Source organism: Paenibacillus sp. KS1, from assembly GCF_001680695.1.
Taxonomy (GTDB): Bacteria; Bacillota; Bacilli; order Paenibacillales; family Paenibacillaceae; genus Paenibacillus_B; species Paenibacillus_B suaedae.
Map to the genome: position 1 here is coordinate 1 of NZ_MAIS01000014.1, position 57671 is coordinate 57671.

The 57671-nt window shown below is 45.9% G+C and carries 58 protein-coding genes and 1 pseudogene (1 of these 59 running past the window's edge); 17 read left to right on the forward strand and 42 right to left on the reverse strand.

Annotated features, from left to right (window positions below; all coding sequences use genetic code 11):
- From BBG47_RS06795 to BBG47_RS06835, 9 genes and pseudogenes are all read right to left on the reverse strand, one after another.
- Positions 1-625 (reverse strand): annotated as a pseudogene (locus tag BBG47_RS06795) (hypothetical protein); the annotation flags it as partial.
- Between the two features lie 129 nt (positions 626-754).
- Positions 755-2152 carry an ABC transporter substrate-binding protein gene (locus tag BBG47_RS06800; RefSeq protein WP_254659768.1) on the reverse strand — a complete coding sequence of 466 codons (1398 nt, stop codon included), beginning with the start codon at positions 2150-2152 and terminating at the stop codon, positions 755-757.
- Positions 2153-2225: 73 nt separating this feature from the next.
- On the reverse strand, positions 2226-3584 hold the full coding sequence (locus BBG47_RS06805) for an ABC transporter substrate-binding protein (RefSeq protein ID WP_065291091.1): 1359 nt from the start codon (positions 3582-3584) through the stop codon (positions 2226-2228).
- An 87-nt stretch (positions 3585-3671) separates the two neighbouring features.
- A complete protein-coding gene (locus BBG47_RS06810) occupies positions 3672-4982 on the reverse strand; it encodes an ABC transporter substrate-binding protein (RefSeq protein WP_065291092.1) in 1311 nt (436 codons plus the stop codon).
- A 75-nt stretch (positions 4983-5057) separates the two neighbouring features.
- On the reverse strand, positions 5058-6425 hold the full coding sequence (locus tag BBG47_RS06815; protein ID WP_065291093.1) for an ABC transporter substrate-binding protein: 1368 nt from the start codon (positions 6423-6425) through the stop codon (positions 5058-5060).
- A 33-nt stretch (positions 6426-6458) separates the two neighbouring features.
- A complete protein-coding gene (locus BBG47_RS06820; RefSeq protein ID WP_065291094.1) occupies positions 6459-7634 on the reverse strand; it encodes a DUF4179 domain-containing protein in 1176 nt (391 codons plus the stop codon).
- The gene (locus BBG47_RS06825; protein WP_065291095.1) at positions 7609-8187 is read right to left on the reverse strand and encodes an RNA polymerase sigma factor; all 579 of its coding nucleotides are present in this window, start codon (positions 8185-8187) and stop codon (positions 7609-7611) included. The genes BBG47_RS06820 and BBG47_RS06825 overlap by 26 nt, the downstream gene beginning before the upstream one ends.
- A gap of 175 nt (positions 8188-8362) precedes the next feature.
- Positions 8363-8851 (reverse strand): HXXEE domain-containing protein, encoded by a 489-nt coding sequence (locus tag BBG47_RS06830; protein WP_065291096.1) that lies wholly within the window; start codon positions 8849-8851, stop codon positions 8363-8365.
- A gap of 60 nt (positions 8852-8911) precedes the next feature.
- Complete coding sequence (locus BBG47_RS06835; protein ID WP_065291097.1) at positions 8912-9502, reverse strand: TetR/AcrR family transcriptional regulator; 591 nt, start codon at positions 9500-9502, stop codon at positions 8912-8914.
- A gap of 305 nt (positions 9503-9807) precedes the next feature.
- Here BBG47_RS06835 and BBG47_RS06840 point away from each other — a divergent pair, with 305 nt between their 5' ends.
- Positions 9808-10038: a hypothetical protein gene (locus BBG47_RS06840; protein ID WP_065291098.1), complete on the forward strand. Its 231-nt coding sequence runs from the start codon at positions 9808-9810 to the stop codon at positions 10036-10038.
- Positions 10039-10124: 86 nt separating this feature from the next.
- Here the strand turns inward: BBG47_RS06840 and BBG47_RS06845 are convergent, their stop codons facing one another.
- From BBG47_RS06845 to BBG47_RS06855, 3 genes are read right to left on the reverse strand one after another with little or no spacing between them, the layout of a single operon-like run.
- Positions 10125-10514 (reverse strand): nuclear transport factor 2 family protein, encoded by a 390-nt coding sequence (locus BBG47_RS06845; protein WP_065291099.1) that lies wholly within the window; start codon positions 10512-10514, stop codon positions 10125-10127.
- 38 nt (positions 10515-10552) lie between these two features.
- Entirely contained in the window at positions 10553-11146 is a 594-nt protein-coding gene (locus BBG47_RS06850; protein ID WP_094183137.1) for a nitroreductase family protein, read from the reverse strand.
- A gap of 48 nt (positions 11147-11194) precedes the next feature.
- Positions 11195-11845 (reverse strand): DsbA family oxidoreductase, encoded by a 651-nt coding sequence (locus BBG47_RS06855; protein WP_021253588.1) that lies wholly within the window; start codon positions 11843-11845, stop codon positions 11195-11197.
- 323 nt (positions 11846-12168) lie between these two features.
- On the opposite strand from BBG47_RS06855, the gene BBG47_RS06860 reads away from it, so the two are divergent.
- The 5 genes from BBG47_RS06860 to BBG47_RS06880 are packed head-to-tail and all read left to right on the forward strand — an operon-like array spanning position 12169 to position 15716.
- The gene (locus BBG47_RS06860) at positions 12169-12531 is read left to right on the forward strand and encodes a DUF2642 domain-containing protein (protein ID WP_065291101.1); all 363 of its coding nucleotides are present in this window, start codon (positions 12169-12171) and stop codon (positions 12529-12531) included.
- 23 nt (positions 12532-12554) lie between these two features.
- The gene (locus BBG47_RS06865; protein WP_065291102.1) at positions 12555-12746 is read left to right on the forward strand and encodes a hypothetical protein; all 192 of its coding nucleotides are present in this window, start codon (positions 12555-12557) and stop codon (positions 12744-12746) included.
- Between the two features lie 36 nt (positions 12747-12782).
- A complete protein-coding gene (locus tag BBG47_RS06870; protein ID WP_021260260.1) occupies positions 12783-13508 on the forward strand; it encodes a glycosyltransferase family 2 protein in 726 nt (241 codons plus the stop codon).
- A complete protein-coding gene (locus BBG47_RS06875) occupies positions 13498-14658 on the forward strand; it encodes a glycosyltransferase (protein ID WP_065291103.1) in 1161 nt (386 codons plus the stop codon). Before BBG47_RS06870 ends, BBG47_RS06875 begins: the two co-directional genes overlap by 11 nt.
- Positions 14655-15716, forward strand: coding sequence for a polysaccharide pyruvyl transferase family protein (locus BBG47_RS06880; RefSeq protein ID WP_065291104.1), 1062 nt, complete (start codon positions 14655-14657; stop codon positions 15714-15716). The genes BBG47_RS06875 and BBG47_RS06880 overlap by 4 nt, the downstream gene beginning before the upstream one ends.
- Before the next feature lie 85 nt (positions 15717-15801).
- On the opposite strand, the gene BBG47_RS06885 is transcribed toward BBG47_RS06880, so the two are convergent.
- From BBG47_RS06885 to BBG47_RS06920, 8 genes are all read right to left on the reverse strand, one after another.
- The gene (locus BBG47_RS06885) at positions 15802-16572 is read right to left on the reverse strand and encodes a hypothetical protein (RefSeq protein WP_065291105.1); all 771 of its coding nucleotides are present in this window, start codon (positions 16570-16572) and stop codon (positions 15802-15804) included.
- Positions 16573-16741: 169 nt separating this feature from the next.
- Complete coding sequence (locus BBG47_RS06890; protein ID WP_065291106.1) at positions 16742-17725, reverse strand: DUF4367 domain-containing protein; 984 nt, start codon at positions 17723-17725, stop codon at positions 16742-16744.
- Complete coding sequence (locus BBG47_RS06895) at positions 17686-18267, reverse strand: RNA polymerase sigma factor (protein ID WP_065291107.1); 582 nt, start codon at positions 18265-18267, stop codon at positions 17686-17688. The genes BBG47_RS06890 and BBG47_RS06895 overlap by 40 nt, the downstream gene beginning before the upstream one ends.
- Before the next feature lie 135 nt (positions 18268-18402).
- Positions 18403-18978: a TetR/AcrR family transcriptional regulator gene (locus BBG47_RS06900; RefSeq protein ID WP_254659765.1), complete on the reverse strand. Its 576-nt coding sequence runs from the start codon at positions 18976-18978 to the stop codon at positions 18403-18405.
- Positions 18979-19010: 32 nt separating this feature from the next.
- The gene (locus BBG47_RS06905) at positions 19011-20210 is read right to left on the reverse strand and encodes a serine hydrolase domain-containing protein (RefSeq protein WP_065291109.1); all 1200 of its coding nucleotides are present in this window, start codon (positions 20208-20210) and stop codon (positions 19011-19013) included.
- Positions 20211-20477: 267 nt separating this feature from the next.
- Positions 20478-21296: an SPL family radical SAM protein gene (locus BBG47_RS06910; protein ID WP_065291110.1), complete on the reverse strand. Its 819-nt coding sequence runs from the start codon at positions 21294-21296 to the stop codon at positions 20478-20480.
- A gap of 50 nt (positions 21297-21346) precedes the next feature.
- Complete coding sequence (locus tag BBG47_RS06915; protein WP_065291111.1) at positions 21347-21874, reverse strand: methylated-DNA--[protein]-cysteine S-methyltransferase; 528 nt, start codon at positions 21872-21874, stop codon at positions 21347-21349.
- Positions 21864-22463, reverse strand: coding sequence for a bifunctional transcriptional activator/DNA repair enzyme AdaA (locus BBG47_RS06920; protein ID WP_065291161.1), 600 nt, complete (start codon positions 22461-22463; stop codon positions 21864-21866). Before BBG47_RS06920 ends, BBG47_RS06915 begins: the two co-directional genes overlap by 11 nt.
- A gap of 212 nt (positions 22464-22675) precedes the next feature.
- On the opposite strand from BBG47_RS06920, the gene BBG47_RS06925 reads away from it, so the two are divergent.
- Positions 22676-23590, forward strand: a complete 915-nt coding sequence (locus BBG47_RS06925) for a DNA-3-methyladenine glycosylase family protein (protein ID WP_065291112.1) — start codon at positions 22676-22678, stop codon at positions 23588-23590.
- A gap of 91 nt (positions 23591-23681) precedes the next feature.
- Here the strand turns inward: BBG47_RS06925 and BBG47_RS06930 are convergent, their stop codons facing one another.
- Complete coding sequence (locus BBG47_RS06930; protein ID WP_065291113.1) at positions 23682-23945, reverse strand: CD3324 family protein; 264 nt, start codon at positions 23943-23945, stop codon at positions 23682-23684.
- 513 nt (positions 23946-24458) lie between these two features.
- On the opposite strand from BBG47_RS06930, the gene BBG47_RS06935 reads away from it, so the two are divergent.
- The 8 genes from BBG47_RS06935 (at position 24459) to BBG47_RS06970 (ending at position 32176) form a co-directional block, all read left to right on the forward strand.
- The gene (locus tag BBG47_RS06935) at positions 24459-25385 is read left to right on the forward strand and encodes an ABC transporter permease (protein ID WP_065291114.1); all 927 of its coding nucleotides are present in this window, start codon (positions 24459-24461) and stop codon (positions 25383-25385) included.
- Between the two features lies 1 nt (position 25386).
- Positions 25387-26334 (forward strand): ABC transporter permease, encoded by a 948-nt coding sequence (locus BBG47_RS06940; protein ID WP_065291115.1) that lies wholly within the window; start codon positions 25387-25389, stop codon positions 26332-26334.
- A 12-nt stretch (positions 26335-26346) separates the two neighbouring features.
- Positions 26347-27381: an ABC transporter ATP-binding protein gene (locus BBG47_RS06945; protein WP_065291116.1), complete on the forward strand. Its 1035-nt coding sequence runs from the start codon at positions 26347-26349 to the stop codon at positions 27379-27381.
- Positions 27362-28315: an ABC transporter ATP-binding protein gene (locus BBG47_RS06950; RefSeq protein WP_065291117.1), complete on the forward strand. Its 954-nt coding sequence runs from the start codon at positions 27362-27364 to the stop codon at positions 28313-28315. The genes BBG47_RS06945 and BBG47_RS06950 overlap by 20 nt, the downstream gene beginning before the upstream one ends.
- Before the next feature lie 42 nt (positions 28316-28357).
- Positions 28358-30004, forward strand: a complete 1647-nt coding sequence (locus tag BBG47_RS06955; protein WP_065291118.1) for a peptide ABC transporter substrate-binding protein — start codon at positions 28358-28360, stop codon at positions 30002-30004.
- Positions 30005-30006: 2 nt separating this feature from the next.
- Positions 30007-30396: a DUF3899 domain-containing protein gene (locus tag BBG47_RS06960; RefSeq protein ID WP_065291119.1), complete on the forward strand. Its 390-nt coding sequence runs from the start codon at positions 30007-30009 to the stop codon at positions 30394-30396.
- Between the two features lie 295 nt (positions 30397-30691).
- A complete protein-coding gene (locus BBG47_RS06965) occupies positions 30692-31198 on the forward strand; it encodes a DoxX family protein (RefSeq protein WP_083189124.1) in 507 nt (168 codons plus the stop codon).
- Positions 31199-31687: 489 nt separating this feature from the next.
- Positions 31688-32176, forward strand: a complete 489-nt coding sequence (locus BBG47_RS06970; RefSeq protein ID WP_175400496.1) for a DinB family protein — start codon at positions 31688-31690, stop codon at positions 32174-32176.
- A gap of 76 nt (positions 32177-32252) precedes the next feature.
- On the opposite strand, the gene BBG47_RS06975 is transcribed toward BBG47_RS06970, so the two are convergent.
- The 10 genes from BBG47_RS06975 to BBG47_RS07020 form a co-directional block, all read right to left on the reverse strand.
- Positions 32253-33458, reverse strand: a complete 1206-nt coding sequence (locus BBG47_RS06975) for a VWA domain-containing protein (RefSeq protein WP_065291162.1) — start codon at positions 33456-33458, stop codon at positions 32253-32255.
- A gap of 1 nt (position 33459) precedes the next feature.
- Positions 33460-35802 (reverse strand): DUF5682 family protein, encoded by a 2343-nt coding sequence (locus tag BBG47_RS06980; RefSeq protein WP_065291122.1) that lies wholly within the window; start codon positions 35800-35802, stop codon positions 33460-33462.
- Complete coding sequence (locus BBG47_RS06985) at positions 35802-36905, reverse strand: AAA family ATPase (protein ID WP_065291123.1); 1104 nt, start codon at positions 36903-36905, stop codon at positions 35802-35804. The genes BBG47_RS06980 and BBG47_RS06985 overlap by 1 nt, the downstream gene beginning before the upstream one ends.
- 96 nt (positions 36906-37001) lie before the next feature.
- A complete protein-coding gene (locus tag BBG47_RS06990) occupies positions 37002-38861 on the reverse strand; it encodes a HEAT repeat domain-containing protein (RefSeq protein WP_065291124.1) in 1860 nt (619 codons plus the stop codon).
- Between the two features lie 12 nt (positions 38862-38873).
- Positions 38874-40313, reverse strand: a complete 1440-nt coding sequence (locus tag BBG47_RS06995) for an SWIM zinc finger family protein (RefSeq protein WP_065291125.1) — start codon at positions 40311-40313, stop codon at positions 38874-38876.
- A 53-nt stretch (positions 40314-40366) separates the two neighbouring features.
- Entirely contained in the window at positions 40367-41185 is an 819-nt protein-coding gene (locus BBG47_RS07000; protein WP_065291163.1) for a hypothetical protein, read from the reverse strand.
- Positions 41186-41618: 433 nt separating this feature from the next.
- Positions 41619-42518 (reverse strand): serine/threonine-protein kinase, encoded by a 900-nt coding sequence (locus BBG47_RS07005; protein ID WP_483310702.1) that lies wholly within the window; start codon positions 42516-42518, stop codon positions 41619-41621.
- 177 nt (positions 42519-42695) lie between these two features.
- Positions 42696-43520, reverse strand: coding sequence for an alpha/beta fold hydrolase (locus tag BBG47_RS07010; RefSeq protein ID WP_065291127.1), 825 nt, complete (start codon positions 43518-43520; stop codon positions 42696-42698).
- Between the two features lie 14 nt (positions 43521-43534).
- Positions 43535-44014, reverse strand: a complete 480-nt coding sequence (locus BBG47_RS07015; protein WP_065291128.1) for a GbsR/MarR family transcriptional regulator — start codon at positions 44012-44014, stop codon at positions 43535-43537.
- Between the two features lie 168 nt (positions 44015-44182).
- Positions 44183-45103 carry a VanW family protein gene (locus BBG47_RS07020; protein ID WP_065291129.1) on the reverse strand — a complete coding sequence of 307 codons (921 nt, stop codon included), beginning with the start codon at positions 45101-45103 and terminating at the stop codon, positions 44183-44185.
- 256 nt (positions 45104-45359) lie between these two features.
- On the opposite strand from BBG47_RS07020, the gene BBG47_RS07025 reads away from it, so the two are divergent.
- A complete protein-coding gene (locus BBG47_RS07025; RefSeq protein ID WP_065291130.1) occupies positions 45360-46226 on the forward strand; it encodes a YitT family protein in 867 nt (288 codons plus the stop codon).
- Positions 46227-46295: 69 nt separating this feature from the next.
- On the opposite strand, the gene BBG47_RS07030 is transcribed toward BBG47_RS07025, so the two are convergent.
- The 6 genes from BBG47_RS07030 to nrdI all read right to left on the reverse strand — a co-directional run bounded on the left by BBG47_RS07030 (position 46296) and on the right by nrdI (position 53442).
- Entirely contained in the window at positions 46296-47333 is a 1038-nt protein-coding gene (locus BBG47_RS07030; RefSeq protein WP_065291131.1) for a glycoside hydrolase family 18 protein, read from the reverse strand.
- Between the two features lie 48 nt (positions 47334-47381).
- The gene (locus tag BBG47_RS07035) at positions 47382-48671 is read right to left on the reverse strand and encodes an alpha-L-fucosidase (RefSeq protein ID WP_065291132.1); all 1290 of its coding nucleotides are present in this window, start codon (positions 48669-48671) and stop codon (positions 47382-47384) included.
- A 161-nt stretch (positions 48672-48832) separates the two neighbouring features.
- Positions 48833-49669 carry a YitT family protein gene (locus BBG47_RS07040; RefSeq protein ID WP_065291164.1) on the reverse strand — a complete coding sequence of 279 codons (837 nt, stop codon included), beginning with the start codon at positions 49667-49669 and terminating at the stop codon, positions 48833-48835.
- A 216-nt stretch (positions 49670-49885) separates the two neighbouring features.
- Complete coding sequence (nrdF, locus tag BBG47_RS07045) at positions 49886-50884, reverse strand: class 1b ribonucleoside-diphosphate reductase subunit beta (protein WP_021260297.1); 999 nt, start codon at positions 50882-50884, stop codon at positions 49886-49888.
- A 121-nt stretch (positions 50885-51005) separates the two neighbouring features.
- The gene (gene nrdE, locus BBG47_RS07050) at positions 51006-53102 is read right to left on the reverse strand and encodes a class 1b ribonucleoside-diphosphate reductase subunit alpha (RefSeq protein ID WP_065291133.1); all 2097 of its coding nucleotides are present in this window, start codon (positions 53100-53102) and stop codon (positions 51006-51008) included.
- Positions 53071-53442, reverse strand: a complete 372-nt coding sequence (nrdI, locus tag BBG47_RS07055; protein ID WP_021253639.1) for a class Ib ribonucleoside-diphosphate reductase assembly flavoprotein NrdI — start codon at positions 53440-53442, stop codon at positions 53071-53073. The genes nrdE and nrdI overlap by 32 nt, the downstream gene beginning before the upstream one ends.
- 617 nt (positions 53443-54059) lie before the next feature.
- Here nrdI and BBG47_RS07060 point away from each other — a divergent pair.
- Positions 54060-54341 (forward strand): hypothetical protein, encoded by a 282-nt coding sequence (locus BBG47_RS07060; protein WP_065291134.1) that lies wholly within the window; start codon positions 54060-54062, stop codon positions 54339-54341.
- A gap of 156 nt (positions 54342-54497) precedes the next feature.
- Here the strand turns inward: BBG47_RS07060 and BBG47_RS07065 are convergent, their stop codons facing one another.
- The 5 genes from BBG47_RS07065 to BBG47_RS07090 form a co-directional block, all read right to left on the reverse strand.
- On the reverse strand, positions 54498-54737 hold the full coding sequence (locus BBG47_RS07065; RefSeq protein WP_065291135.1) for an alpha/beta fold hydrolase: 240 nt from the start codon (positions 54735-54737) through the stop codon (positions 54498-54500).
- Position 54738: 1 nt separating this feature from the next.
- Positions 54739-54918: an alpha/beta fold hydrolase gene (locus BBG47_RS31190; protein WP_065291136.1), complete on the reverse strand. Its 180-nt coding sequence runs from the start codon at positions 54916-54918 to the stop codon at positions 54739-54741.
- Between the two features lie 552 nt (positions 54919-55470).
- The gene (locus BBG47_RS07080) at positions 55471-56205 is read right to left on the reverse strand and encodes an ABC transporter permease (protein ID WP_065291138.1); all 735 of its coding nucleotides are present in this window, start codon (positions 56203-56205) and stop codon (positions 55471-55473) included.
- Positions 56198-57118: an ABC transporter ATP-binding protein gene (locus BBG47_RS07085; protein WP_065291139.1), complete on the reverse strand. Its 921-nt coding sequence runs from the start codon at positions 57116-57118 to the stop codon at positions 56198-56200. The genes BBG47_RS07080 and BBG47_RS07085 overlap by 8 nt, the downstream gene beginning before the upstream one ends.
- Before the next feature lie 75 nt (positions 57119-57193).
- Positions 57194-57671, reverse strand: the end of a protein-coding gene (locus BBG47_RS07090) for a sensor histidine kinase (protein ID WP_065291140.1). 563 nt of this gene lie beyond the right edge of the window; the window shows 478 of its 1041 coding nt (coding positions 564-1041); its start codon lies off the right edge, out of view; its stop codon occupies positions 57194-57196.

The following is a 57671-nucleotide window of genomic DNA, read 5'->3' on the forward strand; positions in this document are numbered from 1 at the left end:
CTGTTACATTCAAATCATGATCGAAAGCCGTTTTCATCGCTTTTGCTGCCATTTCCTGCCATTTTGAATCGAGTTCTTTCTTGGCAAGCTTAATTGTAACCTCACTGACAAAATCTGTTCCACTCCTCCATACTGCCTGAAAACCTTTCCCTGTCAAAGCATACGCAAAATGATCTTTTAGTTTCTCCTTTTTTCCATCATAAGGCCGCATTAGAATCGCTTCTTTATCAAGGACGTATGTTTTCTTTGCGTATGCCTTTTTCAGTGCTTTCAGAACCTTCTCCTGAGTCTCTTTGCTGATTTTATCAAGTGGAACCGCTCCGTCTATCGACCATACTCCTCCTTTATCATTAAAGTAGACAGTGTACTTACCATCTACCGATGTAACCTTCGCCTCTGAACCGCCCAATGACTCGGCAACATTCTGCAGCTTAATCTCTTTTCCAGCAAATTGATTTACCGCTTTTTGCAATTTGACTGCCATCGTTTTGTCAATTTGAACCTTCTTATTATTCGTTTGCTCCTGTTCATGCGCTGCCTCTGCTCCTACAGGAATTGGGCCTGCCACTGTAACCAACATACTTGACACAATCATAGCCGCTAGAAATGTTTTGTTTACATTCATCTTATTTTCTCCTTAGTTTCATATATAAACCTCCCTTTTATGCTAACATTGAGCATCTAATACTCAACTTAACATTCAATGAATAAAATTTAAGAATAAAATCAGAAATGAATTTCCACAATTCGTCATTTATTTGTTGTCTTTGCCGCGCAATCGTTTCTCTTGCGCTAGATCATGCGCGACCCGAAGCGCTTCTTGGCCCTTCGTCTGCAGTTCATTCACCGCCTCATCCACCGATTTCTTATTGTCAATAATGGATTGCAGTACTTCGGTCAACAATGACCGGAAGGAACTGTTAAAGTCATCAGGGACATTCTTATTGCCCCACAGTGTATCAAATACGGACAGTTCCTTCGGCTTCAATGCATAGAATGCTTCCGTGCTTCTACCGTCCAATTGCTTGAAATATTCCGGCCGTGAAGGGATCGTGGGGATCATGCCAACAGTCGTTCGAGCTGCCACCTTGGCCATGTCCGCGCCGTTTATAAATTTAACGAGTTCCCACGCGGCCTCCTTATTGTCGGAGTCTGCTGCGATCGCATAAATTTCGCGAATGATTATATTTCCAGTTTCATCGGGTGTCGCAGGATCGACTGGAGTTGTCACGACATCCCAATTGATTTTCTCAATTTTCTTATCCCTTAGATGCTCCAAATCCCACGGTGTTCCCAGCTTCATTGCAGCCTGACCTGTGAAGAAGAGCTCTTTCCCCGGTTCAATGGGCTGAGGTCCTTTCGTGGCCGGTGGAATATACAGCGCCTTGCTCCGTACTGCATCCGTCGCCTGTTGGATGGCCTCCTTCCAGCTCTCCGAGTTGATTAACAGCTGCTCTCCCTTAGCATCGAACAGCCTCATTCCAGTTGAGGAAGCAATCTGATACATCAGGCTGTCTGCCCCACCAAATTCTTGAGCTAGCGCATACAGTTGTTTTTCTGTACCGCCTGCTTTCGATATGCTTGTCGCCAGTTCAAAAAATTCCTTCCAGCTCATTTGATTTCGAGGAGGTTCAATATTATGCTCCTTGAATATATCACGATTATAGTATAATACAGTGGTATCTATAGTGGGGGAGAGTCCATACAATGTCCCCTTGCCCATTGCTTTGAGCCTATCGGTAAGACCTGGCATGAACCCTTCTAAATCATAACGATCTCGCTTAATGACTCCATCAATTGCATACAGCTTCCCGCCTTGGGCAAATTCTGTGAACGATGTCTCATCCAGCAGCAATACATCTGGCTTGTACTTGTCCAGCAGTTTCTGCGACTCTTTCTCAAAATCGAATTCAGGATCTCCGAACTTGGAGTACAACTCCGATTTACTCACCACTTCAACATCAATATCAGGTTGCTTCAGTTTGAACAATTGCCCATAATCTCGATAAAATGCCTCTTTATCCTGATAGACGACTCTAATTGTCCCTTTTACCTTATTGAAGGTCTCTACTTCCGATTCTCTACCAAAACAACCGCTTACTAATAACATGATGATGAGAAGCATTATCCCCATTTTCCAGCTAGTCCGCACTCGCAATTCCCTCTCTCCCTTGCTTCGTTATGTATATGGCTCTTCATATTCGGGAACCAGAATTGAGATTCCCTTACGATTTCTTCGCCGCCGTTTCACGCGCTTTTATTAATGCTTGCTGCCCCTTCATCTCCAGCTCTGCGAGGGCTTCATCTATCGTTTTCTGTTTATCAATGATCGCTTGCAATGCTTCTGCTAATAACGGGTCGAACAGGTCATGAAACCCGTGAGGAATGTTCTTGTCATCTAACAGTCCTTTTCCTTGTTTCGGCTTCAAGAGATAGAACGGTTCCGTGCTTCTGCCTTCTAAATCTTTAAAATAGCCTGTACGCGTAGGCAGCTTCCCGTTATTCCCCAGCGTCGCGACCTGAGCCATGTCCGTTCCATTTACGAATTGGATAAATTCCCATGCTGCCCGCTTATTTTCAGAATTTGCGGATATCGCATAAATTTCTGACAAATGCACATAGGCTGATTCATTCGGGCTGGCCGGATCGACCGGTGTCGTAACAATGCCCCAATCGATCTTCGGCGTTTTTTCATACATCGGAACTTCTTTCAAACGAACAGAGAACCAGGACTCTTGAAATGTCATCGCGGCTTTTTCTTGGTGAAAAGGCTCGTAATAGCGATCCATACGCTCATTGTTGGCGTCTTGCTCCGGGAAGTATACGGACTTATTGCGGATCGCCTCCGTGGTCATTGTTACAGCTTCCTTCCAGCCCTCGGATTGAATAAGCAGTTTCTCCCCTTTAGCATCAACCAGTCGAAGCCCAGATCCAGCCGCAATATCATACACAAGCTTCTCGGGTTTCTCCGTCTGATACAGTCCATATGCCCCCTCTTTCGCGAATCTGCTGGCCAAGTCCAACAATTCTTTCCAGCTCATTTGATCTCGCGGCGGTTCGATATTGTATTGTTTGAACAGTCCACGATTGTAATACAACACAGGTGTTTCGAAATAAGGCGCCAATCCGAACAGCTTCCCGTTCCCCTTCTCTTTCAGCCTATCGATAAGCCCTGGCATGAATCCGTTAATATCATATTTATCCTGGTTAATGACCATATCGAGGTCATACAGCCTCCCATCCTGGGCAAAGGTTTCGAACATGCTCTCATTCAACAGCAATACATCAGGCTTAAATTTCTCTATGACTTTCTTCTTTTCCTCGTTCAAGTCAAATGGAGCATTCTGCTCTGCGGTTAGATCAAACAAATCATCCTGTGCGATGACTTCAACTTCAATATCCGGATATTTCATCAAAAATAAATTTCCATAATCCCGATTGAATGATTCCTCATCCTTATACACGATCTTAAGCTTCCCTTTGCCGTCTTTCAGCGGCGCCATTTCTGAATTTCCGCCAAAGCACCCACCCAATAGTGACGTGATTGTCAGCAATAGAAGTACTAGTTTATATTTTCTATGCATAATTCGCTCGCTTCCCCTTTTTATTGTCGTTCGTGACATGATGTATATGTGGAGTACGCTGCCTCATCGCTTCCTACCAACGATTCCTTATTTTCCGGTTTCGCTGCGTGCCTGCATCAGCACCCCTTGTCCTTTTTCCTCCAACACGGCGGCTGCTTCATCAATCGTTTTTCGATTCTCAATCACAGCCTGCATTTCTGCTCGCAGCGGCTCCACGAACAGGCGAAAAAAAGATTCCGGAACATGGTCATTCCCCCACTTTTGCGCTGTTTCCTTCACTTTTAGCATATAGAAGGCTTCTAGGCTTTTTCCGTCGTATTCCTTCAAAAATCCTGTCCGCGACGGCAATGTCCCGTTATATGTTTTGGAATTGGATTTCGCCATGTCTGCACCGTTTACGAACTTGACCAGCTCCCAAGCTGCCCTCTTATTGGAAGAAGCGGCTGATATGGCGAAGATTTCACGTGAAGATATATTCACGGACTCATCATTTGAATGGACGGGCATGGTTGCGATGCCCCAATTCATTTGGATACCGTTCTGCTTGAGCGACAGCATGAGATCTGGCGAACTAAATATCATGGCCGCTTCTTTGTTCATAAAATGTTTGTTGCTGCCATTCGAATTTAGAACCACCGACCCGCTGCGGACTCCATCCGTGACGAGCTTCATGACGCTTTTCCAGCCGTCCGTATTGATAAGCACATGATCTGCCTTCTCATCAAATAGCCTCAAGCCAGAATCGAAGCCGATATTCAGTACCTCGCGTCCGGGATCGGAATAGGTTTCCTCCAAGCCGTACACGTGTCGGCCGCCACTGCCTTGACCCGTAAATCTTGCTGCCAGTTCCATTAGCTCTTGCCAGGTCATTTTATTTCTCGGCGGTTCAACCTGATATTCCTTGAACAGATCCGCATTGTAGTACAGAGCATGTACGATGACGCGCGGCACAAGACCGTACAGATCACCCTTGCCTAACGCTTTGAGCTTGTCGATAAGTCCAGGCATGAACCCATCCACATCGAAGTTATCTTGATGAATGGCTGTCTCCAAGTTATATAGCTTACCCTCCTCAACGAAGGCTTTGAACATCTCCTCATCTAACAGCAATACATCAGGACTGTATGTATTCAGGAACTTCCTTGTCGCTTCCTTATAATCAGTAACATGATTGAATTCGGTAATAAGCTTCGACTTGCTGATCACTTCCACATCAATTTGCGGAAATTGTAATTTGAAGTATTTCCCGTAATCCTCATAGAATGATTCCTCATCGAGATAGACGACCTTGATTGTTCCTGCTTGAAGCGGCTCGAGCTTTTCTTTTTGTTCGGCGCAGCTGCTCAGCAGGGATATGATCGCCAACATGAAAATTCCCGTTTTCCATACCCTTTTCATGGATATCCTCCTACTCACTTATTCATCGTAACGGACATGACATTGCCGACCCAAGGCTACATGGCTTTCATGTGTTTACTTGGCAGTTGGATTACTCGTACGCGCTTTGTCCCGTAATTGGCGTAATGCAGCTTGCCCCTTCTCCTTTAGTTCGGCAGCGGCTTGGTCTACTGTTTTCTTCCCGTCAATGACCGCTTGCAGTTCTTCCGACAAGATTGGTTCGAAAACGAGAAAGAAATCACGAGGTACATTCCGGTTGTCCCATATGCCGTCTTTCATCTGCGGTTTCAATTGATAGAACGGCTCTGTTACTGTTGAATCAAAATCATTCAGATTGCCCATGCGCGTCGGCGCGTAGTCATAAACAAAGCGTTGGAAGTATGTCCCCATTGTTTCCTTGCCATTGATGAATTTGACGAATTCCATCGCAGCCTGCTTGTTATCTGAATCTGCTGCTACTGCATACACATAGGGCAGCTTCATATTCGCCTCTGCCAACTTCGGATTGCCAGGCGGCGACAGGACGCCCCATCTTTTGTGTAATTTTCTCTTATCGTCCGGCTGCATCACATCTTTATGAATAAAGGATGGATCCCCGATTAACATGGCAGAATCCCCATCTAAAAAAATCCCATCATGGGTCATGTTGCGCTCTTTCGGATGAACGAGCAGCGCACGGCTTCTCACTGCTTCTGTCATTTTCTTTATGACATGCTTCCATCCGTCTGTATCGATCAGCAGCTTCTCCCCCTTCTCGTCGAACAAGCTCAGTCCGGAAGAAGAACCGATCTGGTACATCATCGCCGGGGCGGCGGAGTACGTATGATAAATGCCGTGAAAATCCCGCTTCCCCGAACCGGGATCGGAGATTTGTCCAGCCAGCTTCAATACCTCATCCCATGTCATATTGCTTCGCGGAGGATCAACGTGATGCTTCTCGAACAAGTCCTTATTGTAAAATAAGACTTGTCTATAGAAATAGGGGGCTATTCCATACAGTTTCCCGTCCCCTCTGCTCTTCATTCGGTCGATCAGTCCAGGCATAAATTCGTTTAGATGAAAGCTTTCATCTTGCAGATCGGCCTCCATGTCATAGAGCTTCCCTTCCCGGGCGGTATCCGCGAACAGGTTCTCATCAACAACAATCACATCCGGCTTGTGCCTGTCTAGGAACTTTTTCTGCCCCTCGTAAAACTCATCTAGTGATTTTCCATCCTTGAACTTGGCGAACTCGTTCGTCTGGACAATAAATTCGATTTGATCCACTGGATAGTTCATCATTTTTATTTTGCCGATATCGATGTAGTACGCATTTTCATCCTGATACAGCACCTTGATTTTGCTTGTCTGTATGGACTCGTCATGCTCTAGCGTCTTGCCGGCACATCCACTTATCAATGCGATTATCATAAGGAGTGTGATTGTGACTCTCGATTTCCCCATACTTGCTGCCTCTCCTTCCTCGCTCCTAAGACGCTATTCCTTCTCTAGCTCTATGGTGAACTCTAGCTCTTTCATATAATGTTTTTCGATTTTCCGGGCTTCTAAAGACTCATAATCATACAAAAAAGGCTTGATCGTAATCGACTTCGGTTTTTGCCGGAATGGCTCGAACATCAAATCCAATCCATAATCATTCGACTCTTCGTACTTATTAGCTAATCCTCCAAGTCCCGCATCTATCAGTCCTTTCGCCTTGTTCCCCTGATCATCGAACACGTCTGCACTGAACAGTAGGTTATCGCGCAGTCCAAAGTCTTTTTTCGGACCTATAAATTTATCGGGAACATGCTGCATTTCTCCTATTCCTCTCAGCATCACTCGTGTCGTGATTGGGGTTAACTCCAATTTCTCAAGCGACAGGCTAAGACCGTCATAGGATCTCGTAATATTCTCTGTAAATTTAATATTTTTCGTATTCTTCTTCACCGGAATATTGAACATGAACACCTCCCGAACTCCCGATAATGATACATTCATGCGGATATTGAACTCATCGGGTAGTGATTTCGGCTCGCTGCTGAGATTTCCATTTCTCGTTACCGAAGGTTCACTCCTACTTACTGAGATACCAGAATCTGGGTCTCCAGGAGTTTGGTACATGCTTAAACTTAAGTCGTATGTTATCTCCTCAAGTGAAGAGTCTAAGAAACGAATTCGACGAATTACTCCCCTATCGTCCGTTAAAGAGGGACTGAACAGATAGGAAGACACATTTTCGCCTTCACGCTCCCACGTAAAAGCCAAGCGGATGCCATCATAAACCATGTTTTTAATCCGAAGCGTGACCCCGTCATGAGTGATGGATTGATTGATTTTCGTAACCAGATTGTTATCAACCGCGTAAGAAAGACCAAAATCGCCGGTTTGCTGGAACACGACGCCGATAAAGGGCAGCTTGCTTAAAGCATGCGCCATCGTTGATGAGACGAACCCGCTTCCAACTACACCACCGCTAATAACGGCTGCTAAGGAGGCAGCGATCAATGCTGGCTTCCAGATTGATTTCTTCTTCGCTGCTTTTTCTTCCCGAATCCGATTCATGATCCGATGACTGTATGTATAGACCGGCATTTCGGTATCGTGAATGATTTGTTCAAGCTGATTTATTTCTTGATCGGTCAGCTTAGTTCGGTTGGACCATTTCGCCATTCGCAAAGACCTCCTTATCATTATTCCGAAGCTTCGTACGCAGCCGCTCATATTTCTTGCGAATCGCAGCTGGATTACTGCCCATAATGTCCGCTATGTCAGTAAAGCTATATTGCTCAACTGCTCGAAGCAGCAGAATATGCCTTTCCTCCACTGTCAATAGTTCGAGCATATTCTCAATGATTGCTGCATGATTGATAGGAACAGGATTAGGTGCAATCTCTCTACTGCGCAAGAGCAGCCGATACCAGCGTTTTCTCTTCTTCAGTACATTCATGCTGTGGTTATATGCAATCTTATACAGCCAAGCCGAAAAGTTCGTGTTCTGTATGTATTGATTCAGATTGCGGTAGGCCTGTAGGAAAATCTCCTGCAAAGCATCTTCTGCTTCTTCTCGATTCGTTAATAGATAATAGCAGTAGCTGTACATTTGCCTCTCGAAATGATGAATAAGGATTGCAAAAGCTTCATCATCGCCTTCCTGCACCTTCGCAACAATCGCCTCAATAAATTGCTGCTTCTGTTGTCGTTCCCCCGGGCTGGATAATTCCACAGGTTCACCTCCCTTGATGCTCTCCAACCTCTATAACAACCGTAATCTCCGATTTGTGACACGTGTCCAAAAATAAAAAAACAGATAGCGCCAACCGAATAGTTGTTCTATCCGATTGGCGCATACTGCTTATCCATTCCGGTATTCAATTCAAAAGATTCGTTCGTTAATAAGTTTAATATGTAATCAGTTTCTTGCCTGCCTTGAAACTAAATGGAATGCTGGCCATAATGACAACACCGGCAATGATCGTACTGATAATAAGCTCACTTACTGAAATAACATTTGCAGTTAGCCCTGTCTTCATAATGAGGCTATCAATCGGAACGATGACCAATAGGCCCGTAAATAAACCTGGCGAGTAGCAGCGTTCGATAATCGTCGATATCAAATGCGGGAAGATGATGTTAAAAATCATTCCGCCTACATAGCCGAAATACGCGTATTTGAATACCGCAACGTCTGGATAGATGATATACAGGGCTGTAATCAAATAAGCGAATCCAGTTACCCAAAATAAACCAAACAAAAACTGATCCTGAGTAACGGCTTTATGCATCTTCACCTTCCCTGCTGCGGAAGATTGTCTGATCAGCCACACCGCTTCTTCTAAGTTGTGTATCGTAAATGCGAACAAGAACAAGATAATAATAGAACTATTCATATTGTATTCCTCCTTATTGGAACATTCAAGCAATTCCGAGTATGCAGGGATCGACTAACGTTACTTCAATCCATTTAATAGAAAATGAACGGTGCATGCAGCAATCTCGTCAACACTCTCTGCATTCTCTTCCATGACTGTTGTCTCGAACAAGTCGTCTAGCGCAGGTACATTTCGAGTGAAAATGAGAGCTCCTATGATAAAGTGCAGCGTCTGCTTCAAGGATGTGAATTGGAAGCATCCCTCCGCTCTACCCGCCTCCAGTATGTCGCGAAGCTGCTTCCACAATGTGTAGACATAGGCTTGCAATTTCTCCATACGCGGACTTTGCATAATGATCTCCTGCTGCAGCAAGTTAATGAGCTCAGGCTCTGTCTGACGCAGACGAACAAATTCATGTATAAAATGCGCAAAGTCAGCCTCCGGATCCTGCAGCGTATAGATTGCCGTTGCATAATTGGGAATCGACGACTCAAATAGCGCATAAAATACCTTTTCCTTGCCGCCAAAATGGTACGAGACAAGCGCGAGCGCTACTCCTGCCTCTTCGCAAATTTGCCTTACCGTTGTTCCTTCGAACCCATTGCGTGCAAACAGCTTCTTCGCCGCGCCGAGAATCTTTGCCTTCACGTCATTTGTGTCTTGAACCATCTTTGTTCTCCTCTCATGTTGTTATTGATGAATAAGTTCTAGGTTGATATTGACACTAGCAGTGAACAAAAAATTGAACATTGAAATTGAGTATAGGAACTGCGAATATGCTGGCCCTATTTATTGAACATTTGTTTTGAACAATCGTTTTGAACAGATGTTCAAATCCCTATATTCCCATCCTACTCCTCTATAACAGCAGTGTCAACCCTAATATGTAATATGGAATATCTAAGAATCTGAGCCTCGGAAATCGGACACGATAACGGTATATGCCAATTCAACAAATAGAAGGAGGTACTTCCGTGAGTGATGGTATTAGTATATGGGCACTCAAAAAAATGCCCCTACAGCAAGTGATTCAATATATCGGACAACATAGTTCACCTGATTTTCAGGCACGAATGACAAATATGCAGGTATCTGACTATGAAGCTTTAACTCCTGATCAAGCTCAGGATAAACTTCGTGCCGCAATATCGACAATGAACGAGGAGCATTACACGGATTATTTATTGGAGTTAATTGATGAGTGATATCGGATAAAGTTACAGGAGACGGCGCTCCAAACACAAAGAAGCATGCCCTCGCAACGAGAGACATGCTTCTTCTATTTATCATGTTAAGACATAGCCTGAACAACAATATGACTGTCAACGTATTGCTTGAATGCTGCTATTTTGCCATCATCAAGCTTCCATACATGTACGAAATCTGCACGAATGGATTTCCCTGTAGTCTTGTATGTTCCGGTATAAACGCCCTCTGTAATTACGATATTTTGATTCGCAACCTCGTGGTAGGTGTGTACTGTGGCGACAAAGCCATCCCATTCTGTCCCTAAGCGATCAAATACATTGCTCTTGATGCTAGTAGCTCCATGGAACGTGCCACAGTACGGATATCCTGCCGCTTCCGTCCATACCGTGCTGTCAGTTACTGCTTCAAGCAGAAATTCAGGCCCTTCATAGGTGCGGCGGATGATGTTCACATTTGCTTGCTGGCTTTCCATATTCAGCCCTCCCACGAAAACTATATTAGTACATAATCTTATTTGTGGAACGTTACAACTTCTTCAAACGGCAGGAAGCTGCGCTCACCTGGTTGTTCATTCGGCTCACCGAATGGCATTTGCGCGATCAACGACCATTCTTGCGGAATATCCCATGTACGCTTCACTTCTTCATCTACGATCGGGTTGTAGTGCTGAAGGGAAGCTCCGATACCCTCTGCTTCCAGTGCTGTCCATACTGCATATTGCAGCATTGCACTGCCTTGATGGGACCAGAACGGGAATTGCTCTTTATAGCTAGGAGCATTTTCTTGCATGCTCTGAATCGTTGCCTGGTTCTCGAAGAACAAGATTGTTCCCACACCATCACGGAAACCTGCCAGTCTTTGAACGGTTGCATCAAAGTTCTCTGCCGGAACACGAGCACGCAGCGTTTCTTTCACGATGTCCCAGAACTTCTCATGTTCACCGTCCAGCAATACGACCACACGGCCGCTTTGCATATTGAATGATGTTGGAGCATGCAAGGATGTTTTCAAAATTTCACGGATGCGCTCTTCTGTAATCGCTGGATTTTTCGTTACTTTGCGAATGGAACGGCGGTTGATGATTGCGTCTTTGAATGTTGTCATTGAGGTTTCCTCCATTTATAAATAATGTGATTGATATACAAGATAAACTTAGCAATTTCCATCGAGATCGCACTGCATACCTTCAATTGAGTCAAATGACTGCTTGGAAGCTGCGCGATCAATGGCTTGAGCCAAACGCTCCTTGCTAGCCAGACCTTGAATCACCTGATCACCGATAATGAATGTCGGTACAGCTGAGATGCGAGCCTCTTCATAAGCATGCTTGATCGCTGCTTGATGAGCTTCACGATATGTGCGGGATTCAAGCGCCCCGCGGAACGCTGCTGCATCCAAGCCAAGCTCCTCTGCAACCTTCGTCAATACTTCAATCTCCCCGATATTCTGCTCTTCTTGGAAAAAGGCTGTAAACACGCGCTGAATATATTCGTTGCCCTTGCCTTGTTCCTTCGCATATTGATACCCTTCAAATGCCAGGTTGGTATATGGATGAGGAGATACATGCGGCAGACGCATATCGATGCCGAGCTTCTCTGCTGTTGGCTTAATAAATGCATCCCACGATGCAAGCTTATCAGGTTCATTCCATGGATCGATCTTCGGATATGGTTCGGGACGAAGCTCGAATGGCATCCATTCCACTTCAACGTCCTTCTCCTTTACGATTTCATCCAACGGGCCTTTGCCCAGAAAACAAAACGGACATACAAAATCAGAATAGGCTTTAATCTTCACAGTCATATTCAAGTCCTCGCCTTCCATATCTCAATATGATGTAACAACTGTAGTTACACCGATAACAAAAAAATAATTCGTTCGATGTAACTATTATAGTTACAACCATAAAGAAAGTCAACTCTTCCTATTTATCTTCCTTCTCTATTTCGAAACTGAAGACAAAACTGTCTCTAAAAATGTTAATAAATTGAAACTTTACATGATAATTGCTTCCATACAAACAAACATTTTCATAGATTTCGTATATCTGCTCAATCAAATCAGCTAGGAAACGTATAAAATGTATCATATTTTATCGAAAAATGAAGAAATCAGGTGAGACGCTTATGTGGTTCAGAGCAAATGAGAAAGAGCTGCAAGCATTGCTCGAAGGAATTAGCAATATTGTCAAACAAGCAGTGCATGATTCACTGCTTAGCAATCCAAATGAGGATAATCCCATCATTAAAAGACTCAAAACTGAAGTCAAACAGGAAATGGAAAAACTGAACACGCCACATCCCCCCTCCTCTCCACTTCAGGAAATGATTGAGAGGTATGTGAATCGGAATGTGTCCATAAATACACCGGCCGGAATCGTAGAAGGGATAATCACAGAAGTCGGAAACGATTATGTTGAAATTATGGAGTCGGAAGATTTGGTCGTTATTGTGCAGCTGGCCAACGCGATATCACTGCAAGCTGGTTAATCTCATGAGAGGAGGTGATGACCATGATGGACAAGCTGAGACCCCTAATCGGTTCTAATCTGCAAGTTGCTACTTCGTTGGAGACTACAACCGGTACGCTCATTTCTGTCGATGAAACCAAGCTAACGCTGCGCACATCAAGCATATCTGGGTATGAGAATGGCCAATACGCTGTTTTCCCTTTAAAATCTATCTCTTACATTCGTATTATTTAATTTCATACTGAATTCTGAATTTGGAGTGGTATAAATATGACTTATTCTCGAATTAAAGGACTTGTCAGTGTGGTAATTCCCAATTACAACCGCGCAGCTTATTTGCAGGAATGCCTGAACGGCATCCTGCAGCAGACGTATACAAATTGGGAGATCATCCTGATTGATGATGGCTCGACCGATGATTCCATCCAACAGACACAAGCTTGGCTGCTCGATAATCGAATAAACTTACCCAATCATAATTCGATATTTACAATGGCACTTCCCCGGAATATCGGGTATGCAGGAGCCATGACAATTGGATTCTATATGGCCAAGGGAGAGTACATTGCAATCCAAGACTCCGACGATATCTCCCATTTGCAGCGGTTGGAAAAGCAAATCAACTATCTTGAAGCTCATCAAAATATTGAATTGCTAGGCACAAACTATCACGTGTTCGAACATGACCCGAACGAGGTCGTTACAATCCCGAAGTGGCTTCGCTATGGAGAGCATATCCGTACAACCTATCGCAAGGGAGGGCACTGTGTATGTCATGGCACAATCATGATGCGCGGCGCTCTGTTCGATCGTATAGGCGGTCACACAAGACGTGTAAAAGGCGCGGAAGATTATGATTTTATTGCCCGTTCTCTGGATCCTAACCATTTGAATATTGAAAACATCCCTGACGTTCTCTATTACTACCGCAGTCACCCAAAACAACGCTCTCGAAAATATTTTTCAAAAAAGCAGGATCCATCGAATGAATCCTAATCGTATACGTGTGATGATGGTGATGGATAGCTTAGCCATCGGGGGTACAGAGACGCATGTGCTTAGCATTGTTAAAGCCCTTAAAAAGCGTGGAATTCACTCGATATACGCCGGCGCCAGCGGCAATATGTATGAGGCTTATGCACGAGCAGGATGTCAAATTCACGCTGTTGATTTATCGCCGGGAACACTTCTTCATTTGCAGAACCACATGCTGCCAAAAATCATCTCCTCATTAAAGCAAATCATGAAAACCCAGAAAATCAACGTCGTTCACGTTCACCAATCACCATCCGGCCTATACGCCGCAATGGCTGCAAAAGAGCTAGGAATTCCCGTTGTATTTACCGCTCATGGCACTTATTATCCTGAAGATCAATTAACTAGTATGAATCAATATAGTGACGCTGTCATTAGTGTAAGCCATCCAGTAAAGCAATTTTTGGAGGGCATGAATATTCAATCCGAGCTAATCCCAAATGGAGTAAATCCGGACGAGTTCATTGAAGTGGATTCCTCCTCTTTACGAAGCCGTCTCGGTATACCAGATCATGCAGACACCATCGTGTACGCCAGCAGGTTGTCATGGGACAAGGCTTATGTGTGCACAATGCTCATCTGGGCTGCAAGAAGACTGCGCTTGGAAGGACGTTCTCAACTGAATGTCGTCATCGTCGGAGATGGGCATCAATATCACGAAATTCGTGAATTGTCCAAAAGCATCGAATCTGAAATTGGACAACCGTTCATTCACATGGTAGGAAGTCAGAAAAAGGTACGCGATTATCTAAGTCTCGCCGATATAGTCGTCGGCACAGGGAGAGTAGCATTGGAGGCAATGGCCTGCGGCAAGCCGGTAATTGCTATCGGCAACCACGGGTACTTCGGGCTTGTCACGCCATCCACGTATGAACAGGCATGGAAGCAATATTTCGGTGACCATGCTTCCGTATGTAAGCCGTCCGAAGAATTAATCGCGAATGAACTGCGAGAGGCATTGGCTAATAAAGCATCCTTGCGCAAGACCGGGTTACAGGGCCTTAAGTGGACGTTAGAGCATTTCGATATTCACAAAATCGTGAATCAGTTGGAAGATCTCTATCGACATGTCATCCTGCAAGCCGGCCAAGAGGAGGTGCAACACAAATGAGGAAAATACTATATCTGGGGTGGATTGGCTACAACAATTTCGGGGATGAATGGATGTGGAGCATGTTCCAGAACATGTCACAGGAATATTTGGAACCGGATAAGTACGAAATTATCCCTTCATTGCCAGGTGTTGATGTGAACGATATCTTTCCTTATGACACCGTAGTGCTTGGCGGAGGTTCTCTTCTTATACCAGGGTATGTTGATATTATGTATCACGCCGCCAAGAAGAACAAAACAACAATTATCTGGGGCAGCGGGCATGATCGACTCAGTCGGCTGATGATCAATGATGACCGCTCCTTAAGCCCTGAACCTGCAGCTGATAGTGCCGAATATCGCACAATGCTGCAAGAGGTTATCAGCAACGCGTCATATTGCGGCATACGTGGTCCATGGACTTATGAATACTTGTCCAACAACGGTGTACAAATGGATCGTGTATCCATTAGCGGGGATCCTGCCATGTTGACCCCGCTCCCTACTTCAGACCATGCAGGTGTGAAACAAACTGGTGAACGCTGGATCGGTCTGAACTGGGGAACGTCTTATAATCGCATCTATGGACGCAATGAATCCGTTGTAGAAGATGAACTTGCCTATGCGGCGCAGCGCTGGATTCGAGAGGGATACAAAATCTACATTTATGTAGTGTGGGGACCAGACCGTGAAGCTGCCAAACGTTTGCAGCAAAAAATCGGATTCCCCGACCATGTCGTATTCGATCAAGAGATTCATTCCCTTGACTCCTATTTAAAACTAGTACAAAGATTCGATTTCACTGTCAACCTGAAACTACACGCCAATGTATTGTCCGCTGCTGCAGGAATCCCATTCATCTGCTTGGGCTACCGCTTCAAATCGTATGACTTTGTACATTCGATGAGTCTCCCATCTATTATCATACCAACTCATGCCGATTATATGGAGATAGCATTAATAGAAACAGCAAGCTACATTCAAGAAAATCGCGCGTCCCTCGTTAGTCATATGCAGGAGCTTCGAGAACGCGTGAAATTACAGCTTGTTACTCCTTTCGCAGACAAACTGCTGTAAAAGCTAGACGCAACATGTGCATGCAAGAAAGCCCTATGACATCGTCTAGGGCTTTCTTATATGTTCCTGAAATCAGGGGAAACCGTTAGTTTGCAGCATTCCAACTTTCTGCGATTTGAATAAGTTCTTCCTTCGTTAATGGGCTTTGCTTATTCGTAGAAATCCGATATTCAAGCTTCTTCTCTTCGACTTGCCACATCAATACATTTGAATATAGTGCATTGCTCCCTGTCGTATAAAACGCGTCTAATCCACTTACACTCACCTTCTCCAGTTTTCCGCCAACAGGAGCAGCGGGTGATTTTTCGATAGTCAGAGGCTGAATTCTTGTCACTGTCAAGAAAATAAAGTCCGAATCCTTCGTATACATGACTCCTGCCTCCCCAGCTTCCTTCCAGCTCAGCTTCTTCTGGTACACTTTTTTCCCTTTAGCTTCCTTTTTCATTTGGTCTAGAAGAACCTGATACGCCTCGCTGAAAAAATCAGGATATGGAGGAGTGATTTCGCTTTTGATAAACTTATAACCTTCAGGCAAGAAAGCTAACTCCGTAAACTTCGGAGCTTTATACTGAACAGCTTGTTTGAGAAACTCCTCATAAGTTTCCCCGGTTATCGTTCTGAAACTAAAATTAATGGAGTTATCCTTGCTTGTATACGTAGCATAAAGCTCACCATCCTTGATTGTAAGCTCTCCATTTTGCTTGGCATCTTCCTTTTTCTGTGACTCCTTTTTCTTCGTGGACGCTCCGTTAGCTGCAGAAGCTTCCTTTGCTTCCTTTGCCGTCACCACTTGGCTTATACTCATTGACATCGCAAGAACGGCGCACATGGTAATTAGAAATGATTTTGATTTCATAATTTGTCCATCCCTTTCTTCCCATTGTATTTGATGCCTATAATGGAACCAAATGAACTGACTCACCTGACCCTCACTATGTATAACACTTGGCACACGTAAAAAGGGACGGGAAAGATCAGTTTTTTAAATTAAATAAAACGGCCCCTAGGGCCGCTTTCCAACATGACTATTCCCCTACCATACTTCTCGCAAGCTCAATAAACTCGGTTTTGGATAGTTTACTTTCCACTTCATCGGACAAAACATAATAAGAATTTCCCCCCTCCCGCATCCATTCCACTTGATGCTTGAAGCTGGCATTTTTCCCTTTTACATTTTCTTTGTACAGAACTTCCATCCCGTTCAACTTTAATTTGGTAACGGCAATTTCTGAAGTGTTTTGCGAGACCACTCGCGACTGAGTATGGTAAAAACCTATCAACTTTAGTTGATTTCCATCGTAATTGAAGTTCGCGCGTGAGCTGCCTACTTCTTTCCAAGCTAGAGGTTTGATAAACAGGTTTTGATTATTTTTTGCTTGTTTTGATTCTTTCTCCAATTGTTCTGCTAATCTTTTTATATCGTCAAATGGATATAAACTCGGAAATACCCATCCTGACTCAAACTTTAGCCCGGTTGGAGCATTTGCTATATCGACGGCAGGCACTCCAGCTTTATCCTTGATCTCCTGCTGCAAACGATCATAATTGGTATGCACGACCGGATTATATTCAAAATTAACTCTATTTATTGTAGTCAAATGAGCAAACTGTTCATCTTCAACGTAATACGCAGCCCATTCCCCCGGCTTTAATTGTGCTTTCACCATTTCCCCATATTCCTTTAGTGTCTTATGTATGTGAATAGCACCTGGAGTGTAATTCATTTCTTTCGTCTCAACAACGACATCCCCTTTGGAATTAAGAATTTGGATTATTCTAGATGCCGCATATCCCGAGATAGAGGTTAACGCAACAATGATGGAGGCAAGAACAATGATCGTCTTTCTACGAAATCTTGCTTTTGGACGATTCATGGGTTTCCTATGTATGTGTAAACTATCAATGCGCTGCATAACGGGTTCGCGAATATCGATCATCAATTCAGTATCAAGTTCTCGCTCATATCGTCTTATTTCTTCATCTTCGATAATAGATCTGATTCGCTCCATCGAACCCGCCCCCCTTCTTCCGTCATGAACTGCTGCAATTTGATTCTAGTACGTCCAAACCGTTTCTTCACTGTCTCCGTGCTTTTATTCAGAATCTCACCGATCTCTGCAAAAGACTTTTCCTCAAATACGCGAAGAACTAATAAGTTCCGTTCCTCCACGCTAAGTTGCTTCAATGCGGAATGAAGCGGCTCATCAAATAATGACTTCCCGACGGTGTCTTCAGCACTCTCCGTTGTCGACTCTTGTGTAAACCACCATTTGAATTTTTGTTGTATGTTGCGCTTGCGAATTAGATTGAGGCAATAATGGTAAGCAATCTTATATAGCCAAGAAGAGAACAATACATTTGGCTTATACAAGTGAATTTTCTCGTAGGCTCTCACGAATATGTCCTGAACAGCATCTTCTGCTTCATGCTTGTTTCCTAGCAGACGTGAGCAGTATCGAAATAACGGGTTTTGGTAGGTATTAATGATATGGATATACTCTTCGATTTGGCCTGCCTGCACCTGTTCAACAAACCCTTCAACAGACTCCATTCCAACTTCCCCCTCCTTCCCTCACCTATACAACACTTAAACTCACACAAAAGGGACATTGCCTAATAAAAAAGTTGCACCGCCTTCTGATCAGCAGTACAACTTTGATGGTAAGATTATGAAGCTGTGTTCCTGTTATTTGCGAAGCAGTCCCTCCGTCACACATCCAAGCAGCAGTTCCTTGACCTGATCGAACTTACCTCCAATTTCCTCTCTGTGCAATGACAGCAGCATAACCGAGCGCAGTAAACCGATAATGACTTCTGGGTCTTTATCAATAATGACCTGCTTCTCCTGCCACTGCTTAATCAGCTCGGCACCAGCTCGATTGTCAGCTTGAATATGTTCTTCCAACTTATCTTTAGGCAATTTTCTGATCAGCAATTCGTATTCGTCTCGTTGTTGAACTCGTTTCAGGAACGGATTTGTCTCCAGCATCTCAAATGACAAGTCGAACAGGCCCTTCAGCAGTTCCTTCGGAGATCGTTCACTGTTCAGCATGTCTCGAATCTTCTGATCCTTGAACGATTCTTCTTCTTGCATGATGGTATAATACAGTTCTTCCTTCGACTGGAAAAAGGCATAAAATGATCCCTTCGCGATGCCGCATGCCTTTACAATTTCATCAACACTCGTTTTTTTCAGTCCATATTGAGTGAACAGTTCCTTGCCTGTGGACATTAGGCATGTACGAACCGCTTCTCTTTCCATTTCACTAAACTTCGGAATAATGACTCTCTCCTTTACTTCAGGCAGCGATATACCGCCTGGCGCACCGCATTCTCACGCGGATTATTGTCCATATACCCGCCTATCTCATTTAACCCGTAGGCATATCCCAGCTCATAGTCTGGGTCTGCATAGCAGAAGGAACCTCCGGCTCCCGGATGTCCGTATGCCCGGTGGCTGCTGCCGAACGCATGCCCTTCAATGGGCTTCCAGAATCCGACGGAATAAGCCAGCTTGGTCCGATTCACATAGTCATAGGCGCCTGATGATGGCAGCTCCGGTGGAGCCTCTAGCGTTCGAAGTACCGATTTGGACAAGTTCAGCTTCTTGCCTCCCGCAGCAAATTCACCATATATGGCAGCCATTGCGCGTACCTCGCCAATTCCATTGCCGGATGGAAATTCGATCGCCAGCATCTCACGACGGTTGAAGTTCTCATTCGCAACTAGCCGCTTCGGATCAACCATGCTCCGAGCTGTTAACGAGCGAGGGTTGAGGAACCCCAGCAGCATGGAGAAGGGAATCTCATGAATATGCTTCAAGATTTGAGCTGGGCTGTTAATGCCTCTTACCTGAGCCAGTCTTGCATCTGGCACCGAAGCAGGCAGACCAATATAGAATTCCGCATCAAGCGAACTCGCAATCTCCTCGTGGAAAAAACGGCCCAAGCTTCTTCCTCTTGGGTCTACTCGGCGTATAAGCTCACCGATATACCAACCAACTGTCCAAGCGTGGTAGCCATGCTTCACGCCTGGTGTCCATTCCGGCCTTGTGTTCGCAAGCTTATTGGCAACTTGAGCCGTATCTAAATCTGCAAACTTCTCCAATTGTAATGTATCTACCGTGCTCAGTCCAGCTTGATGCGACAACAACTGCCTAACTGTGATGCGTTCTTTGCCATGAACGGCGAATTCGGGCCAATAGGCACTGACTTGCTCATCATAATCGAGAAGCCCCCGAGATACCGCAAGTGCCCCTGCCAGAGCTGCGAAGCCCTTCGTGCTTGAAAATACCGGTACCATCGTATGCTCTTGCCATAATGTTCCGCTATAAGGATCTGATACCCCGCCCCATAAATCTACAACCTTCTTCCCCTGTATATATACAGCACATGCTGCACCCGTTTCTTTGCGCTTTGTAAAGTTCCGTACGAACTCCTCTTTAACTTCTTCAAATCCTGCTGCCACCCAACCTTGTACATGAACCTGTGTCATCTGCTTCACGCTCCTGTTTATGCTGCCAATAAACTTTCATTCGTATGACTATTTTTGTTATTTTAGTCATATAAACAATAACGCATCCTATTCCATTTGTATATAGACAAAAAAATAGACAGCTATCGGAGTCGGCGAACTGCCCAACTTCCTACGCTGTCTATCCTTCTGTGCGTCTGTACAGACTATAAAATCCCTACAGTAATTCATGTATTTGCTATCTGTACTCACTGGCTTTACTGGCTTTGCTGTCTATAATATCAATGTCTACGCTGGGGCAAAGCCCTTCTGGCTTATATGAAGTTGATCGGGAGCAAACACGCGGCTGAACCGATCATACACGAGCTGATATGCATCTGGCTCGTACCATTCCTGTAAACCGAGCTCCTCGTACAATCTGAATATTCCCAATTGTCTCGTTCTAGCTCCCCCGCTACCATCACCCATAACGTAATCATCGATACAAATTCGATTCGTCAGCCCTGCCAGCTTCTGTGGAAACGATTCACTGCTTGGAAGAACGGGAGCGATCGTTGCCTGCGTCGGAATACCCGCCAGACGCAATTGTTCCAAAGCCTTCAATCTAGCTGCAATTGGCGGCGCCCCAGGCGTAAAATGCTTGCGAATCTCTTCCCTATCGGTCTCAACCGTCATACTTACACGCACCCTGTCCCTCATCTGCTGCAGCAGATCGATATCCCGCTGAACAAGTGGGCTGCGTGTTTGCACCAATAGGAATTCAGGCTGCTCATCAGCCATAACCTCCAGCAGCGAACGAGTTACCTGTTCCTTGTATTCGATCGGCTGATAGGGATCAGTACTTGATGACATGAAGATCGTGACTCTGCCCTTCGTCTTCGCTCGGCGCAGTTCTTTGCGCAGCACCGCTGCCGCCTGCTGTTTAATATCAATCCAGCTGCCCCATGCCGCCTTGCGGAACTTAGCCACTGGCATTTGTCGCACATAACAATAAGAGCAGGCGAATGAGCACCCGGTATATGGGTTCAGTGTATGGGAATAGTCGGCTAGGAATCCGGTACCTTTATTCAGCAGCGTTTTCGGTGTAGTAAATTGCAAGTCAATCATTCGCCTCACTCCTCCCTTCGCCAGCGATCAATCTTTATCAATCTTCTACGTCATGACTTGATCGCAGGCCGTTGTTCAACGTGCAGAAGACGTCTCTTCATCTCAAGCCCACCTCGATAGCCGGTTATAGAACCATCCTTCCCAATGACACGATGGCAGGGCACCGTAATCAGAATAGGATTCGCCCCGATTGCACTGCCAACGGCTCGCGCGGCCTTCGGTTTCTTAACCTGTTCCGCGATTTCGGAATAAGTTCGAGTTTCACCGTAGGGTATTGCACACAGTGCTTCCCATACTTCACATTGGAACGGAGTTCCCTGTATATCCAGCGGCACAGCGAATTCCGCACGATGCCCTGCCAAATATTCCACTACTTCCGTAACATATGGCTGCATACGTTCATCAGCACGTACTAGACCAGCAGCGGGATAGTGCCGCTCAGCCCATTGACTAAGCTGTTCAAATGATTCATTCTGACCGCTAATATAACATAAACCGCGTTCTGAAGCAGCAATATACAGCTGCCATTCATCATGTTGCAACAATGCCCAATATATATTGAGGTTCTCAGTTCCCATGATTGTTCTCTCCTCCGCTTATCTCATCCTGATCGATATTCCATTCGCGCATCCGATAGGCTGCCGGTGTATGTCCGGTCATTTTTTTGAACAAGGTGATAAAATACGGGGTATTCGAAAGCCCTACAGTCTGCGCTATGTCCGCAACGGGATACTTGGAATGAATAAGTAGATGCTTGGCATGATGCATGCGCGTACGCTGAACATATTCCATCGGAGATACCCCCATTATCCGCTTAAATGTACGTTGTAAGTGATAAGGACTGCCGTGACAAAATTCGGCGAGTGCTTGAAGCGTCAATGACTCCGCGTAACGGCTGTGAATGCATTGAACGATCTCAAGGACCCATTCCTGATCCGGCATGCGCTCTCCTGATGGTTTGCACCGTTTGCACGGGCGAAATCCAGCCTTCTGTGCATGTTCCGCATTCTGAAATATACATATGTTCGCTCTAATTGGAGGTCTTGACTTGCATGAGGGTCTGCAGAAGATCCCTGTTGTCTTCACTGCATAGATGAAGTGGTGATCGTAGGATGAATCATTCCCTAAGATGGCCTGCCACTGTTCATCTGTCGCTATACCTAGCATGATGGTTTGCTTCCCCCCATCTTCAGACAAGACTGTGAACCGAATAGGTTCGTTCCTCTCTGGCATAGAACTTCACCTCCTCTTCCAGTATAACCTGATAGACGGGGCTATGTACGCGAATAGGAATGGAAACGCAATATTTCGAAACCCATGTGATTCGGAAGTATGATACAACTATAATAGGAGATATTTCTCGTGCAGGGAGGGATAACATGACGATGGAACACAAGGAAAATCGGACGCGGTTGGAGGTTCCTACGGAATTCAATTTCAACGAGAATCTGAACTACTTATCTCGTACGACCAATGAATGTCTATATGAGATACAACAACACAAGGTATGTAAGGCAATTCCTCTTGAACATAGTTCGCCAATCGTAGAAATTAGCGCCAATGAAGATCAATCTCTGAACATTGTCTATCTTGGAAATACGGTTCCTCGTAATCCGGAGGAACATCGAGCTGTCGAACATTACGTTCGAGATTGGTTCGACCTAGACACTGACTTGGCACCCTTTTACGCTCTGGCCCAAAACGATCCCTTGCTTCAACATGCTGTCCAGTCATTCTCTGGATTGCGAATCATTGGCATCCCTGACCTATTTGAAGCGATGAGCTGGGGAATTATTGGCCAGCAGATTAATCTTGCGTTTGCGTATACGTTGAAGCGGAGACTAGTCGAACATTTTGGCAAGCGAATTACATATGATGGGAACACCTACTGGATCTATCCTACTGCCCACGATATCGCTTCTCTAGCCGTCCAAGATCTACAGCAATTGCGCATGACCGAACGAAAATGCGAGTACCTAATCCAAACTGCACAGCTAATTGCCGATAAGCGATTGTCAAAAGAAATGCTGCTCGCAGCCGGCGACTTCAAGCAAGCCGAACAGATGTTGACGCAAATACGTGGAATCGGACCATGGACGGCCAATTACGTACTCATGCGCTGCTTGCGAATGCCGTCTGCATTTCCGATCGATGATGTCGGACTTCATAATGCCATTCGCCATCGCCTCGGCTCCGACAGAAAGCCGACGAAGAGCGAATTGCGAGAGATGTCCGAGAAGTGGAGCGGCTGGGAAGCTTATGCGACATTTTACCTTTGGAGATATCTCTACTAATCCACAAACGATCCTATACAGCGGCAAGGATTATGGCATTAACACCAAATAGACCCGCCTTGCGTTCGAAGCAGGGCGGGTTTCCTATTCCTTATTTCTTGTATACAATTTTCTTGATGCTATCTACAGACAGGCAATATTGTTCAGATAACTGATCAATCGATGCCCCTTCACGGAAATAGTGCCGAATCTTCTCATTTCTAAGTTGGAGCTCTCTTCGAATCCCAGAGTTTTCGCCCCATTTTTTACGAGATCCTTGCGGTGCTGGAATGTATATGAATTCACCACAGACGTATTTCTGTATTTCTAATAGCAGATGTTCTGGCAAGCATTCATTCGCCTTCATATATTTCATGATCCCTTCGCTCCTTAAAAAATTGGTCTCTTTTAAGGGAGCAAAGCCTACATTATAAACGTATTTTCACCATGAAAGTCAAAATGAAAGTGAACGGTTAAGCGATGTAACTCCACACAAGCAACCGTTCATGTCCATAATATAGACTTTGCATGGAGTAGTTCTAAGTCGATACGCATGTATAACAAACGATCCCCTCATTTCGTTATCTAGTAAAGTTTGAATATAACCAATTGTACCAGTATATGCCTTTACAATCAATGGAATGGCATCGTTTCCCCCTTTCTTACCTCTAAAGTGTATGCGCTGATGAAATGAAATTTAAATTTTGAAATTTACATAGTATTACATTGACATTTCCAACCTTCTATCCTATTATTCTTACTAATCCTATCAGATTTAATATTTAACAACCGGTTGATTACGATTTCGTTAGGAGATTTTATTTAATTATAATCCCGATTTATTCAATGTGTATTATGAGATTTTAAATGAACAGGAGACAACAGAATAATGGCTGTGCTGAAACGCTTATTCGCCATGCTGGTCACGCTGTGGATCATTGTTACGCTGACTTTCGTGATCATGCACATGATCCCAGGTGATCCATTCGCTTCAGATTCGAAGACGCTCCCAGAGTCCGTATTGGAGAACATGAGGGCAAGGTATAACCTGGATAAGCCTTTGCCTACACAGTATTTATTGTATTTGAAGAGCTTGATCACCTTGGACTTAGGGCCGTCAATCCAATCCAAGACAACGGATGTTAACACCTTGATAGCCCGCGGATTTCTACCATCAGCGATTCTCGGTATTCAATCTATGCTGCTAGCAATCGTGGTCGGAATCGGATTAGGCACGGTTGCCGCCCTTCATCATAACCGCGCGCTGGATTTTGTTGCGATGATGATTGCGATGCTCGGCATCTCGATTCCGAGCTTCATCTTGGCACCATTGCTTATTAAGTACATGTCGGTGAAATGGGGTCTTCTACCCGTCGCTGCATGGGGAACTTGGAAGCATACCGTTCTTCCCTCACTCGCGCTTGCAGTTGCGCCGATCGCGATCATTGCCCGCTTCGTGCGAACGAGCATGTTGGAAGTACTGCAACAGGAATACATACATACAGCAGAAGCCAAGGGTCTGCCTACTTGGAAAATTGTGATTCGTCATGGACTGCGCAATTCCTTAATTCCTGTACTTTCCTTCATGGGCCCACTGTTCGCATCCGTCCTCACAGGCACGTTTGTGGTGGAGAAGATCTTTGCGATCCCTGGTATCGGAAAATACTTCGTCGATAGTATTTTCAATCGGGACTATCCCGTCATTATGGGCACGACGATTTTTTACAGCGTCGTATTGGTCGTTACGTTATTTTTAATCGACATGTCTTACCGGATCGTTGATCCGCGAATTAAACTTGCTAGCAAAGGAGATTAGCATGAAAGCTTCATCAGCCGAACTGGATCATCTGTTCCATCCCATCGAACGCAGCCAACAAGCAGAGCATCAGCTCCCAGCTCGCAGCGTTCCATTGTGGCAGGACAGATTGCGCAAGCTATCGCGCAACAAGCTCGCCGTACTCGGACTCGTACTGCTGCTGGTCATTATTTTGCTCGCCGCGATTGGTCCATCTCTCGTTCCCTATTCTTCGAGCGCTCAATCGTTAACAGCTACGAACCTCCCTCCCTCCGGAGAACATTGGTTCGGAACAGATGATTTGGGACGCGATGTGTGGGCGCGAACTTGGGCAGGAGCACGCATCTCGCTTACGATCGGATTCGCAGCAGCGGCAATTGATCTTGTCGTCGGCATTGTAGTAGGTGGCATTTCAGGATATATGGCAGGTCGCGGCAGGCTCGGTGATCGCGTTGATAATGTGTTGATGCGCATTGTTGAAATTTTATACAGCATCCCTTACTTGCTCGTAATCATTTTGCTTCTTGTCGTTATGAAGCCAGGAATTTTCACCATGATTATCGCCCTATCTATAACAGGCTGGGTTGGAATGGCGCGTGTTGTACGTGGACAGATTCTACAGCTTAAGCAGCAAGAGTATGTACTTGCAGCGCATAAGCTTGGCACATCTCATGCTGGCATAATCTTTAAGCATCTGCTCCCGAATGCTGCGGGCATCATTATTGTCAACTTAACGTTTACGATTCCGGCGGCAATTTTCTCTGAATCATTTCTAAGTTTTCTCGGTCTAGGTGTACAAGCACCTGATGCCAGCTGGGGCACAATGGCCAACGATTCACTTGGCGTCATATTAAGCGGCCAATGGTGGCGACTGTTCTTCCCAGGATTGATGATTTCGCTCACCATGTTCGCATTCAACGCATTTGGAGATGGATTGCAGGATGCCCTAGATCCACGATCACAACAATAAGGAGGTGCACTCATGAAGCATTTGCTCGAAGTTCAACAATTGCATGTTGTATTCCAATCAAGAAATAGAGAGCTTCAAGCCGTGCGAGACGTGTCCTTCCATATTGATGAACGGGAAACACTCGCAATCGTCGGCGAGAGCGGCAGCGGCAAAAGCATAACCGCTCGAACCATTATGGGAATGCTCCCTGCTCCACATGCGAAGCTGAAGGGTGGAGACATTCATTTTCAAGGCCAAGACATCACTTCACTCTCTCGCTCTCAGATGAGGAAACTAAGGGGTTCCGAGATTGGTATGGTCTTTCAAGATCCGATGTCATCCTTGAATCCAACGATGAAGATCGGTACGCAGATCAGCGAAGGTTTGCGGCAGCATCAGAAGCTTACCAGAACCGATGCACGAGCGAGAACGATACAATTGCTGCAGCTCATAGGCATTCCAGATGCGGAACGAAGATACGATCAATACCCGCATGAATTTAGTGGAGGAATGCGGCAGCGGGTATCCATCGCAATTGCACTCGCCTGCAATCCCAAGCTGCTGATAGCGGATGAGCCTACGACCGCACTGGATGTCACGATTCAAGCCCAAATTCTTGACATGCTGACAACGCTGCAAGAACAGATGGGGAGCTCGATTCTGCTCATTACCCATGATCTCGGTGTCGTGGCTGAGGTTGCGCACCGCGTTGCAGTCATGTATGCCGGAATGATTGTGGAAACGGGCACAGTCGAAGATATCTTCGAGCGCCCGAAGCATCCATATACATGGGGCTTGCTTCAGTCCACCCCGAAGCTGGATACCTCCGAGGACGAACGGCTGACACCGATTGAAGGTTCTCCTCCAGAGTTATCCGAACAGATTACTGGCTGTCCTTTCGCGAAGAGATGTCCTTATGCCATGCAGGTCTGCCTGCAGCATCTGCCGGACACCCATTCGTTCTCAGATCAGCATAGCGCTCGCTGCTGGCTGAATGATCCCCGAACTCCAGTCGGTCACGGGACAGGCCCTGCAAGGAGGAATGAACATGTCGAAGCCTATTGTTGAGCTCCATCAACTGCACAAGCATTTTCGGACAGATTCGAATCACACTGTGAAATCAGTTGACGGAATCAGCTTATCCATCCTTCCCGGCGAGACGGTTGGCCTTGTTGGTGAGAGCGGCAGCGGCAAGTCAACATTAGGCAAAGTCGCGGTAGGACTGCTGGAACCTACAGCTGGAAAGGTGATGTTCAATGGCAAGGAATTGGCTAGCGCACGCGGTCTGGAACGTCGTGAGCTGAATCGGAGCATGCAAATGATCTTTCAAGACCCGCATGCATCGCTCAACCCTCGACTGCGCGTTGGCGACATTATTGCCGAAGGAATCGACGCATATCGCTTGGCAAGGGGCAAAGCCCGCAAAGAGCGAATTGCTGAGCTGCTTGAGAAGGTCGGGCTGCACCCGGATCATGCTCTTCGCTATCCGCATGAATTCAGCGGCGGGCAAAGACAGCGTATCGGCATCGCCCGAGCATTGGCCGTGAATCCGCAATTTATTGTCGCTGATGAACCGATCTCAGCACTCGATGTGTCGATACAGGCACAAATTGTAAATCTGATGAAGGATTTGCAAATCGAACAAGGCTTAAGTTATTTATTCATTGCCCATGACCTGGCGATGGTCAAGCATATTAGTGATCGAATCGGCGTTATGTATTTAGGCAAAATGATGGAGCTGGCAGATCGAAGCTCATTGTTCACCAACCCGCTTCATCCTTATACGCAAGCCTTATTATCAGCAATTCCAACAACGGATCCTTCAAATAAGAGACTTCGTGAACGCATTGTACTGCACGGCGATCCGCCAAGCCCGCTATCTCCGCCTACCGGATGTCCGTTCCATAGCAGATGTCCGGCAGCAACGGAGCTATGCGCCAATCAAATGCCGGAAGGCAAGCAAGTGTACAGCAATCACTGGGTTGCCTGCCACTTGTATTAAGAATGATCTATTACATATGAAGATATTATTGGAGGAACGAGCATGAAAAAATGGAACCTGATGTTAGCAATTCTTATCTTAGCCGCAACTGCCTTAACCGGATGCTCTGGAAGCAATAACGGGACAGCGAAGGAAACATCTGCTGCCGGTACAGAATCCAGCGACAAGATTCCGCAAGTGATCACAACGAATCTATCGGGCGGCGAACCGTATACCCTAGATCCAGCTCTCGCTTCAGATACAACATCTTATTTTATTATCGATAACCTATATGAAGGCCTCTACACTTATGACAAAGCCGGCAAAATCGTAGAAGGTGCTGCGAGCAAAGTCGATGTATCTGCTGACGCCAAGACGTATACATTCACGATTCGCGATAATGCGAAGTGGTCAAATGGCGATCCTGTTACAGCACAAGATTTTGAATACGCTTGGAAACGGGTACTGAATCCGAAGACAGCAGCGTACGACCCTTCCTCACTGTACTACATTAAAGGTGCAGAAGAGTACAACACAGGCAAAGGAAGCGCGGATGACGTTGGCGTTAAAGCCAAAGATGATCATACGTTGATCGTTGAATTGAAGGCACCGCTCGGTATCTTCCCGATTATCTCGATGGGACATGCGTATTTGCCGGTTCGTTCTACGGTCGTAGATAAAGACGAGAAATGGGCAGCTGAAGCGAGTACAATCGTCGGCAATGGTCCTTACACTTCGAAGGAATGGAAGCATAACGAAGAGATCACACTGGCAAAGAGCGATCATTACTGGAACAAAGACGCCATTTCGATGGATACCATCCATTTCAAAATGGTGCAAGATGCAACAACCTATTATCAAATGTACAAAACCGGCGACCTTGATTTGATTACGGCACTACCAATCGATACACTGGATCAAGAGAAAGAAAATAAAGAATACTTGGCTCACCCTACTTTCAGTGTCTATACGTATTCGTTCAATGTAAATGAAAAACCATTTACGAATCCAAAAATTCGTCAAGCATTCTCCTATGCGATTGATCGCGAGACTCTGACAAAGAATGTAACGAAGGCTGGCGAACAGGCTGCTTACGGCTATGTGCCATACGGCATCAAGAACCCATCGGGCAATGACTTCCGTGATGATGCAGCTAAGTATTACGAGTTCAATCCTCAAAAAGCAAAAGAACTGCTCGCTGCGGGCTTGAAGGAAGAAGGGTTGTCTACTCTTCCGCCTGTTACTTTCAAACTGAATTCTGCTGATAAGCACAAAAAAGTGGCAGAAGCATTGCAAGCGATGTTCAAAGAAAACCTAGGCGTAGAAGTTAAGCTCGAAACACAAGAATGGAAAACGTATATTGATACATTCAAACAGAAGAACTTCCAAGTTGCACGTATGGGATGGGAAGGAATCTTCCTTGATCCGCTTGGCGTACTTGTTCACTATCAATCTACGAACTCGAACAACTTCACAAATTGGAACAATAAACAGTATGATGACCTGATTGCAAAATCTACGTACGAGTTGGATCCTAACAAACGGGTTGAAATCCTCCAGCAAGCTGAAAAAGTATTGATGGAAGACTTGCCAATCATGCCGATATTGTTCTCCGTGGATACAGCACTTGTAAGTCCAAAAGTAACAGGCATCGTGTTCGATGTTCGTTCTAACCCAGATCTGCGCTTCGCAAAGCGTGTTGAGCAATAATCATGTTGGCACGATACGCGGTATCATCGATTATCGTCGCGGCCATCGTGTACATCATTAGTGCTCCCCCATTCGGGCTTATGAGTGATCGAATTGATGTAGGCAGTGTGAACAGATGCTTTCTGTATGGACTGATTCTATTGATTATTGGTGCATTCGCTTATGTCATGCGTACTGGATTTTTGAATCCAACAGTAGGTGGAGCTTCTTCACTAGGTTCCATGTTCACAGCGACATCGAATGTACTGCGCGAGGAAGATAGACGTCTTCAAGCCGATGCTTCACTTCAGCACTGGAAGCTGACAGTTAGCCGCAAGCTGAGCGCATATGCGCTTGGCTGTGGCAGCGGCATGTTCATCGGCGCGGTTATCCTACAAATTCAATATTTCTAACCATGCGGCGCTATCAGGCTATCCCCTATTCTCAATAGGAGATAGCCTGTGCTTTACTACTTCATAAGCATTGGATGATTCCCGTCTGTACGGCTGATGCGATACGATTCTCTTAATCCTACTATTTTTCTAGTGATTACGCATAATAATGTGATATCCGTTATATTCATGCAGAAAATGCAAGCTTTTAGTCAAAAAATAGCTCTAATGGGGCTTGCAAATTAGCGTCCTGCACTATAAAGTGTTTATGCATCCTATATATGGGAATCACACGAATAGTAAGGAGGATTGGTTAATGATCGATTTTTTACGGAAAAATGTGTGGGCAGCAGCACTATTGTTGGCCCTCCGGCTTTATGTAGGCTACACCTGGGTTTCAGCCGGATTGCACAAAATGACTGGTGGAGGCTTTGATGCAAGCGGATTTTTGAAAGGTGCTCTAGCAAAGGCTTCTGGCGAGAATCCTATTGTTCAGGGTTGGTGGGCGTCATTCCTCGAACATGTCGCAATCCCGAATGCCCAACTATTCAGCCTCATGGTTCAATGGGGAGAACTTCTTGTCGGTATCGGCCTGATCGTAGGCGGGTTAACGAGAACCGCTGCATTTTTCGGCATTGTAATGAATATGTCATTTCTATTAAGTGGTTCTATCAGCGCCAATCCTATTATGATTATCCTTACGTTGTTCATTCTCGTCGCCTATACCAATGCAGGCCGCTTCGGAGTGGATCAACTGTTGTTCCGCAGACTGAAATTGACTCGCAGCCATACACCTCAAAGCAGCACTTCAACCTCAGTATAACCTCGTGAGAAACACAACTGCTCATCGACACGCTTACAAAAATGGTAAAAACCATAGCTTGATCGGTTCAATTCCTTTTTTTACTCTTACAAGTTATAGCGTATTTATTTTATTGACTTTACATTTACAATTGTCAGCGTGAACTCCCCAACCACCTTTATTTAATCGCTTTAATACACTCGATGTTATCATCATATCCAATTTTTCTTATTTACCTATCCCTCATCAAGACATAAGCTTCCGTCATGCTCTATCTATAAGGTATGTAAGATTCACCTCTGTTTTCGCATATCTCACATTAAATTTGGGTCCATCCTGTGCTAGGCTGAATGCATCGTAAACTATCCTTCTAACGGTTCCTGTCATTGAGCTGCTGCGAGAGAACACTTCTTAATAAGTGATTTCTTAGCGGCTCTATGGCAGCTAACCCATGATCGCAGTACAATATAGATGTCTAGATGGACAATCAATGCCATGGGAGAGGATACTTTGATTGCAATTTCTATTGCTAGACTCGAAGCTGCCTTGAATACGGTGCCTGAACAGTTTCAAGCGCTGCAAGATGAAGTCTATCAACCGCGTACGCCAGGAAAATGGTCTCGCCTGCAAATTCTCGGACATCTATGTGACTCAGCAATCAACAATGTATGTCGATTTATCCAGCTTCAGCAGAGTGGAAGCGCCAATGATTCCGCAGATCCGTCAAGTATCACTCCATATAATCAGAACCATTGGGTTGATGCGCAGCAGTATAACAACGCCCCTATTGAAGACGTAATCAGATTATGGTGCAGCTTGAATCAAGCCGTCCTTCGAGTGATCACACATCTCTCTCAACCAAGCCTTGATGTGCGCTGCAAGCTCCCTGACGGACAAATCGTGACCTTGGAATGGTTGATTCAAGACTACGTGGCACATATGGAGCATCACCTGCACCAAATTTTCAGCAATCATGACAGCTTGTCATCCAGTTCATAAATCAAAATGAAAAAAAGGACGGTTAGCATACCGTCCTTACCGTCCTTTTTAGATTTATAACTTTGTGAGCACCACATCACTTGGTACCTACCCGCTTAGCTAGTTCAGTCAGATCATGCCCTTTCAACGCTCCTTCAACCAATTCCGGCAGCAAGCTTGGTGTACAAGCGAAGCATGGTGTTCCATCCCGCGCTAGAATCTTAGCAAGATTCTCATCATAGAAGGGCTGGCCTTGATCAGATAGCGCGAGCAGGCACATCGTCCTTACCCCTGCTTCCCTTAGCTCCTTCATCCGGCGAATGAGCGCTCCTCGGTTACCGCCTTCATACAGGTCGGACACGATAATGAACAATGTTTTCTTCGGCTCCGATATGTACTGCTCACAGTACGCCACCGATTTGTTAATATCCGTTCCGCCGCCCAATTGAATTCCGAACAGCATGTCAACCGGATCATTAGCACACTGTTCTGTCAGATCAACCACTTCGGTATCGAATACGACAACCCGTGTATCCAACGATGGTATTGATGCAAATATTGACCCGATTACAGACGCCCAAATTACGGAGTCCGCCATCGATCCGCTCTGGTCGATATCTACGATGACTGTCCATTCTTTATTGCGCTGCGCGCGGTCGAAAAAATAGAACCGCTCCGGAATGATCTGTTTCCGCTCCATATCATAATGCTTCAAGTTGCGCGAAATGGTTCTCTTCCAATCGATACCGCTTACAGACGGAAGCGGAGAATGCTGTCTTCGATTCAACGCCCCCGTAACCGCTCGACGTATGTCATTTTCTAGCAGCTTCACGAGTTCATCCACAACCGCCTGTACAAGCATGCGGGCCGTATCCTTAGTCTTCTCAGGGATTTTCCCCTTCAATGACAGCAACGTGCCCACTAATTGTATATCAGGCTTTACTTGTGCCAGAACCTCCGGTTCGAACAGCAGCTGCTTCCATCCTTTTCGCTCCATCGCATCATGCTGAATAATCGATACGACATCTTCAGGGAAGAAGGAACGTACATCTCCAAGCCATTTCGATAAGCGAGGTGCTGATTTGCCTAGTCCTGCGCCCTTGCCGCCAGCAGATGAGCCGGATCCACCTTGTGAATCAGTCGTCTCGTCATAGATTGCAGCCAATGCTTGATCCATGATCTGTTCTTCTTCCGACAGATGGGTACAACCATTCATGGAATAGCTGGACAGCTGCGCCTCCGCTGGCTGGCCGAGGATGAGCCGCCAACGTGTAAGTGCTTGTGATTCAGCGAATGTGCTCATGTTATATGTCCCCAAAATCAAAATCATTCAATTCGTCAATCATGCTCGCTTCTTCCTCCTTCAACTCACCCATAAGCAATTCTTCGGCCTGTTCGGGTTGGACGCCCCACAATTCCCCAAGCAGCTCTGCTATCATCGCCTTCTCTCTCGGATCGAATGTGCTGAATGCTCGCCGCAGGAAGACGAGTGCTCTTACAAACTCGCTATCATCAAGAGATAGAATATATTCATTCAACTGTTCCCAGAGCGTCATGCGTGACAACAGCGCATAACGATTGCGCATTGATAATCCTTCGAACCACCCCGCACCCAGCTCTGCTGGGATACCTGGGGACAAGCGGCGTGACACCTCCTCTGCACATTGCTGTGCAGAGATGACGTTGCGTTCCATCAATATGGCACAGGCAAATCCGCACAACCGTGGATTCCGATCATCCCGCTCTGCCAAGTGTTGCAATTCTTGCAGCCATAGCGCTTCATCAACCCGTTCGCTATGATCGAGTGATATGCTGTTCAACTCGTTCATCGCGATGATCATGGCATTGGCAGCCTCATCATTGCAGCTGCTGGCATCGAGCAGGAACAGACAAGCGCGGAAGAACAGCTGCTCCAGCAGCGGCAGCAATGGCGTCATATCGATACGTCTTATATCACCGTAACGGATAATCGTAGACAGGTCTCTTGCAGCCGCTGCAATCTGAACGACATCCCGACTATCCACCGCCAGCCGCTGCAGCGCTTGGCGAGCGGCTTCCATCTGCGTCAACATGCCGCACTCGCAGGCCACGCGGATTAACTTGGATGCCTCGTCAATTGTTACGCAGCTATCCAGCCTCTGCTGAAGCTTGTAGGCAGCAGCCACCTCAACTGTCTCTCCCAGCAATGTGGATTCGACGACTTCAATCTCCACTTCCGGCGTCCATTGAAGTATCCAATGCTCGGCCCAGGTTGCTTGCTCTTGCGGGCTCGGCTTCTGCTTCGCAAGCGATATACCAAGCAGAGTCAGCCGATGGAGTAGAAATGAGCGATTCAAGTCAAGAAATGCAGCTTCTTCCGAACTGACGCGACGATTCTCGCGCAGATCAAGCGCCAGATCGGTCGCCACGGCCGTCTTGTACTTCTCCAGCTTCAGCTTGCGCAGCCAACGGTTCAGATCATCCTGAATCGGTGTCTGGCTAACACCATCAGCAAGTGATCCAATTGCAGTTCCGATATCAATTCGCGCTAATGCTTCAGCGATGACAGACAGTTCACCGCGACCGAGCAGTGTAAGTGCCGCATCACGTAAATCCAGCAAGGTCGGCGCACTCCCTCCGTGTAAGGAGGCAAGCGATTGCGCCAGACGTACGGCTTCAATTACCTCTGCTGTTGAGCGATGCGTCCCTGATTCACGCAGTTGACGGGCAACTGCTGATAAATAATGCATGGGCAGATCAGCAAGCGTGCCGTCCAGCATGTGCTCCCACATCAACTGGAAGTAGCCAGGCGCATGATTACCCGCTCCATAACCTGCGCGTGAGGACAATCGATAATAGGAATAAGGCATCAGGGTAAGCTTCGAGCTCCGCTTCGGCAGCTGCGCCACTTCTTCATCCGTCATCGCTGCCGTTAGATCCGCCAGTGCAGAAGCATGATACGCACCGCATATAACGACGATTTTTTCAGGAGCATGGCCTGCGTTTATCGTGTCTTGGATGTTCCGCCGCATATATGCTTCTCTGATCGCGTTGTAGGCATATTCCGTGCGATCGGTCAGTCGTTCTGTCTCTTCTGTTAACAGCCGCATCTCAGCGGAAAAAGCCAATATGGAATCACGATAGGCACCCGGGTTCAAGTTGTGCTCGTAGTTTCGTTCCCAATACGTATCATAGTCAGGCTCCCCTGCCAGCTCGGCAATTCGGCCGTAAATCGAGCGCTGTTCCCCTTCCTGTATCTGTTGTTCAGATGATACAGTCTCCATGCTGTCACTTTCCTCATCAGCAGAATCTCCGCGATGCCGTGTTTCCTGCAAAGCAAGCGTGACAGAGGATGGAAGATCGATAAATGCAGCCTGTGCGCCATGTTGCTCTGCCCATCTCATGGCTTGCAGCTCTGGCGAATAAGCGGAAAATGGCCACATGACCGTCCGCACGGGCAAGTCATCCGTAAAGGCCAAAATGGCGATAGGCGGCTTCGTTACTTCGTTCGTCAAATGACAGATGACCGGCGTCGCATCCGAGGGGCCTTCGATAAGCACAGCTGTAGGCTGTATCCGCCCCAGTTCATCCAACATATGCTTCGCGCCGCCCGGCGATAAGTGCCGAACCCCGAATATGTTCACGGCAGAAGCCGCAACCACGCTCATCACTCGTTCAGCTCCTTACAAGCCGTGTATAGTCCGCGCCATTCCGCGCCGCGCTTTTTCATCACGTTGTCGAGATATTCCTTCCAGACGAGTTTATCCTTAACATCATCCTTCACGATGGCTCCCTGTAGACCAGCCGCCAAGTCCTCATCGCTCAGTTCTCCGCTTCCGAAGCTTGCTGCAAGCGCCATGCTGTTCGTGAGCAGGGATATCGCTTCTGCCGTCGATATGACACCCGCCGGAGACTTCACCTTCTCCTTTCTGTCGACCGTCATGCCGCTGCGCAGCTCACGGAATATGGTCACAACCTTGTGAAGCGCCTCGTCAGAAGGAGCAGCTGTCTGCAAATCATAAGCGGAAGCGATCTCCTGAACGCGCTTCTTCACGATCTCAACCTCGGTATTCATATCCGATGGCGTTGGCAGCACAATAATATTGAATCGGCGCTTCAGGGCAGCCGACATCTCATTGACTCCGCGATCTCTTGTATTTGCTGTCGCAATGATGGAGAAGCCCTTGCGCGCGTTTACTTCCTTGCCGAGCTCAGGCACAGATATTGTCTTCTCCGAAAGTATCGAGATAAGTGCATCCTGCACCTCAGAGGCGCAGCGAGATATTTCCTCAAATCTAGCGATCCCACCAGCCTCCATCGCCCGCATAATTGGGCTCTGAACAAGCGCTTCCGGCGTAGGTCCGTTCGCAAGCAGCATCGCGTAATTCCACGAGTACCGTACATGTTCTTCGCTCGTCCCAGCAGTTCCTTGTACAACAAGACCGGAATGACCGTAAATGGCGGCAGTCAAATTCTCGGAAAGCCATGACTTGGCTGTACCCGGTTCCCCGATCAGAAGGAGTGCTCGGTCTGTCACAAGTGTTGCAATCGCCATTTCCACTAATCGTCTGTTGCCGATATATTTGGGTGTAATTGTCGTCTTTCCTGCCTTGCCTCCCGTGATGAACGTGAGCACCGCTTGCGGAGACATTTGCCATCCTGTTGGAATCTTTCCTTTGTCCGCCTTGCGTAGTGCCGCAATCTCATCCTCATACAATCGCTCGGCTGAGAGTCTCATGATATCCTGCATTTGCTGTTGGCTCGTTGCCATCTCATCATCTCCCCTGACGTTTAAGCTCGTTACGCGCACCTGTCTTTTAGCTCTGACATATGCGCCTGCAATTTCAATTTCCGTGTTTGAAGAGCGCTATACCGATTTTGACGCAATCACCGCTTGCTTCTTCTCCATCTGTTCCACGACATAGCGCAGCTGTTCACCGGCCGTATACTTGTATGTAGGAAGAACCAATGACAAGCGAGCGTGATACGAGGCTGGCAGCTCATATAAGCACTCAAACACATTTCCATCAAATGTGTAACAATTCGAATTTTTTTTGTTCTCGATAGCTCCCACTAAAGCTTCCCAAATTACTTCTTCAGGCGCGTCAGCTCGCTTCAATCCAGACAAAATCAACCCAGCGTACGTATTGCGGAATTCAGGATGCTGCTCCAACTTCCTCAACATAAACTTGGCGCTTCTTTCATGTCCCGGTCGTGCAAAAGCACAGACGAGCTCAAGCTCATTCTGCTCAATGAACCAATCCAGCCAGCGCTCATCCCATGCAGCAAGAATAAGCGGAAGTGGTTGAATGACAATCGTGTACAGTGACGTCATTCCGTTGGAATAGCTCCACTGTGCAGGAACCTCAACATATTCCCTGGACAGTACCAGTGCTTCGATTGTGGAGCACAGTTCCTTCTTCCTTCTCTGCATCTCTTTGTTCGTCTGCATCTTCCACTTGTTCCGCATCGATTCTACATAGTGATCGTACATTGCCTCTGGTGATAACAGCTTGAACGAGGCGCGAACAGCATAAGACATGAATCGTACGTCAAGGTCTTCAATTTTCCGCAAATGAGCAAGTGCCTCTTCCGAATTCTCGGTTTCCATATACCAAGCGACGGTGTGGAGCAGCTCCAGCCATTGGAAGGGTCTATATTCTTCGTAGCGGTTCACGAAATTCGAATATACGTCGTAGAGTTCTGCGCACCGCTTCTCATCCAATGCACGCACTACATATCGGATCCTCGTCCAAGCCGCATCCAGCTTCTTCTTATCGTCTGCGAGTTCCAACGCTGCTCTCAAATCGCGATCCAAATCCTGCACCAACTGGGCAGTCAGCTGCGGATGAACACATTCAGCTGCCGCTTCTGAGGCAAGTTCAATATCCTTGCTGGCAAACGCTTCATGCAACCGTGCCACCGCTCTGTCTGTTCCATAGCTCGCAAGCGTATGATATGCGGATTCCCGAATCGCCTTCTTCTTGTCCTTCGTCCAATCAAGAACCGATTCTTCATATTGGATATAGGCTGATAATAATCGGATTGCTGTCGATCTCACTTCATCCGAGCCGGATTGGGCCGCTTCATAGATAAACGCTGCCACGTCTTCTCCGCCGACGGTACCGATGACGCGAAGCTTTCTCGCTTCCAGCTTGCCGCCATCGATTTGGAATGTCTTCATCAGATGTGGTACGACTTGCGAACCGTAGGAAGGAAGAATCTTATCCGTAGTCAGATCTGCAATTTCCGTATAGGGGTCTCCAAGTGCTGCAATCGCATACTGGAGCAAGCGCAGATCGGCGAACATTCCGTCCTCGAATGCCTGTAAGATCACTTCATAGCGTCCTCCGCCTGTTGTCGTTAATGCTTCTTGCACCGCCGCCAGCTTGCGGTAGGACAGCTTCGTAGACAGATTGCTCGGATAGCTCTCCATGTCAGTCAACTGCCCTGCCGGAGCCGAGCTTCCCTGCGTATATAAGACGGAATGAAGGAGCATTCCAATGTCCTGCAGCGTCTCCGCTGAAGATTGCTCCTTGCCCGCAGGAGGCTCAATTAATGATGCAATTCCTTCTGCCAGCCGCTTGAAAATGGGGGCCCGCTCACCTAGCTGCTGAAACTGCGGAAGTAGTCGCTTTAGACGGAAGTCGCCTACTGCCAAATCACTGCCTGCAATATATAGTCGCCGTACTTCTTGATGAAGCTCTTGCAACAATGCTGTACTCATGGCCAATCCTCCTTAATACATGAGACGGATCATTTCCGCATCCTTCATTATTGTTAATGGCTGTGCAAGCAATCGTCCGCTTGCAAGTCGGTGCTCGAACATGACCAGCATCGAAGCATCCTTCGTCCAATCGGTTGGGAGCAGCGGAAGCAGAGACACTGTGGAATGATGAGAAGCGCACACATCATCCAGCACGATCTGCTGGCCCGCTTCATCCAACACTACATATTCATTCTTATCTGTCTGCTTTATGTCTGACACATGAAGGAGCATCACTGGATTTTTATCGCCGAGCGGATTTTTTAGCTGATTTTTCACTTTCTTGAGTACATCAGCATACGAACGCTGTGCATGTGCGGACAAGCATTCCACATCTTCCGCTCCTACTACTCTGGTAATCAATTCATCCCAGCGTACTCTGCGATTCATCTCTCCCGGATATCGATAGAGCGTCTTCACTTGTGCAACATCGAAGAAGCTATCATCTGCACGCATTTGCTTAGCCGCCTTATACGGACGATACTGCATCGTGCGATGAATATCACCAGTTTCTCTCTCCATCCAATAGCCCTGATCGACATATTCTTGTCGAGCTTGATCATCATAGCTGAGGAAGGAGAGTTGAATAAGCTCCACATTCTCGCTCATCAATCCGCATTCTTTCAATTCGTTAAGCTGCCATGCATGACCCAGCCACTCTTCTACGGTGCTTTCGTGATCCAATGCCAGTTCCGGATCATCCAGCTTCGCAGTCAGATGGCTCCGCCCCTTCTTAATGAAAGCATGTAGGAGAGTCAACTGCTCCATTACATTGGTATAGATGGTTTCTCGATCTTCATCACTCGATAAATATAAGGCCAATCTGCGGAGTTCATTCTGCGCCCCAGGCAAATAGTGATTCCCTAGCTGCTTGGCATGATCCTGAATCATCTTAATCGTCTTCGTATCAATCGTACCGATGCCCCCGCGCACGAGCGACAGCACCAGCTTCTCTAACGTCTCCAGTCCGTCCAGCTGTGCCTGAACTTTCTTCTTCAGCGCGGACTTGTTTACTTTCTTCGGCTTCGGCTCGGCTCCATCCGCCGCTTGCTGCTGCTTCTTTTCTTCGCGTTTCTCGGCCTTCTCCCGTTTAGAGATGATATCCTCAGGAACTGGCGCAATTGAGAACTCCTCTCCACCTACATAAGCATATAGCAGCCCAAGCGCATGCTTGCATGGCAGCTGCCTGCTTGGACAGGAACAGCGCAGAATTGGCTTCTCAGGCTGGATGAAGTCTGCCGAGCATTGATAATTCGATTTGCCGCTGCCCGAGCATTCCCCAAATAAGAGTGAACCGTCCTCCGAGCGGTTCAACTGTACGAAGCTCCGCTTTTTCACGAGCCCCTGTCCATTCTTGATGGCTGAGGCGTTCGGAGCAAGTGAATCTACGTATGACTCTGTAATTTCGATCATGTTGATTCCTCCTATCTGTCCAATGTCAACTATCCTTTTTATGTACTCGATTCCTATTCATACAACCACTTGCCAAAGTAATGCTCAACCGCATGATCGGAATACCCATCCTCTCCACGCCAGTTTACAACAGCGAAGAAGTCGTTTTTCCCACCCCTGCCTGGCCTGTTCTCCGAACCAGCTCGCAGCACACCCGCATAAGACAAAATTTCCATCATCACATCGCGTTCCTGTTTATTGGATGGCAGCACATTGCTTAAGTTCTTCTCCAATTGACGCGCAGCATCGCTAGGCTGGCAGCTTTTTATCGCGGTCAGCATATGTTTGAGAATGGTCACGTCCTCTTCCGTAACGTCAACCGCCCCTTCTGCTAGGAGCTGTTCCAGATCTAATAGACAATATAGGATATGGTTAAGACGAACGCCTCCCCATTTCATCCGCTCGAAATTCAGAACATTGATATCTTCATTCGTATAGGATTCAAGAACGGCAATCCCGCTCTTGTCACATTCATAGCAATCCCCATACATCGCGTACGTGCTGCTCTTGCATCTACCGATATTGCTCTCAAATTGATGGGGTAGCAAACTATGTGTTAGTGCCCAACTGGAGAGCGCACTTCGCAAATGCACCTTACGCGTAGACAGGCTGTGCAGGAAGGCTTGTGCCACCATCTCCTTCGTAATCAATTTATGCAATTCTACGATGCGCAGCACACATTCATCGTGACTCATTGTCACGGGATCGAACATCAGACCTTTGTCCTTAGCGTACTCGAAATCCTCCCCAACGAACGTTATCGTACGAGTATCTTTCCATCCCGCACTGCTCCAGAACGTTTTCATCAATATCTGCTTCGCCTTCTTGTCCACTTCGTCCTCCTTCAAATTCGCCACATTCGTGTCATTTTGATGAAAGTTTGCGAACATACGTTTCTTTTTATTGTGAAAAAAAACGCCGAAAGCAGTGCTTCGACGAATCTCTTCTTCATAATAACGAATTTATAAGCTAACAGTACAGGTCACTTAGTCCCATTCCTATCAATTCTTCCCTACTTATTTATAGGAATATAGTACCACTTGATATATTCAGAACTACTTATTGATTGTTATCGCTAGTGCATTCACAGCCATTATGCCCTTCTCCAATTGCTTCCCCCCTATTGGATTTATACAGCTATAGTACATGTTGCCCTACGATTTCGTTCACTCTATAAGACATGAAAAATCACCTCCAATGTCATTGGAGAGGATTCATAAGTAAATTTCATTTGCTCTACTCTATAGGTTCATGCAAACTTGAAGATCATGATTGCGTCTGGCATCGAGCTTCATCCCAGGCAGATTTGAAAGCTGCAATGCTTGGAAATCGTTGGTCTCTATCCTGCTGAACGGCTTGCAGAGCGATCTCATACAGCGCTTGTCCCGCTTCCCAGCGTTCCAGAGCGTGATTTCGTTCCCCACCTAACAGTCCAAAAGCAATGGCTCCTAAATTGTACACATTCGTTCGGGAATCGATCGGCGCGCCTAATTCGTATTCCTCTGGCGATTTGGATCGCACCGCTCCCCAGAATTGTTCCCCGATATCATTGACCGTAGGAGATCTCCGATAAAAGTCGATGTCACAAATCTTCGTTCGATTTGTAGTGAAATCATATAGGATACTTCCATCATAAAAATCTACTGCCACATATCCCTGTGCTTCCACATGCTCATGAAATGAGAAAATGACATCCAATGAGTTCAATCGCTGCTGCATGGGAAGATGCCGATGTCGATAAAATGGAGATCTTGGATCATGATACTTAGCCGGCGGCGGGAACGACCAGTGGGAATGAAGACATTCCCCATTGAACCACTCAAAAACAGCGGCATAGCCACCGCCCTGAACCTCAAAGTGCTCCAATAACTCAATCAAGTTCGGATGCTTCAGTGCCGTATATAATGGAACCGCCGCTTTTAACCGCTCGATGGCAACTTCCGGCTCGCCTGTATACTCCTTCGTTCTAGCACCTGCATATTTAATAAATCGCTTGCGCCCTTCCTGCTCAACGCCAAACGCAATATTCCCCGAATCCTGCTCGTCGAATACACAGAATACATGCCCATACTTGTGAATCCAATCGAAAGAATGAGCTTCCCTGAGCTCAAATGCTACATTTCCTAGCTGAATCGTTACAGAAGTGAATGATTGTGTTGTCACGATGCTTCCCCTCTCATCCTATCGGGGCTGCCGCAGTTTCGTGGGCTACTTATGCGTTGACCCCATCTCGTTGATACACCCAATTCATTTTCGTCGTTTTTGCCATAGCACAACGCCTCCTTCACTGTTCACGTTTCTCCAACCTATCACATTCATTAGCTACATACAATAGAACTACAATTAAGCTTGCTTCCTTTCTACCACAACATCGTTGTAAGTTCTTAGCGGTCTGTCTTCGAAGAAGTCGATAATCATCTCATTGAAAATATCTTTGCGCATTGTGCTCAGAGGATCATAAGCATCTTTGAACAAGGCGAGTATCGCATGATTGATTTGATCATAAATGGTACGAGACCCTTTCCCCTCGTCAATACCAGTCATTACCTTTCCTTCTCCCCCCATGACTAAAGCTGTTGACTGAATGCGGTGCAGTTCATTCGTATGCGTCGGGAAAGGAGCCTTTTTCATAGCAAGAAGCATCTTCTTATCGATTGAGAAAGAATTGCGTAAAATTCGCTGTGTATAGGGATCATCCTTGTAAAACTTCATCATGAGATTCACGATTGTACGGTAAGGAAGCAGGCTGAAAATAAAATTGGAAATGGACAGCATCCAGCCTGCTGCAGCCGTCGGCATTTCACTATAGCTGTTTGAAATGACTAGCTTATCTATGTATTCTGGATACCGGATCGCAAGCAGGGTCGCCAATTGTCCGCCCTGCGAGACACCGATAACATGAACTTTATTCAGTCTAAGCTCATCCAAGAAACACTTCAAATCTTCAACAATCACGTAATGATCATATTTGCCTTCTGGAAATTCCTTAGTCGAATCGCCATGTCCTCTATAATCCGGCATAATCATGCTGTACCGTTCGGAGAAGGCTTCGAATTGCGGCTCCCACATTCGCCATGATGATCCACTGCCATGCAGAAATAAGACAGGCGTACCCTTTCCTTTACGCTCATAATTCATGATCATCCCATTCACAACTGCCTTCGGCATGATGCTGTTTCCCCCTAGTTATGACTGTCCTTATGTTGACGTTGTTCCTGCCACTGAACTAGAATTTGCTTCATTTGATGGACGACAAAATCAAAAAACTCGATGCTTTCATCCATTTTCACTTTTGCTTGTTCATCCGATGCGATGGACTTCGCCCGCCTCACGTAATTCCCCATCATTCCCCCTTGCGCAATGCTCGTATGCAAGATCGATGTCCAAGCATCTGGGTGCAGTTCATAGTAATCCCGTTTGCTTCCGGGGATACCTACTTTGCGAAATAAGGATACTTGAACTCCTTGACGAACAGATAAGGATGCTGTGCCTTTACTAATCTGCAAGTCCAGCACCATTTGATCAAGCGAACGCGGCTCTCCTGCTAGCAGCAGATAGCCCCATATTTTCCCGAGTGAGCGTGCACCCCCTGATGATTCGATATACGTTCCGAAATCCCCTATTAAAGATTGCTGTGCATCATTTAATGTCATCTTGTTCAAGCCTAAACCTCCTAATGATTATTCATTATGTTTTGTACGTTTAATATATATTAAACATTATAAACGGGAAATAGCAAGCATTTTCCACTGAAGAAATAAAAGAAGGGCATCTCAACAGTGTTGATGATATCCCTTCTCTTTTGGTTGGTTATCGTAGCCTTGCCTGCCTTATTCGTCTTTGTCCACATCGATATCTTTCACTTCTTCAGGCAGTTCCTTCGAAGCACCCGGTACATCACGTTGCTTGTAGCGAATCTCTTCCGATGAGTAAACACTAATATGTACGCTTCCCCCGTTGGCAAAGGCTCGGATCAATATCGGTTGATTATAATGATTATGGAAGGTAAAGTCGGGGCCATTCCAGCTTACCGTTGCATCACGACCAGGCGGTACATAGGTTACATTCCTAGAGTGAGAATAGCGCTTCACAATCTGAAGTCCTGCTCGGTCGACAGCGTTGAACAGGGTGGATGATATCTGACATATGCCGCCCCCTATTCCTTCTGACAATTCCCCCTTCACGATGATAGGCGCACGCACATACCCTCTCTCTTCCGTGCGCTGCCCAACAACTTTATTAAAAGAGAACGTCTCTCCTGGAAATAGGACGTGATTGTTAATCGCCTCAGCAGCAAGTTTTATATTCATAGAACGGTTTTTATTGTTCGTATTATAGAAGGTTGTGTAATGACCAATTTCCTTCTCACGAATATGCGATAGGAGTTCACTGTCTACTTTTGGATAGACAATCTGCATCGGCACCTCTATCCTCATCGAACCGCTATTGACGATGTATTTATAAAACTGCTCGATAAATGATTCTCGATCCAGCCGCATTCCATTTTTCTCAGGAATAATCCCACCATAACCATTCAATGCTGCATTAATCGGAGCAATGGCTACTTGGCGATCTATCGCTTTCATCAGCTTGTCTAATTGTTGCTCGTTCACAATAGCAGCACCAGGAAGTAAATAATCCGCACGGTGAGCAGATGCGATTTGTTGGCCATGATGTCCAATAAGGATTGGTTCCGATACGGTTGGCCGTGGGAGCAGCAATAGCACTAACCAGAGAAGTTGCAGATACATGTTATTCTCCTTTATGACAATTCCTCATCCTTGAGGCACAACTGAACCCATTCCACTTGCATGAAATAATTGCCGCTACCTTATCCTTTTCTTATTCCAAACGATATATACATGCTCTACCAGTTCGCGCTGAGTTTTGCATTTTATGACTGTTATTTTCATGACTGTGGTCACTTTATTGTTCATGTTTCATGAAAATGATATGATATACATACGTAAAGTTAGTACTAACCTATAGACAGAGAGGATTTGTTGCATGGCTAGAGTTCATAAGAAAATGTCCGTTCTAGACATCTTGAAGAGATTCATCTTCATCACGTCTGGTGCAATTCTAATGGGGGTCGCGTTGGAATTGTTCCTCGTCCCTAACAGTGTGATCGATGGCGGAATAACAGGGATCTCCATCGTAATATCCAAGCTAACCGGAATTCCGCTAGGCGTGTTCATCTTCCTTATTAACCTTCCGTTTCTCATCATCGGATACAAGCAAATCGGGAAAACATTTGCATTTTCCACCTTATATGGAATCATAGTCATGTCCGGAACGACATTTTGGCTGCATCCTTACAGCGCATTCACGAATGAGAAAATCTTGGCGGTACTGTTCGGTGGCTTTATTCTCGGTCTCGGTGTTGGTCTCGTTCTTCGCTTCGGTGGATCACTGGATGGTACTGAGATCGTAGCTATTCTCGTGTCCAAGAAGACTCGGGTGCCAGTTGGTCAAATTATTCTCTTTATTAACGTGTTCATCTTTATTATTGCTGGGTTTGTCTTCGGTTGGGATTCAGCAATGTATTCCATCTTTACTTTCTATATTGCTTCGAAGGTGATGGATATTGTCGTTGAGGGCTTGAATGAATCGAAGTCGGTAACCATCATATCGCAGGAGTATGAGGAAGTATCAGAAGCAATTCAGAGCCGCTTGGGTCGAAGCACGACCTTCATCTACGGCAGAGGCGGTTACAGCAAGGAAGATACCCAAATTATCTATTGTGTCGTTACCCGTCTGGAGCTTGCGAAGCTGAAGTCTGTTGTCCAAGAGATTGACAGCAAGGCGTTCATTGCGATCGAAAGTGTATCGGATGTACTCGGAGGCAACTTCCAGAAGAACGATATCCACTAATCACAAATCCCCTGCATGTCTCAGCGCTTCGCTGACGTATGCAGGGGATTCTCTAATTTACATCCCTAATTAGCTTGTGTAGGCGCGGTACATGGCATCCAGCAACGTATGAGTATGGTCGCAGCTATATTCCCAGAACATAACGCCGGCAATTCCCTGCTCCATCACATACTTGCACTTGTGCGTTAAGGATTCTGGATCGTCATACGTAATAAAGCTATGTCCGTCGTACAAGTATGGAGATTTCGCTTCCTCATCCCAATGACGAACGAATCCATTCTTGTCGATATATTCCGCAACCAGCTTCGTATAATCAGGTCCATACCCACCCGATCCAGGCGCCATTTGCAAGTAGCCATTATTCGTATTCGGCACATCCTTCCACATTCTTGAATAGAAGGCAGCACCGATGACAATCTTCTCTCTAGGCACTCCTGCAGCAGCGAATAACCGTACAGATGCATCTACGCTAATGCGGAACAAGTCGCCAGTCGATGTGTACAAGTTCGTGTGATGACCGGTCAAGGTTTGGAAGCCGCCGCGCATATCGTATGTCATGAGCTGAATGAAGTCCAAATACGAATGGATCACATCCATTTCTGTACCATCGATATAGTATTGGTCTGCCCCTGCTGCAATCGTCAGCAGATAGTGTCTTCCGTCTGCTTGCCCCTTGGCGTCAAGCACCTCGCGCAGTTCCTTGAGAAGCAAGGTGAAGTTTTGCTTATCATTCGGGCTGGAAGCAATTCCTGCCTCCGAATAGCATGGGTACTCCCAGTCAAGGTCGATGCCATCGAATGGTGCTGTCTCTAAGACTCGCACTGCAGACTCTGCGAACAGCCGTCTTCCTTCAGCTGTCGACGCAGCCTCAGAGAACCCGCCTGCACTCCACCCGCCCACAGACAGTAGAATGAGCAGTTCAGGGTTGTAAGACTTCAATACTTGCAATTGAGACAAATTCTGCAAATGATCAATCGTAATGCAGTCGTTCTTCACATGACCAAATGCCACGTTCAAATGAGTTAGTTTCTTCGCATCTTCTGCTGTAACATTCGGCAGTACAGAATCACCTGCATAACCCGCTAAAATCAGCTTGTTGCTGCTCATGCTGTCGTCTTCCTCTCTCCACGTTGTGTTCTCTATGATTGCAACTTCCTAGTTGTGTGTAACCACGGCACCGGAACCGCCATACATATCCAGTTCGCCTTCCAGTTCAATCTTCAATACCGTTACATTCTCATGCGCATCTTCCTGCGTCATATGTATCCATGTTGTACCCGGAATATTGAACCACGGCACACCGCCTTGAATCTCATAAGTTAATTCCTTGCCAGAATGAAGCACCGTAATCTTTTTAATTTTATTCGAGAGACCTTTTAAGCAAACGCTTTCTTTCGGATCATCATATACGAACAAATATAACGTCTGACGATCCTTGGACACGGTACTGCCGCCCAAGTAATAACGAGTATGAATGCCTTCATCCGTCTCATAAATAGCCTCTTCATGCGTCCGAATCCAGTTGCCCAGACCAATGAGCGTCTCTTCCTGACGCTGCGGAATTGTTCCGTCCTCCATTGGCCCTACATCCAACAGCATATTCCCGCCCATCGTAATGCAGTCACAGAACATTCGAATAATTTGATTCAATGTTTTATAATAATCATCATCGTGTTGATAGCCCCATGAGCTGTTGATGGTCGTGCAGAACTCCCATGGCCCTACTGGTCTTGTAATTGGCAAGCCCTGTTCCGGAGTCTTGTAGTCCCCATGCCCTTGAAGCCTGGAGTTAATGATAAGCTCAGGGTTGAACGACAGCAGGTAATCCTTGAACGCTGGCAAATTCCACTGTTCTGCGCTGCGTTCCCAATCCCCGTCGAACCACAGCAGATCCACCTTGCCATAGTCAGTAAGCAATTCACGCAATTGATTGTTATTGAATTCTAGGAAGCGCTGCCATGCCTCTTCATCCTGTACACCATCGGTCGGACTGCAGAAGCGGTTCACTTTGCTCAAATCCTCAGGCACATTCCCGCCTTCGTACACACTTGCATAATCTGGATGTGACCAGTCTATCAAGGAATAGTACATACCAAGCTTAATACCGCGATCTGTAAGCGCCTTGGCATACTCTTTGATAAGATCACGCTTGGCAGGCGTCTTCTTCACAACGTTCAAGTCACTGTACTTCGTATCCCACAATGCAACGCCATCATGATGCTTCGTTGTCAGAACTGCATATTTCGCACCAGACTTCTCGAAGAGGTCTGCCCACTTGTCTGCATCGAACTTGCTTGCCGTAAATCCATCGAGCTGCTTCATGTAGTCTTCATACGACACTCTTCCATTATAGAAAGACCAGGATTCTGAAATCCCATCGACCGCATAAATGCCATAATGAATGAAAATCCCAAGCTTCGCCTTCTCAAACCACGGTTGTACCATTGTTGTGCCCTCCCATATTCTAGTTGTACAATTCGTATTATCGCACATTTTGGCAGAAAAGTGTTAGCGAAAACATTCCGCGCCACACCTAACTTTTTCACAGTTAGATGTGGCGCGGAATCCAAGTGGCAGACACGCCATATTTGGTTGTTGAAGCCTGGTTATTTCGTAATATCAATAAAGCCTTCTCCGAACACATCCCTAACATCATGAATCGTAATAAATGCATCCTTATCTGTTGCTCGGACGATTTTCTTCAGGGTTGATACTTCCTGCTTACTAATAACAATGTACAGTACTTGCTTCCGATCCTTCGTATAATAACCATGTCCTTCCAGCACCGTCACTCCACGATCCATGACGACATTCACTTGCTCCGCGATCCGATCATGCTCCACGGAAATAATCGTAACCGCCTTCTTCGGATTCAATCCTTCGATAATGAAATCCATCACTTTCGTCCCTACATACAGCATCGCAATAGTTAGCATCAAGCCTTGCGGTCCAATGATGAAGAACGACGCGAATGCCACAATGAGGTCGAAGAACAATAATGCGTAACTTACATTCCAATCCAAATACTTGTTCATAATGCGAGCCAAAATCGTCGAGCCTGCTGTTGTGCCCCCAACTCGGATGATAAGACCGATCCCGACACCTGCGAAAATACCGCCAAAAATCGCATTGATCATGAGCTCATTGGATGCAATCCGCCAGCTCTCCGTCAAATGCAGGAATAATGAGTTGAACACAACTGCAATGATGGTATAGATCGTCGTTTTCTTATCCAAGAATTTGTAGCCAACGACTAGCAATACCGCATTTAAGATCAGGTTCATCAATCCTGGTGACCATTCGAACAGATAGTAGAGAATAATGGTGACCCCTGTTACCCCGCCCTCACCGAAATCATTGGGGATGACAAACAAGTTAACTGCTAATGCAAAAATGAAAGCGCCTGCGATAATGATAGCAATATCCGTAATTCTTTTTTTCATGAAAGCCCGTCCTTTATGTATGAAAATCATCTGTCCGAATTATCTCATCAAACTAAAGCAGTGAAAATTGATTCATGAATATACGGGTGTTCCCCTAGTATGGATATACATGCAGCCGGTACATTAAGTATTCCGCTCTTATGACACGACAATACAAAAACAACTGAGCGTTCCCACTCAGTTGTTCTTGCATCATTCCTAGCAATCCTTATCATCTTATGCAAAGATATCGGATTGTTTGACACGATCGTTCAGCATTGTAAAGTCTTTGTCTTGCAAAGGCTCTACCTTACCCTTTTGATACCCGCTTCCCTTCGTGGAGAAGAAGTCATGTGTACTTGTTTCGGTACGGATACCGTTCAAGACAACGGGGTTAACATCTTCTTCTGGGAAGTATTGCTCAAAGCCCAAGTTCATAAGCGCTTTGTTGCCGTTGTAACGAATGTACTTCTTAACTTCATGTGTAAGTCCAATTGCATCATACAGCTGCTCGGTGTATTCAAGCTCGTTCTCGTACAATTCAAGCATCAGCTTGTTCACGAATTGGGACAACTCACGCTGCACATCCGCACTTTGCTTATTGTAAATTTCCTGTGCAAGCAAGCCTACGAACACACCATGGACGCTCTCGTCGCGGATGATCAGCTTAATGATCTCACCGCTTGCTACCATCTTGCCTTGTCCAGCCAAGTACAGTGGATAGAAGAAGCCGGAATAGAACAGGAAGCTCTCCAAGAATACCGATGCCACCATCGCTTTGTACAAGCTGATTGGATCGTTGTCTTGAATGCCCTTATATAGGCCGTCAATGATTGCTGTCTTCTTCTGCAGGTGCTTATTGTCTTTTACCCAATCGAATGTCTCATCAATCATTGCCGTGCTAGCAACCGTCGTAAAGATGGTGCTGTAGCTCTTCGCATGAATTTCTTCCATTGCCGCTTGGAAGATCAGAATTGCCTTCTTCTGCTTCCCTTCTACATGCTGCGCAATAACCGGCATTCCCACGTTCCCTTGTTCTGTATCCAGCAATGTCAAGCCGCCAAGCACATGCATATAGGCAAGTTTCTCATCATCGGACATTTTCGTCCAAGACTTCAAGTCCTTCGAGATTGGAATCTCCGTATCAAGCCAGAATTGGGACGTATTTTGCGTCCACAGCATTTCCATATAATCCGATTCAGGTCTGTTCCAGTTAACAGCTTCAAAGTTTCTCATCTACGAATCTCCTTCTAGAGGTAATTCAAAAAGACCGCTTTTGATCACGAAGTAATCTACACAGTGCTCGGTGCTGAAAACCATCCTTTTTGAACTCTCATTTAATGCAGATTGCGCTCAATTAGACAACGCAGCTTACACACTCATCGATTGTTTTCTTCTTCGTACGTGTATAGTAGAGCGTCTTAAGCCCCTTCTTCTGTGCGTAAATATAATATTTTGCAAGATCACGAGTCGTCAGATCATCCTTAACAAACAGTACCGTTGAGATCGCTTGGTCAATATGAACTTGAACATCCGCAACCAAGTCAATCAGGTTGAACATATCCATGTCATATGCTTCTTTGTAATAGAAGTAGTTCTCATCGTTAATGTAAGGCATTGGATAGATCGTCTTGGAATCTCCGTACTCACGCTCCTCGATGCGCTGAGTAATCGGTGCGATCGAAGCTGTTGACGACTGCAAGTACGAGATAGAGCCTGTAGGTGCGATTGCCAGACGGTATGCATGGTACAAGCCATGCTCCATCACTTGCTCCTTCAAGCGAGCCCAGTCTTCCAATGTAGGCATCGTGTGACCGTCGAACAATTCTTTCACGCGATCTGTCTTCGGAGTGAAGTCCGTGTTCAAGTATCTATCGAAATATGCGCCGCTCGCATATTCACTCTTGTCAAAGTCCGTGAACGTCACGCCGCGCTCTTTCGCAATCAGCATGGAACGTTCCAAGGAATAGAAGTTCAGCATCATGAAGAACGCACGCACGAAGTCTCTTGCTTCCATGGACTCATATGCAATCTTGTTCTTCGCCAAGTAACCGTGCAAGTTCATTGCACCGAGGCCTACCGAATGAAGCTCACGGTTCGCCTTCGCTACGGACGGAACGATGCTGATATTGCTGCGGTCAGATACTTCTGTCAGTGCGTCCATAGAACGATGAACCGTATCACGCATCCGCTTATTCTTCATGACGTTAACAATGTTAAGTGAACCCAAGTTACAGGAAATATCGCGGTTAATCTCATCCTCAATGCCGTAATCGTTAATCGTGGACACTTCACTAAGCTGTGCGATCTCACTGCACAGGTTGGAGAATTTAACCTTGCCGATTTCTTTCAGGGCATGATATTCATTCGTGTTATCTACGAACATGATATATGGGTAACCAGATTCCATCTGAATCTGTGCAATTTTCAAAACTAGGTCGCGAGCGACAATTTTCTTTTTGCGGACTTTCGGATTGTCTACGAGCTCATCATACATTTCGGAGAGATCCATATCATCCAAATGCTTGCCATATGCTTGGAATACCGTGTGCGGATAGAACAAGTACATGTCTTTATCCTGCTCAACAAGCTCGAAGAACTTGTTCGGAGCAACGACGCCGAGCGACAAAGTCTTAATGCGGATTTTCTCATCACTGTTGATTTTCTTCGTATCCAGGAATTCATGGATGTCAGCATGGAACACGTTCAAGTATACAACGCCGCTTCCGTCACGCTGTCCAAGTTGGTTCGCGTAGGAGAAAGCATCCTCGAACAATTTCATAACGGGGAGTACGCCGCTTGCCTTACCGTCTAGCCCTTTGATCTGCTCGCCTGCACCGCGAATCTTGCTCAAGTTCAAGCTCACGCCGCCGCCAATTTTACTTAACTGAAGTGCGGAGTTGATCGCAAATCCGATCGAGTTCATGGAATCGTTCACTTCGAGCAGGAAGCAGCTGACAAGCTCTCCTCTGCGCTTCTTCCCTGCATTCAGGAAGGTTGGCGTTGCTGGCTGATACTCTTGTGCAATCAACAGATCTGCATATTCGAATGCTTTGTTCATATCTCCGCTCGCTAAGAACAAGGATACAACCGCCAGTCTGTCTTCATAACGTTCCAAGAACTTCGTATCATCATTCGTCTTCATCGCGTAGTTATTGTAGAACTTGAACGCGCTCATGAAGGATGGGAAGCGGAATTTCTTCGAGTACAGGAACTCGTACAGTTTCTTAATATCTTTAAATTCATATTGGTCGAAAATCTCTTTCTCATAGTAATCATTTTCGATCAAATAATGAATCTTCTCTTCAAGGTTATGGAAAAACACTGTATTTTGATTGACATAATCAACGAAGTAGCTCTTTGCTGCATCGTGATCCTTGCCAAATTGAAATTTACCGTCCTTCTGAACCATGATTTCATTGTTAAGCTGTATCCATTTTGGTATCAAAGTCATGGACCTCCCGAATAAAGTTGTCTACATCTCGTTTTGTCCCGCTGAGTTCAAACTTCATCAGTACGGGGACGGAGTATTCTCTGGAAATATGGTCAGCTGCAAGCCCATACCGAGTGCCCCAGTTCATGTTGCCGCTGGCCGCGACACCTTGGAGCAAATGACTGTGTTCTTCCAGGAACTCTTGCGTGGACTGTGGAACTTGTCCGAACCCGGTTGTGTACGTAATAAGGATAAAGGGTTCATTAAGCTTGGTGTCAGGCGTTACACGAACACACTCCAAATCCAATTTATCGACGAATCGTTTCACGTTACCCGTCTTCGAATCGTAAGCGATAAGCACGTGATCCCTCCGTTGTTCGACTAGTTTGCAAATGGAACGAACAAAAAATGCTCATTCAAAAACAAGGATCAAAACGATCGACACGTTGCGTACCCTATATCGTGTATGCTGTCGCTTTAATCTCTCAATCTCTGAATAGGCATGTCTTAGAATCTGGCGCGTGGCGCCGCTCGATTCCAATTGCTGTCACAATATATAGTGTATGTATCGTGTTCAACCAACTATATATAGTTCGCTATAGAATCATATACAATTTTAAGAGAAATGGCAAGGTCCATTTTATGACGCTTTCTCTATCAAATTTCATGTCGACTATTGGCACAAAACATTACTATCGTACCACACCTCAGACGAATATTGGAGATCATTTATTTTGGAATTGTAGAGAAATACATGATAAAAAAATTCGATTGTTCCCCTTTTCAGCGACGGGATGGCGATCTCCCCAATCTCAACTTTTTTTATTTAACCAAGACATTGGAGTCAAATCAGCACACTTTTTGATTATCACATATAACAATCCAAACATCCGATATGAACAAGCATACAATAATTGGAGGTGATTACTAGAAGTGATCCATGTCAATTCATTTTGAATAGACGGAGGGAAACATCCGATGAGCAAATCTAAAGCGCTACGAACATCGAGATCATCTGATGTGGTAAATCAGGTGTATTCAAACCGGGTACTGCGATCTGAGTTTGATCGGAATTGGAGAACGGAAATTGCAAGAAGTGGGTATGTCAATTACATTGCAACTGCAAACCGGGCTCAAGTTGAGGTAATACTGTCAGGCGGGATAAACAAGCGATTGGTGTTTCCGAGAGGCGGAAGAGTGATCGTCGGTGGTGGTGGAACATCGCATTATAGCAAACCACATCGCACGATCACGATCTAATGATGATTTGTCAACTTGCATAGTATGTATATGGGTTACCGGGGAACGTTAAAGATATAGACCAGACCTGATACTAATGCAGAGATAGCGGCAGTACAAGACGCCGGATGCGTGTCTGACTGCCGCTGATTCGTGGAAAGTCACCAAATTTGCACCCTACGATTCATCCTCTGTTGCTGCCAAAAAAGATTGAATATGCGAGGCCATCTCTTGAGGATGCGTCAATGGGAGCATGTGGTCTGCACCTGCTATTTCGACGAAAGCAACACGCGGTATCCGCTTGAACTCCTGCGCGATCAGATGCATATCGTCCCACTCCACTGTCCCGTACATAAACAAAGTAGGAACCGCGATTTTCTCCAACTGTTCGATCGCAGGTGGCTGAGGCCAGATCACCTCAAAGCTGCGCCACTTTGTGAAGACACGCGTAAAGTATTGGGTGTGCATCTGAGAAAATGAAACCTGTCAAGGATGGAGCAACAGCGATCAGTTGAGCGACTCTATCCGGAGAGGACAATGTAAAGTTAGTAGCCAATTCTCCGCCTATGGAATGCCCAACTAAGGTCACCTGTTCCATAAATCGAGTAGTTCAGATCCATTCATGCTCCCTCCCATGTGGCTTTTTATTGATTCTTTCACCTCTTATATTAGATTTGGTTCAATATTCAGATCAATGATTTTTTGATTTTCCTAGCCATACCTTTCACAGAAGCGCTACGCTCCCATTCTAGTCATCGCCAGTATCCAAATGGAGAAACAAACCCGTTAAGATTGTTTCCTTACTCGATGGAATTTCCCCAGCAAACCATACTCATTTCCCGTGCTGGTACTTTCATTTCCCAGGCAACCGCACGGATTCGAGCCATTGTGACAGTGTTGTTCAACATAATCACAGAAAAACAGAGTCTGCTCCATGCCGAACATCACTCCTTTTTGTCTCTTCAAGCAGCAATGTGCATAACCATGCAAAGAAGGAGCGCTAAGAAAATAAGAGATTATATTTTTTTGCAATGCCTACCTATTCCCCATCTCATTCATATTGCCTCTACCCCCATCCCCTCTACAGTGAACATAAAAAAGACCGACCCGGAGGCCGATCTTCATCATTTAACTTCCTATATATTTCACTTTATTTAATATCCATTCTGTTGAAATACAGAACGCTTGCTGCTAAGCCGAATAGCGAAGTGATACCAACCGCAATAAACGAGTATAGCGGTGGATAATCCGCTACATAACTTTGGGTCACAATTACATGCGCAGCTGACCAAGGAAACAGCGCCTTGTAATCGGAGCTGATCACGGTAACATTCCCTAACGTGATTACCGCTGTGAACATGATGGTCGGCACATAGTTTTTGAATAAGAAGGTTACCCAAATCGTCGGTGTGGACAACAGAAACATAAGGACAGCACCTAGTACATAGTCACGCAATGATGACAATAGAACCGCAGCACTTAGCACGTCTGATTTGATAAAAAATGCGAAACCTAATGTAAGCACCCATGCCACCATCGTCAATAGAAGTATCCAGATGAATAGCATTAGCATTTTGCTCGCGATTAGAGCAACTCTTGATACCGGGATTGTAAGCAGGTTCTTAAGTGTATCTTCCACAAATTCTCGATTGAATAAATATGCAGTAATAACACCATACAACAGCACTCCAAGCAGCAGCATCACATTCAGATTTGTATTATAAAAGGAAATTTCGAAAGGGATTACTTTCTCTGGATCACGCTTCATCTGGCTCAAGTAGGCGATGAACATCATAATCGGTGCGGCAGACGCCCCAATTATACTCACGAGAAACATCTTCGATCGTTTCAGCTTTAATAATTCGGTATAGAGCAAATTAACCAATTGTACCACCGCCAATCCGCTTTACAAAATAATCTTCAAGCGTGTCCTCGTGGAGCGTCATTTTGAACACATCAATATCGTTCTGAACGAACATCTTATTCAGCTTGTTCTGTTCTCCAATCCGTGAATATACACGTATCAATCCGTCACCATGGATTTCATAATCATGGACGCCCGCTTGCGACTCGAGCAGCATCGCTGCCTTATTGTCATTGGACACACGGAACTCGATATATCTGCGATTTCGTTTATGCAGCTCTCCAATTGAAATTTCCTCAAGCAACTTCCCCTCATGGATAATTCCAAGCTGGTCGGCAAGCTGTTCAACCTCAGATAAAATATGACTGGATATAAGCACAGTAATGTTTCGTTCTACCGCTAATGACTTAATGAGCTTGCGCATCTCCTTAATGCCAATCGGATCAAGGCCATTCGTTGGCTCATCGAGAATAAGCAGCTCTGGATGATGCAGGATCGCCCTAGCAATCCCGAGTCGCTGCTTCATCCCCATCGAATATTGACCTACCAGCTTCTTCGTCTCTTCCTGCAGCCCGACCGTTTCTAGTGCTTCCTCCAACGCATTACGTTTGTATACGCCCATCAGCTTCGCATTAATGAGCAAGTTCTCATATGCCGTTAAATTCTCATAGAATCCGGGATGCTCCACCATCGAGCCGATTCTGGATAGGATTTCTCTAGGCTTAGCGTTCAATCGCTGCCCGAATAGCTCAATTTCCCCTTCTGTAGGCTTAATTAATCCGAGCAGCATGCGGATAGTCGTTGTTTTGCCAGCGCCATTGCGACCGAGAAAGCCGTATATTTCGCCCTGCTTCACATGCATGTTCAGATCATGAACAGCAATCTGTTCCCCATACTGCTTCGTGAGCCGGGTCGTACGTATGATCGTGCTCATGCAGCACCTCCTGAGTATGTAAGTCTACTATTATCGTAAGGGGATGAATTTAAATGCTGCTTAATGAGTTCTTAACTATCTCTTAACTGGTGGCAATGTCTTTCGAATTGGAATATTGACGATAAAGGCTGTTCGGACGTGCGGCTCGCTCAACACGGAGATGTGCCCGCCAAGCTTATCGACAAACGCCTTCGTAATTGCTAGTCCTAGCCCACTACCGCCATGCAGCAGATTCCGTGATCGTTCGGAGCGGTAGGTGCGCTCAAATATCTTCGATAACTCGTCCGCCGGAATGCCCGGCCCTCTATCCCATATCGTTATGGCAATGTTCGACTCATTCCACTCTAGTTCCACCCCTAACAACTGACCTTCCTTGCCGTACTGTATCGCGTTCTTGATCAGGTTGTTCAAAATTCGTATATACCCATAGCGATCCATTGCAACCATACAGGACTCCTCAGGAATCTGAACCGCTAGATCCATACCGTTCTTCTTCAAATCCGGCAGGAATGAAATCAGCGCTTCCCTCAGCAGCTCTGCAGCATCTAACGAC

Coding starts and splice junctions, on each gene's coding strand:
- BBG47_RS06805 (WP_065291091.1), bottom strand. CDS start 3,584: ATGCATAGAAAATATAAACTAGTACTTCTATTGCTGACAATCACGTCA.
- BBG47_RS06810 (WP_065291092.1), bottom strand. CDS start 4,982: ATGAAAAGGGTATGGAAAACGGGAATTTTCATGTTGGCGATCATATCC.
- BBG47_RS06815 (WP_065291093.1), bottom strand. CDS start 6,425: ATGGGGAAATCGAGAGTCACAATCACACTCCTTATGATAATCGCATTG.
- BBG47_RS06820 (WP_065291094.1), bottom strand. CDS start 7,634: ATGGCGAAATGGTCCAACCGAACTAAGCTGACCGATCAAGAAATAAAT.
- BBG47_RS06830 (WP_065291096.1), bottom strand. CDS start 8,851: ATGAATAGTTCTATTATTATCTTGTTCTTGTTCGCATTTACGATACAC.
- BBG47_RS06835 (WP_065291097.1), bottom strand. CDS start 9,502: ATGGTTCAAGACACAAATGACGTGAAGGCAAAGATTCTCGGCGCGGCG.
- BBG47_RS06845 (WP_065291099.1), bottom strand. CDS start 10,514: ATGGAAAGCCAGCAAGCAAATGTGAACATCATCCGCCGCACCTATGAA.
- BBG47_RS06850 (WP_094183137.1), bottom strand. CDS start 11,146: ATGACAACATTCAAAGACGCAATCATCAACCGCCGTTCCATTCGCAAA.
- BBG47_RS06855 (WP_021253588.1), bottom strand. CDS start 11,845: ATGACTGTGAAGATTAAAGCCTATTCTGATTTTGTATGTCCGTTTTGT.
- BBG47_RS06860 (WP_065291101.1), top strand. CDS start 12,169: ATGTGGTTCAGAGCAAATGAGAAAGAGCTGCAAGCATTGCTCGAAGGA.
- BBG47_RS06865 (WP_065291102.1), top strand. CDS start 12,555: ATGATGGACAAGCTGAGACCCCTAATCGGTTCTAATCTGCAAGTTGCT.
- BBG47_RS06870 (WP_021260260.1), top strand. CDS start 12,783: ATGACTTATTCTCGAATTAAAGGACTTGTCAGTGTGGTAATTCCCAAT.
- BBG47_RS06875 (WP_065291103.1), top strand. CDS start 13,498: ATGAATCCTAATCGTATACGTGTGATGATGGTGATGGATAGCTTAGCC.
- BBG47_RS06880 (WP_065291104.1), top strand. CDS start 14,655: ATGAGGAAAATACTATATCTGGGGTGGATTGGCTACAACAATTTCGGG.
- BBG47_RS06885 (WP_065291105.1), bottom strand. CDS start 16,572: ATGAAATCAAAATCATTTCTAATTACCATGTGCGCCGTTCTTGCGATG.
- BBG47_RS06890 (WP_065291106.1), bottom strand. CDS start 17,725: ATGGAGCGAATCAGATCTATTATCGAAGATGAAGAAATAAGACGATAT.
- BBG47_RS06895 (WP_065291107.1), bottom strand. CDS start 18,267: ATGGAGTCTGTTGAAGGGTTTGTTGAACAGGTGCAGGCAGGCCAAATC.
- BBG47_RS06900 (WP_254659765.1), bottom strand. CDS start 18,978: ATGGAAAGAGAAGCGGTTCGTACATGCCTAATGTCCACAGGCAAGGAA.
- BBG47_RS06905 (WP_065291109.1), bottom strand. CDS start 20,210: ATGACACAGGTTCATGTACAAGGTTGGGTGGCAGCAGGATTTGAAGAA.
- BBG47_RS06910 (WP_065291110.1), bottom strand. CDS start 21,296: ATGATTGACTTGCAATTTACTACACCGAAAACGCTGCTGAATAAAGGT.
- BBG47_RS06915 (WP_065291111.1), bottom strand. CDS start 21,874: ATGGGAACTGAGAACCTCAATATATATTGGGCATTGTTGCAACATGAT.
- BBG47_RS06920 (WP_065291161.1), bottom strand. CDS start 22,463: ATGCTAGGTATAGCGACAGATGAACAGTGGCAGGCCATCTTAGGGAAT.
- BBG47_RS06925 (WP_065291112.1), top strand. CDS start 22,676: ATGACGATGGAACACAAGGAAAATCGGACGCGGTTGGAGGTTCCTACG.
- BBG47_RS06930 (WP_065291113.1), bottom strand. CDS start 23,945: ATGAAATATATGAAGGCGAATGAATGCTTGCCAGAACATCTGCTATTA.
- BBG47_RS06935 (WP_065291114.1), top strand. CDS start 24,459: ATGGCTGTGCTGAAACGCTTATTCGCCATGCTGGTCACGCTGTGGATC.
- BBG47_RS06940 (WP_065291115.1), top strand. CDS start 25,387: ATGAAAGCTTCATCAGCCGAACTGGATCATCTGTTCCATCCCATCGAA.
- BBG47_RS06945 (WP_065291116.1), top strand. CDS start 26,347: ATGAAGCATTTGCTCGAAGTTCAACAATTGCATGTTGTATTCCAATCA.
- BBG47_RS06950 (WP_065291117.1), top strand. CDS start 27,362: ATGTCGAAGCCTATTGTTGAGCTCCATCAACTGCACAAGCATTTTCGG.
- BBG47_RS06955 (WP_065291118.1), top strand. CDS start 28,358: ATGAAAAAATGGAACCTGATGTTAGCAATTCTTATCTTAGCCGCAACT.
- BBG47_RS06960 (WP_065291119.1), top strand. CDS start 30,007: ATGTTGGCACGATACGCGGTATCATCGATTATCGTCGCGGCCATCGTG.
- BBG47_RS06965 (WP_083189124.1), top strand. CDS start 30,692: ATGATCGATTTTTTACGGAAAAATGTGTGGGCAGCAGCACTATTGTTG.
- BBG47_RS06975 (WP_065291162.1), bottom strand. CDS start 33,458: ATGAGCACATTCGCTGAATCACAAGCACTTACACGTTGGCGGCTCATC.
- BBG47_RS06980 (WP_065291122.1), bottom strand. CDS start 35,802: ATGAGCGTGGTTGCGGCTTCTGCCGTGAACATATTCGGGGTTCGGCAC.
- BBG47_RS06985 (WP_065291123.1), bottom strand. CDS start 36,905: ATGGCAACGAGCCAACAGCAAATGCAGGATATCATGAGACTCTCAGCC.
- BBG47_RS06990 (WP_065291124.1), bottom strand. CDS start 38,861: ATGAGTACAGCATTGTTGCAAGAGCTTCATCAAGAAGTACGGCGACTA.
- BBG47_RS06995 (WP_065291125.1), bottom strand. CDS start 40,313: ATGATCGAAATTACAGAGTCATACGTAGATTCACTTGCTCCGAACGCC.
- BBG47_RS07010 (WP_065291127.1), bottom strand. CDS start 43,520: ATGCCGAAGGCAGTTGTGAATGGGATGATCATGAATTATGAGCGTAAA.
- BBG47_RS07020 (WP_065291129.1), bottom strand. CDS start 45,103: ATGTATCTGCAACTTCTCTGGTTAGTGCTATTGCTGCTCCCACGGCCA.
- BBG47_RS07025 (WP_065291130.1), top strand. CDS start 45,360: ATGGCTAGAGTTCATAAGAAAATGTCCGTTCTAGACATCTTGAAGAGA.
- BBG47_RS07030 (WP_065291131.1), bottom strand. CDS start 47,333: ATGAGCAGCAACAAGCTGATTTTAGCGGGTTATGCAGGTGATTCTGTA.
- BBG47_RS07035 (WP_065291132.1), bottom strand. CDS start 48,671: ATGGTACAACCGTGGTTTGAGAAGGCGAAGCTTGGGATTTTCATTCAT.
- BBG47_RS07040 (WP_065291164.1), bottom strand. CDS start 49,669: ATGAAAAAAAGAATTACGGATATTGCTATCATTATCGCAGGCGCTTTC.
- nrdF (WP_021260297.1), bottom strand. CDS start 50,884: ATGAGAAACTTTGAAGCTGTTAACTGGAACAGACCTGAATCGGATTAT.
- nrdE (WP_065291133.1), bottom strand. CDS start 53,102: ATGACTTTGATACCAAAATGGATACAGCTTAACAATGAAATCATGGTT.
- BBG47_RS07060 (WP_065291134.1), top strand. CDS start 54,060: ATGAGCAAATCTAAAGCGCTACGAACATCGAGATCATCTGATGTGGTA.
- BBG47_RS31190 (WP_065291136.1), bottom strand. CDS start 54,918: ATGGAACAGGTGACCTTAGTTGGGCATTCCATAGGCGGAGAATTGGCT.
- BBG47_RS07085 (WP_065291139.1), bottom strand. CDS start 57,118: ATGAGCACGATCATACGTACGACCCGGCTCACGAAGCAGTATGGGGAA.